The sequence below is a fragment of the Rhodococcus sp. T2V genome (assembly GCF_029269925.1).
In the GTDB taxonomy this organism is placed as follows: domain Bacteria; phylum Actinomycetota; class Actinomycetes; order Mycobacteriales; family Mycobacteriaceae; genus Rhodococcus_F; species Rhodococcus_F koreensis.
In genome coordinates this window covers 1-54,732 of record NZ_JARJBD010000041.1, presented here as the reverse complement: position 1 = coordinate 54,732, position 54,732 = coordinate 1, and the positions used below count along the sequence as shown (strand labels likewise).

Below are 54,732 nucleotides of genomic sequence, written 5' to 3'. Positions count from 1 at the left end.
AAGGCCCTGCTGGGGATGTTTCTGAGCTTCGCGTGCGGTGTCGGCTGGGCTGGATTGTTCCTGCTCGTCAAGGACGCCCTGCCCGGGGTGCCGTTCGAACTGATGATGGGGGTCGGCGTGGCCGTCGTCATCTTCCTGGTCCTGTCGGTGCACCCGATTTTGCTGGGGCGCACACCCTTCGGGCTCGTCCCAGCGGTGCTGCTGGGGCTGATCGAGTCGCTGCTCGTGACGATGATGGCCCCGATGCTCGTCGACGGCGTACCGGAATTGAACCTGCTCTGGCTGCTCGTCGTCTTCGGTTACGGCTGCCTCATGACGCTGATCCTCGTGGCGGTCCAGGACCGGCTGATCAGCGCGGTGCTCGGGACGACCTGGCGTTCCGCTCCGACGGAGGACGCACCCACACGTGCACCACGAGTAGTGGGCTGAGCGGGGACTACGGTCTGCCTATGGACGACGGTCGACTCGAGGGACTCGTCGCGCGTGCCCGGGCGCTGGCCGAACCGGGCACGCGCCGCGTTCTCGGCATCGCGGGACCACCGGGCTCGGGCAAGAGCACGGTGGCCGCGGCGGTGCTGGCGGGGTTGGGATCGTCCGCGGTGGTCGTGCCGATGGACGGATTCCACCTGGCGGGTGCGGAACTGGCCCGCCTCGGCCGGGCCGGACGCAAGGGCGCACCGGACACGTTCGACGCCGCCGGGTACGTGGCACTGCTGCACCGGATCCGGGAACCGAGGGGCGAGACGGTGTACGCCCCGCAGTTCCACCGCGAGGTCGAGGAGTCGTACGCCGGGTCGATCGCCGTCCCGCCGGACGTTCCGCTGGTGATCACCGAGGGCAACTACCTGCTCCTCGACGAGCCGCCGTGGTCGGCGGTGCGTGACCTGCTCGACGAAGCGTGGTTCCTCGCCCCGGACGACGACGAGCGCGTCGCCCGGCTCGTCGAGCGGCACGTCCGATTCGGCAAGTCACCCGACGAGGCGCGAGAGTGGGTGCGGCGCAGCGACGAACGCAACGCCGCGTTGGTTGCACCCGGCCGCGCCCGGGCCGACATCGTCGTCCTCGGAGACCCCGTGTGACCCGGTGTGACCCGGTGTGACCCTTCAGGCCGGGTACTCGATCGGCTCCATCCGACCGCTGCTGAGTGAGCGGGTCGCGGCCTCGGCGATCGCCTGCGCCTTCAACGCCTCCGACAGCGTGGGTCCGATGGCGGCGCCGTTCTCCAGCGCGTCGACGAAGTGGTCGAGTGCGATGCGGTAGCTGGCCCGGATCCTCTCGAACCATCCCGCGTGCATCCCGTCGTCGACCACGCGGCCCTCGCTGTACCGGGAAACGGACCCGGCGCGCTGACGTCGCGCCTCGACCATGCCGGTGGAACCGAGCACCTCGATGCGTTCGTCGTAGCCGTAGCCGATCCGACGGGTGGAGTCGATCTGGACGAGTGCGCCGCCGGGCAGACGCAGGGTGACCGCCGACGTGTCGACGTCGCCGTACTCGGCGAGGCGGGGTTCGGCCAGTGTGGAACCGGTCGCGAACACCGACTCGGGGTCGAGCCCGGAAATCCACCGGGCCAGGTCGAAGAAGTGGACGGTCTGGTCGCGCATCTGCCCGCCGGACACGGCGATGTACTCGAGGGGCGGCATCGACGGACCCCGGCTGGTCATCTGGATCAGCTCCACCGAGCCGATCTCGCCGGACGCGACCACCCGCTGCAGTTCGGCGTAGTCGCGATCGAAGCGGCGGTTGAAATCGACCATCGCCCGCAGCGACCGGGAGTCGGCGAAGCGCACGATGTCGACGGCGCGCGCGAGGTCGAGATCGATGGGCTTCTCGCACAGTGCCGGGATTCCCGCCGTCGCCGCGGTACGGAGATGCTCGGCGTGGGTGTCGGTGGACGACGCGATGAAGACGGCGTCGATCGCCGTGGGATCGAAGACTTCCGCGAGATCGGTGGTCGCGCGGCTGCCGTGCCGCTTGGCGAGGTCCGTCGCGCGCGCGAGGTCGATGTCGAAGACGAGGGCCAGGTCGACGTCGGGGTGCGCGGCGAGGTTGGCGCCGTGAACTCCGCCGATGAACCCGGCTCCGATGAGTGCGAAACGCTGCATGTCAGATACCGACCTTTTCGTGTGCGAAAGCGGGAACGATCCAGGCCGAGTCGGCGTCGTGGGAGGCGGCCGTCGCCTCGACGAACTGGACGCCGATCAGCCCGTCGCGTCCGGTGGGGAAGGACAGATCGCGGATGGTGGTGGGCTCGCCGTCGCGGCGGGCGCGGAGTTCGTCCGCGAGGTCGCGGTAGAAGTTCGCGAACGCCTCGAGGAATCCCTCGGGGTGTCCCAGGCCGGGACGGGTGAGCCGGGTGGCGTCCTCGGACAGGGTGCGCATTCCCTGCGCGAGGATCGTGGTGCCGCCGTCGAGGTCGCGGACCGTCAGGTGGTGCGGATCCTCGTGCCGCCATTCGATGCTCGCCGTGTCGCCGAAGACCCGGATGCGCAGGCCGTGCTCGTTGCCGGTGGCGGCCATGCTCGCCCAGAGCGTCGCGGGTGCCCCGTTGGACAGGGTGAGGCGCACGGTGGCGTTGTCGAACACCCGCCGCCCGGGAACGAGGGTGTCCAGTTCGGCCGATACCCGAGTCGCCTCGAGACCGGTGACGAAGCGCAACAGCTGGAAGGCGTGGGTACCGAGATCGCCGACGACGCTGGGGAATCCCGCGATATCGGGGTCGGTGCGCCATCGCGCCTGCCGGTGCGCGCCGAGTTCGAGGGGCGTCGCCGCCCACCCGGACGCGTGTTCCACCGCCACGAACCGGATGTGTCCGAGGTCGCCGTCGCGCACCATCCGGGCCGCGTGCCGGACCATGGCGTAGGCCGAATAGCAGTGCGGGACGGCCAGAATCGCCCCGGAGGTCTCGGCGATCGCGACGAGTTCCGCCGCCGACTCGGAGTCGCGGGTGAGGGGCTTCTCGCACACCACCGAGATGCCTGCCTCGAGGAACGTCCGGGCGATGTCGAAGTGGCTGTCGTTCGGGGTGGTCACGGCCACCACGTCGACGCCGTCCTCGCGGGTGGATTCCCGTTCGGCCATCTCCCGGTGGTCGCGGTAGGTGCGCTCGGCCGGCACGCCGAGGCTGTCCGCGATCTGCGCCGACGCCGCGGCGTCCCGCCCGAAGACCCCCGCCCGCAGGTCGTAGCGGTCGTCCAGGCGCATCGCGTAGCGGTGGGTCTTGCCGATGTCAGCACCCTGCCCGCCGCCGACCATGCCCGCGGACAGCCGCAGACTTCCGTGCTCGCTCAACTCGGCTCCTTCCGGAAAGGGACAAACGTGGACCGGTCCCAGTTGTGATGAGCGTAACACGGCCCCGGCTCCATATGCTGTCCCTCGTGAACGAATCAGATCGCGGCACGGCCGAGGGCGAGACGACGGACGTGGCGCCGGGAGCGTCGTCGTTTCGCCCACCGACGATCCGCGACGTGGCCGCGCGAGCGGGGGTGTCGAAATCGCTGGTGTCCCGGGTGCTCCGCGGCGAGGCGAACGTCAGCCCCGCCCGCCGCGAGATGGTCACGCAGGCGATGAAGGAACTCGACTACCGGACGAACACCATCGCCCGCGGATTGTCCGAATCACGCAGCGGCACAGTCGGGGTGATGTTGAACGACCTCCGCAACCCCTGGTTCGTCGAACTGCTCGAGGGGATGACGACGACGCTCGACGCCGTCGGAATCGCGCCGGTGCTGGCCGACAGCCACCTGGATCAGCGCGTCGGGCGGGACACCGTCGAGACCCTGCTGTCGCAGCGGATCGACGGGTTGGTGGTGGTGGGAACCACCGACGCCGGCCCCGCGATCGAACGGGCCGCGGCCCTCGTCCCCGTCGTCCTCGCCGGAACCCACGAACCGAGTCTGCCGAACGTCGACATCGCGGCGGACGACGACATCGCCGGTGCCCGGCTGGCCACCCGGCATCTACTGGACCTCGGCCATCGGCGGATCGCCTACCTGCAGGGTCCCGGAGTGGTGGGCACTCTGCGCCGCGACGGATTCACCGAAGCGATGACCGAGGCCGGGTGCGGCGATCTCGCGTCCGTGCAGTTCGCAGGCATGACCGAGGAGAGCGGATACGTCGCGGCCGGTCGTGTGCTCGATGCCGAACCCCGGCCGACGGCGATCCTCGCGTTCAACGACGTCACGTGCGTCGGGGCGCTGTCGGCGGCCGACGACCGCGGCCTGAGAGTCCCCGACGACCTCTCGCTCGTCGGGTACGACGACACGTATCTCGCGCGGATCCGGCACCTGTCGCTGACGTCGGTCAACAACGGAAACTTTGCCGTCGGTGCGCAGGCCGCGAAATTCCTGCTGCAGCGGCTGGAGCGACCGTCGCAGTCGCGGCGCATCCACCTGCACGCCCCGACGCTCAGTGTTCGCCGTTCGACAGCGGCGCCCGGCGGCGGGAAGGGGTGACCTCCCTGCCGCCGGGCGCCGCGATGGAACGTGAAACCAGCTTTTACTGAGGGGTTTTGACCGCGAGAACCGGGATCGGGGATTGCAGGATGAGGCGCTGGCTCACGCTGCCGAGCAGCGCCTTGCCGACCGCGCTGCGGCGCTTGACCCCGATCACGAGGCGTTCGATGTCGGGCCGGTCGTCGATCAGATCCAGTACGGCGGTCGCGGGATCGCGGTCGCCGCGGCCGATCCGGTCGAGGACGGTCACCCCGTCGTCGGCGAGGGTGTGCACCTCTTCGGGTTCGGTGAGGGAGAGGTTCACCACCAGCAGATCGGTGTCCAGCATCGCGGCTTCCTTCTTGCCTGCGAGGAGGGCGTGCGATCCTTCGGAAGTATCGGTCACTGCTACGAGCACTGTCATGGGATCAACCTTTCACGGGACTCGGTGCGGAGCCGGTCACGAATACTCGCGCCGGAACTGCTCTTCGAGTTCCTCGAGGGAGCGGCCGCGGGTTTCCGGAACCTGGGTGGTGATGAACACGAGAGCCAGCACGCCGAGGCCCGCGAAGATGAAGAAGGTGGCCGCGATTCCCAGTGCTGCCACGAGGGGTGGGAAGACCAGCGCGACAATCGCATTCGCGATCCACAGCATGAAGATGCAGACGCCGATGGCGAAGCTGCGGATCTTCAGCGGGAAGATCTCCGACAGCATCAGCCACACCAGGGGGCCGATCGTGCCCTGCATCGAGAAGACGAACAGAACCACGAACACGAGGATGAAGTAGGCCTTCGCGGTGCCGTCGGGCAGCAGGAAGGCCGACAGGCCGACGAGGAGATGGAACGTGGTGGTGAGCACGAACCCGCCGATGAGCATCTTGCGACGGTCGATCCGGTTGATCAGGGCGATGCCGGTGAGGACGCCGAGCACGCTGAACAGTCCGTTGAGGGTGTTCGCGACAATGGCTGCGTTGGAGGAGAATCCGGCGTCGCCGAGCAGCTGGGTGCCGTAGTACATCACCGAGTTGATGCCGGTGGCCTGCTGGAACACGCCCAGGCCGACGCCGATGAAGATGAGGCGGCGGATCCACTTCACCGACAGGTCCGCGGGGCCGCCGGTCTGCGCGAGCTTCTCTTCCTCCGCGAGCGCCTGGACCTCCTCCAGTTCGGCACGCGCCCGCTCCGGGGACCGGACCTGCAGGAGCACGGCGAGCGCTTCGTCGTGCCGATCCTGCGACATCAGCCAGCGCGGGCTCTCCGGCATCCTCAGCATTCCGGCGAACAGGACGATGGCCGGAGCGACGGCGATCAGGAGCATGAAGCGCCAGACGCTGTCGTGCTCACCCCAGATGTTGAAGATGACGGCGTTGATCACGAATGCGGCGAACTGCCCGCACACGATCATGACCTCGTTGCGGGAGACCACGCTGCCGCGCCGTTCGGCGGGGGAGATCTCGGCGAGGTAGACGGGCACCGTCGCGGATGCGCCGCCGACGGCGAGGCCGAGGACGAAGCGGAACAGTGCGAGTATCTCCCACGTGGGCGACAGCACGCAGCCGAGCGTGCCGATCATGAAGATGATCGCGAGTACCAGGATGTTGTGCCGGCGTCCGTACCGGTCGGACATCCGGCCGCCGATGAGGGCGCCGATCGCGGCGCCGAAGATCAGGATGCTCACCACCAGGCCCTCGGTGAACGAGGTGAGCTGGAGGTCGTCCTTGAGCGGTGCGAGTGCGCCGTTGATGACTCCGGTGTCGTATCCGAAGAGCAGGCCGCCGAAGGTGGCGACGACGGCGATGACGCCGAGCCTGTGCGAGTGCCGTCCAGGCGCGTCGGCGGGCAGGGGCTGGGCGGTAGTTCGGGTGAGATCGCTGGCCATGAACATCTCCTCGACGTATTCCATGTGCAGAACACGTAATGTGTTTATGTCCGGACAAAGCTAACCCATTGTGACTCGGGGCACAACGGCTGGCTCATCATCGAACGGCTCCCACCGCGCGCTAGGCCAATACCTACCGATGAGTAATAGAACGCATGATCTGTTATCGTTCGACGTATGCCCAGGCCACGCATCCACGACCTCGACGCCGCGCTCGACACCGCCGAACGGCTGGCCGTCGAGGGCGGGCCGAGCGCGGTGACGCTGCGGGCGGTCGCCGCCGCCACGGAGATGTCCAACGGCGCCATCTATCACGCATTCGGCTCCCGCGGAGGGCTCGTCGGACGCGCATGGTTACGGGCGGCACACCGGTTCCTCGACCTGCAACAGCAATCGGTCGAGCACGCGCTGGAGCGGGGTCCCGTGGACGCCGTTGTCGCGGCCGCCGACACCCCGGCCGTCTTCGCCGAGAAGTTCCCGCAGTCGTCGCGGCTCCTGCTCACCGTGCGCCGCGACGAACTGCTCGGATCCGACGTCCCCAAAAACGTCGCGGACGAGTTGGCGCGCCTCGACTCCGTCCTCGTCGACCTGTTCGTCCGGTTGGCGCATGTGTTGTGGGGGCGCAGGGACGGTCGCGCGGTCGAGGTGATCGAAGCGTGCGTCGTCGGACTCCCCACCGGACTGCTGCTCCGTGCCCAGCGGAAACCGGACGACGCCATGCGCCGGCGTCTGGAGGTGGCGGTCCGCGCCGTCCTCACCCTCGACCCCCCGCCCCCGGGGAAACGTCACGACAGCACCACGAAAGGTTCCTGATGACCGCCACTTTGACGTACCGCGACAAGATCGCCGTCCTCGACCTCGGCGACGACGAGAACCGTTTCTCCCCCGAGTGGCTCGACACCGTCGACGGTCTCCTCGACGACGCGCACGAGCACGGCGCGCAGGCCCTGGTCACCACGGCCACCGGAAAGTTCTACTCCAACGGCCTCGACCTGGAGTGGCTGCTGGCCAACGGCGACCGCGCGGACTGGTACGTCGGGCGCGTGCAGGCCCTGTTCAGCCGAATTCTGACGCTCCCGCTGCCGACGGTGGCCGCGGTCAACGGGCACGCGTTCGGCGCGGGCGCCATGCTGGGAATCGCCCACGACTACCGGGTGATGCGGTCGGACCGCGGGTTCTACTGCTTCCCCGAGGTCGACATCCACATCCCGTTCACCCCGGGCATGGCGGCGCTGATCCAGGCCAAGCTGACGCCGCAGACCGCGATCACCGCCATGACCACCGGTCACCGGTACGGCGGCACCGAGGCGCACACCAGCGGGCTGGTCGACAGGACCGCGCCCGAAGGCGCGGTCCTGGGTGCCGCTGTCGACCTGATCTCGCCGCTCGCGGGGAAGGACGCCGGCACGCTCGGTGCGATCAAGTCGACCATGTTCGCGCCCGCCGTCGCCGCGCTCGCCACGGGCCGTTCATAACCTGCTGATACGAAACCTACTGGGCGAGAGCAGGGGTCATTCTCCCGGCACGTGGAGGATCAGGGCGTCGCCCTGTCCGCCGCCGCCGCACAGCGCCGCGGCACCGGTTCCACCACCGCGTCGCTTCAGCTCGAGCGCGAGGTGCAGCACGACCCGCGCACCCGACATGCCGAGCGGATGCCCGATGGCGATGGCGCCGCCGTTCACGTTGACCTTCGACGGGTCGATTCCCAGTTGCCGGGTCGACTCGATGCCGACGGCGGCGAAGGCCTCGTTGATCTCGACGAGATCGAGGGCGGACGCGTCGAGTCCCTCTCGGGCGCAGGCCTTGTCGATGGCGTTGGCGGGCTGCTGCTGGAGCGTCGAATCCGGCCCGGCGACGACGCCGTGGGCGCCGATCTCGGCGATCCATTCGAGTCCCAGTTCCTCGGCCTTGGCCTTGCTCATCACCACGACGGCCGCGGCGCCGTCGGAGATCTGCGACGCGGACCCGGCGGTGACGGTGCCGTCCTTGCTGAACGCGGGACGCAGCTTCGACAGCGACTCGGCGGTGGTGTCGGCGCGGATGCCCTCGTCCTCGGTGACGACGAGCGGCTCACCCCGGCGCTGCGGGATGGTGACGGGAACGACCTCGTCGTCGAAGAGGCCGTTCTTCCACGCGGCCGCGGCGCGCTGATGCGACGCGGCGGCGAAGGCGTCCTGCTCCTCGCGACCGATCTTGTCGGTGGTCGCGTTCCGGGTCTCGGTGAGCGCGCCCATCGCCTGGTCGGTGAAGATGTCGTACAGGCCGTCGTAGGCGAGGTGGTCGACGAGGGTGGTGTCGCCGTACTTGAAACCGCCCCGTGAGCCCGGGAGCAGGTGCGGCGCCTGGGACATCGACTCCTGCCCGCCGGCGACGACGACGTCGAACTCGCCGGCGCGGATCAGCTGGTCGGCGAGCGCGATGGCGTCGAGACCCGACAGGCACACCTTGTTGACGGTCACGGCGGGCACCGACATCGGGATGCCCGCGGCGACCGCGGCCTGCCGGGCCGGGATCTGACCGGCGCCGGCAGTGAGGACCTGCCCCATGATCACGTACTCCACCAGTTCCGGTGCCACCCCGGCCTTGTCGAGGGCGCCCTTGATGGCGATGCCGCCGAGATCGGATCCGGAGAGGGTGGCGAGCGAACCCGTCAGCCTGCCGACGGGGGTCCGGGCCCCGGCGACGATGACGGACCTGGTGCGTGAAGTCATGGAAGTGTCCTTGGTGTCGTGTCGAATGTGGTTCAGACGAGCGCGGATTCGCGGATCTCGAGGGGGGTTCCGGTGGCGGCGACGACGTCGTCGACGGTGACACCGGGGGCGACCTCACGCAGGGCGAGGGTGCCGTCGCCGACCACGTCGATGACGGCGAGGTTGGTGATGATGCGGTTGACGACGCCCTGGCCGGTCAGCGGCAGGGTGCAGGTGTCGATGATCTTCGGGTTGCCGTCCCGGTCGGTGTGTTCCATGAGGACGATGACGCGGCTCGCCCCGTGCACGAGGTCCATCGCGCCGCCCATGCCCTTGACCATCTTGCCGGGGACCATCCAGTTGGCGAGGTCGCCGGTGCGGGAAACCTGCATGCCGCCGAGGACGGCGGTGTCGATGTGGCCGCCGCGGATCATGCCGAACGACAGCGCCGAATCGAAGAACGCGGCTCCGGCGTTGACGGTGACCGTCTCCTTGCCCGCGTTGATCAGATCGGGGTCGACGTTGTCCTCGGTGGGGTAGGGGCCGGTGCCGAGGATCCCGTTCTCCGAATGCAACGTGACGGTGACATCGGTGCCGAGGTATCCGGGAATGAGCGTCGGCAGTCCGATGCCGAGGTTGACGTATTCGCCGTTGACCATCTCCGCGGCCGCGCGGGCGGCCATCTGGTCACGTGTCCATCCGTTGGTGCCGGTCATCGAGTGGCTCCTTCCGTGCTGCTGACTGTCCGCTTCTCGATCCGCTTGTTCTGGGGGCCGGTCTCGACGATGCGCTGAACGAAGACTCCGGGCAGGTGCACCTGGGCGGGATCGATGGTGCCTGCGGGGACGAGTTCCTCGACCTGCGCGATGGTCACCTTCCCGGCCATGGCCGCGAGGGGGTTGAAGTTCAGGGCCGTCTTGTCGAAGACCAGGTTGCCGGCGGTGTCGCCGCGCAGCGCGTGGACCAGGGCGAAGTCGGCGGTGATGCCGAGTTCGAGGACGTAGCGCTTGTCGCCGAACTGCCGGGTTTCCTTCGCCGGCGACGCGAGCGCGACGGAACCGTCGGCGGCGTAGCGCCACGGCAGGCCGCCGTCGGCGACTGGGCTGCCGACACCGGCGGGGGTGAAGAACGCGGGGATGCCGGCACCGCCGGCCCGGAGGCGTTCGGCGAGCGTGCCCTGCGGGGTGAGTTCCACCTCGAGCTCGCCGGAGAGGTACTGGCGGGCGAATTCCTTGTTCTCGCCGACGTAGGACGCGGTGACACGGCGAATCTGGCGGGCGCTCAGCAGGATCCCGAGCCCGTGGTCGTCCACACCGCAGTTGTTGGAGAAGACCTCGAGGTTCCCGACACCCGAGTCGGCGAGCGCGCGGATCAGCGAGTCGGGGATTCCGCACAGGCCGAATCCGCCGACGGCGATCGTCGCGCCGTCGGACACGTCCGCGACAGCTTCTTCCGGGGTGTCGAACACTCTCGATCCCATGTGCATCCTTTCTTCTGGCCGCCGAACCCGGCGATACCGCCTTCCCGCGACATTTCGTCCATCCAGTGGACGACCTCTGCGACGGGCTTTGCTCCACTAAAAGGGGTCGCTTCATGCATTTCAAGGAGTTCGGACATGTTGCTCGCGGTCTGGACGTCGTGGACAAGAGCGTTCACTGAGTGGACGTATACTCCGGTCATGAACGAGGCGCAGCGTCCACAGGTCATCCACCGGGTGGGATCGATCCTGCGGGCCGTCGCGGCCCTCGAATCCTCGGGATCCTCGACGTCCGCCCTGGCGCGGGAGACGGGCCTCGCCCGCCCCACCGTGCATCGCCTCCTCGTCTCGCTGGCCGAGGAGGGGCTGGTCGACCGAGACCTGAAGTCGGGCAAATGGTCGCTCGGACCCGAGCTGTACCTGCTCGGCTCGCTCGCCGCCAGCAGGTACGACATCACGGACCGCTCCCGCGACATCCTCCGCGATCTCGCCCGCGAGACCGGTGAAAGCGTGTTCCTGTCCGCTCGCCGCGGCGACGAAACGGTCTGCATTGCGAGCGAGGAGGGCAGCTTCCCGCTGCGCTCGCACGTGCTGCACATCGGAATCCGATTTCCGCTCGGGGTGGCGACGGCGGGGATGGTCATCCTGTCGCACCTGCCGGACCGCGAGATCGACGAGTACCTGGCGCGCGCGGACGTCACCGGCGAATGGGGGCCGCAGCACAGCCGGGAGAAGATCGCCGAGCGCATCGCGGAGACCCGCCTCAACGGCTACACCGTCAACCCCGGGCTGCTCGTCGAGGGCAGTTGGGGGATGGGCGCCGCCGTCTTCGACACCCAGGGATCACCGGCCTGGGCGCTGAGCATCACCGGGGTGGAGAGCCGGTTCCGTGAGGAAAGACGCCGCGAACTGGGAGAATTCCTCCTCCGCGAGGCACACCGGCTCACCCAGCTACTCGCCGACCGGCCGCGGAGCCGCGGCTGAACCAGCGGTCGGACCCCGCCTACGCGGCCTTCCGGCGACGCCCCGGCCGCCCGTGGCGGGTGTCGATGGTCCACACGTGCGTGCAGTCGGGGCACTGCAGGTGCACGGTGGTTCCCTGATTGCTCAGCAGGTACTGCCAGTGCCGGTGGCAGTTGCGGCCCGACCCGCAGTCGCCGCAGGACGAGCCGTGGTCGCAGCCCGGGCAGGGCAACCAGGCACGACGGGAGAAGTCCGCGGTGGGATCAATCGGCAACACGGCCCACCGTCCGATCCGGGAGCACACCCGCCTGCACCAGTTCGTCGTAGATGCGCTGCTGCTCGGGGTCCAGCCCGGAATACAGCATGTCGTAGGCCCGCTCTTCCTCCGCCAGCACGGCGACGGGATCCCAGTCTTCGCCGATCGCTTCGAGGACAGCGGTGCGCCGACGCGCTTCGTCCAGCGTGAGGTCGAGAGCGAACGAGAGTTCGGAGTCGCTACCCATGTGGTCACCTTCGTTTCGCAGTCGCCGACATCGAACGGGCTCCGACATCGAAGGGGCCAGGGTCACTCGAGCCTGCCCAAGATCACAATGACCTGGATCACGTCGATCGAAAGTGTTGCCTCGTGTTCACAACGACGCGCCCCGTCGTCCGGGTGGACGACGGGGCGCGGGTGGTTCTGGTGGTGCGGGTGGATCAGGCCTGCAGGCCGGCCTCGATCTCGAGGGTGATGGTGATCTTGTCGCCGACGACGGCGCCGCCGCCTTCGAGGGGCATGTCGATGGAGATGCCGAAGTCCTTGCGGTTGAGGACGGTGGTGGCCTCGAAACCGGCGACCGGCCCGTTACCCATGCCCGGGTTGACGCCGTTGAACTCGAGGGCGAGCTCGACCTGCTTGGTGACGCCGTGGAGCGTGAAGTCGCCCTCGACCACGTAGTCGTCGCCCTTGGCGCGGACGGCAGTGGAGGTGAACGTGGCGGTGGGGTACTGCTCGGCGTCGAAGAAGTCGGCGGACTTGATGTGGGCGTCGCGGTCGGTGTTCTTGGTGTCGATGGACGCGACCTGGATCTCGGCGGTGACGGCGGTGGTGCCGTCCTCGGCGACGGTGATCGCGCCTGCGAAGTCGTTGAACGTGCCGCGGACCTTGCTGACCATGAGGTGGCGGACGGAGAAGCCGACGGTGGAGTGGACGGTGTCGATGGCCCAGGTTCCGGCGGTCAGGTTGGGGAGGGTGGCGGTGGCGGTGGTCATGAAAACTCCTTGAGGTGAACGGCACTCGAATCGAGGTAATTGAATCTGCAACTACTAAGGTAGTGAGAAGTCGTTGCGATGTCAACTAAAATTTGTGAAGGGTGGGTGAGCTGCGGTTACGGCTTCGGCCGGACCTGATGGCGGCTGACGATGGAGATCCGGTTGAACGCGTTCATCGTGACGGCGATCCAGCTCACCGTGGAGATCTCCGGCTCGGACAGGAACCGCCGCGCGAAGGCGTAGTCGGCGTCCTGACGCTGCGCGTCCGGGAGGGTGGTGATCGACTCGGCCAGGGTGAGGGCCGCGACCTCGCGCTCGGAGAACAGGGTCGTCTCCCGCCAGGCAGGCAGAACCGCGAGACGCTGCTGGGATTCGCCCGCCGCGATCGCCGCGGCGACGTGCACGTCCAGGCAGTACGCGCAGCGGTTGATCTGGGAGACGCGGACGTTGATCAACTCGACGAACCGCCGGTCCATCCCGGCCTCGGTGGTCGCGTGACGGATGGCCTTGGCGACGCCGATCTGCGCCTGATAGACGGCCGGACTCTGTTTGTCGATGTGGACGTGATCGTTCTCCGTGGACGTGCTGCTCATGACCGGCCTCTCGGTGGGTGGCTCAGGGGTTCTCCTGCAGGTGGGCGCGCATTTCGCCGAAGTCGTGCCCGAGGATGGCGACGTCCCGGGGGCAGAGCAGGTCGAACATGTCGCGGCGCACCTCCGCCACGTGTCCGGGGCTGGCGGCGGCGAGTTTCTCGGCGCCGGCGTCGGTCAGCTCGGCCAGCATTCCCCGCTTGTCGTCCTTGCATTCCAGCCGCCGCACCCAGCCCGCCTCGACCAGCCGGCTGATCGCCCGGGTCACGCCGCTGCGCGTCGTGGTGACCGCCTCGGCGAGTTCCCGCATCCGCAGTTGCCGCTGCGGCGCCTCCGACAACACGACGAGAAGTTCGAAGTCCGTGAACGAGATGCCCGAGTCGCGGGTGAGCTGCCGATCGAGCGCCTGCAGCAGTAGTCGGGTGGCGTCCAGGTAGGCGCGCCACGTGTTCTGTTCTTCGGCGCTGAGCCATCTGGTCGGTTCCACGAGACCAGCATATCCCAAGTAGTTGACAGCGCAACTACTTGGTGTACGGTGGTGATAGTTGAAATCGCAATCATCGGCGTTTCGCGGAGAGAGGTTCGGGCAATGAGCACCACAGACGAGCAGGAGCGCTCCCAGCGGTTCGCCGCGCAACGCGACAGGATCCGCGCCGAGCATCTGAAGCCCGTGTCGTCGAGGCCCGCATCCTCGGCCCGCGGACTCCACCACACCGCGCTGATCAGCAGCGACGTCGAGCGCACCGTCCGGTTCTATCAGGATCTCCTCGAGTTCCCGCTGACCGAACTGATCGAGAATCGCGATTACCCCGGGTCCTCGCACTTCTTCTTCGACATCGGCAACGGCAACCTGCTCGCCTTCTTCGACTTCCCGGGGCTCGAGGTCGGCCCGTATCAGGAAGTCCTCGGCGGACTCCACCACATCGCGATCAGCGTCGAACCCGGCCGCTGGAATCACCTGCGCACGAAACTGGTCGACGCCGGCGTCGAACTCGTCGAACACAGCGAGGTGTCGCTGTACTTCCGCGATCCCGACGGTGCCCGCCTCGAACTCATCGCCGATCCGCTCGGCGAAATGTACGGCTCACACGTTCTGTGAAAACCCTGCTCTGAGAACGCTGGAAAGGATTCACTCATGACTGCCGCCATCACCTCACCCCGCCTCGACGTCCGCCGCGCCGACGACCGCTTCAAGACGAACGTGGGCTGGCTCGATTCCAAGCATTCCTTCTCGTTCAGCAACCACTACGACCCGGCCAACACCCACCACGGCGTGCTCATGGTCAACAACGACGACATCGTCGTCCCCGGCCGGGGTTTCGACACCCACCCGCACCAGGACATGGAGATCGTCACCTGGGTGCTCCAGGGTTCGCTGGTGCACCAGGATTCGATGGGTCACTCCGGCGTCATCTACCCCGGACTCGCCCAGCGCATGAGCGCGGGAACCGGGATCCTGCACTCGGAGAAGAACGACTCGTGGCGACTGGACGGTGTCACCGGTGAGCACGCCGACGAGCACAGCGATCCGGTCCACTTCATCCAGATGTGGGTCGTCCCCGACGAAGCCGGGATCACCCCCGGCTACGAGCAACTCGAAATCGACCACGAATTGCTCGCAGGCGGGCTGGTCCCCGTCGCGTCCGGCATGCCGGGCCACGTCGACCACTCCGCGATCCGCATCAAGAACAAGTACGCCGCAATGCATGTCGCACGGCTGCAGCCAGGCCAGGCGCCCATCACCCTTCCCGACGCCCCGTTCCTCCACGTCTTCGTCGCGCGCGGCGAAGCCTCGCTGGAGGGTGTCGGCCTCCTCGCCGAGGGCGACGCCGTCCGGATCGGCGGTGGCGGCGGCCAGCAGATGACCACCGACACCGGCGCCGAGATCATCGTGTGGGAAATGCACGCGAAGATCGCCGGGTAGCGCCGCCGCGGCGGATGGCGTGGAATCCGTTTCTTCCGTTGGGGTTGCGGAAGCTGCTACAGTGCCGGGCAGGCAGTGATCTATGGAAGGGCCTTACAACCGCGCGAGCGGCGACCCAGGCCCGGGTCCTGCATCCGAAGGAGTTCGATCCCTTGGACACGGCTTCGACCGTCGTCCGCCGATCCACCATCGAGTACGCCCCCGATCTGCTACTCGATCTCGTCCGCCCCGCCGAGGCAGCGCATCCGTTGCCTGCGATCGTGTGGGTGCACGGAGGTGGTTGGCGGCTTCAAGACCGCACCGCATGCCCGGACCTGGTGCAGCACTTCGCAGGACACGGCTACGTCATGGTCAGTGTCGACTACCGCCTCGCGCCCGGCACTTGCCACCCCGGCCAGCTCTTCGACGTCCGGCGGGCGGTGCGCTGGTTGCGTGCCAACGCCGCGGACCACGGCATCGACCCGGATCGGATCGGTGTGTGGGGATCGTCGGCCGGTGGGCATCTCGCCGCGCTGACCGGAGTGCACTCGGGCACAACACGATTGCCCGGTGAAGATCCCGTGACGGTCGACAGTGCGGTGCAGGCCGTCGTCGACGGCTACGGTCCCACCGACCTGCCCGGTCTCGTCGACCTCTCCGCGCAGCGGACACCGTGGGAGGACCAGTCCCCGGAAGCGTCGCTGCTCGGCGGGGCGATCCGGGACCGACTGGACGCGGCGCGGTCCGCCAGCCCCGCGCTGCAGGTGACGCCCGGTGCGCCGCCGTTTCTGATCATGCACGGACTCGGCGACAATCTGGTGCCGTCGGCGCAGAGTGTCGCGTTGTACGACGCGCTCGCCACCCACGGCAACGACGCCATCCTCTACCTGATCGAGGGTTTCGGGCACGGGTTCTTCAACCCCGGCCATGTCCTCGAACTCGGCCCCGGACAGACCCTCGACCAAGGGCATCTCGAGCGAAATCCGCACGCGCCGGCCTCGACCCGCGCGGTGAGCGACTTCGGGCGCGCCTTCATCGAGAAGTATCCCGCCGCCTCGTTCGCGGCGGTCGAGGCGTTCTTCTCGCACACTCTGAAATCAGGACCACACGCATGACGATCTTCGACATCCCTGCCCTCGACGAGGTCCACACCGCCGCTCCGCAACTCGACACCCTCCCCGGGCGGTGCGTGCCCTACGCCATGGCCGCCGGTGAGGGTGAGCGCCACGAACTGGGCGGGCAACTGATCACCGTCATCGCCCGCCCGGAAGACACCGGAGGGCAATTCGGCGCCGCGTATGTGTACGGCGGCAAGGGAACCGAGACCCCGTTCCTCGCCCACGATCGCGAGCACCGCTTCCTGTACGTCACCGACGGACGGCTGCAGGTGTGGTTGCCGGGCGAATCGCACCTGCTCGTGCCCGGCGACTCGGTCACCGTCCCGGCCGGGACACCGTACGCGTACCGGATGCTCGCGCACCGGACCCGGTTCCTGAGCTGGCTCACCGCCGGCGACGGGCACCGGTGGGCGCAGGCGACCGGGCAGGCAACCCAGTCGCACGTCTTCGACGCCGCCGCGGCGCCGATATCGGACGCGCGGCAATCCGAACTGGCGGACCGGTTCGGCATCCGGTTCCACGATCTCGAGAAGAAGGACCTGCCCGCGGTGACGGGCGCGGTGCTCCCGGCGGGGGAGTCGCCCTACGTGCTGCAGGCAGGCGAAGGCGACCGCTGGGCGAGCCTCGACCAGCTGAACACGTATCTCGCACGGCCCCGGAACACCGGCGGAACGTATTTCGCGATGCACACGATGGGCGGCAAGAGCGCGTACATTCCGCGGCACTTCCATCGCGAGCACACCGAGAACTTCTTCTGCATCGAGGGACGGATTCTCCTGCACGCCAACGGCCGGGAGATCATGCTGACCAAGGGCGACTTCCTGCACGCTCCGGCCGGAACCATCCACAGTTTCGCGTTCGACAGCCACGACACCCAGATGCTCGGCCTGCTGACCACCGGAGTGTTCGAGAAATTCTTCGAGTACATGAATACCCCCACGGACGCGCACGTCCACACCGAGGGCGGCGACATGCAGTTCCCGGCCGAGGGGTTCGCGCGGGCGCGCGCCGAGCTGGACCTCGAGGTCGTCGGCCCGCCGCCGGAACGAGGCGCCGGGCGGTGAGACCCGCCCGGCGCGCACGCCGTCGGAGCGGCTGAGCTCTACACTCGAGCCATGGCGATCCAGAGCACCGTCACCCGGGCAGAGTCCCTGGTCGCCCACATCCAGGACCGGATCGCCGCGGGTGAACTGGCGCCCGGCGATCGGGTGGGCACCCGCAAAGAACTCCAGGAGGAGTCGGGGATGGCCCGCGGAACGGTCATCGAGGCCGTCCGACTTCTGCAGGATCGGGGAGTCATCACCGTCCGGCCCGGGCCCGGCGGTGGCCTGTTCGTCGCCGAACCGTCGTCGGTGGTCCGGCTCGGCCGTACCCTGCTGACCGTCGAGGGCGACGCGGCAGGGGTCGCCGACGCCATCGCCGTTCGGGAGGAACTGGAACCCCTCGTGACGGAACTGGCCGCCCGGCACCGGACCGACGCCGACGTCGCCGACCTGCGGCGACTGATGACCGTCCTCGAGGATTCGGCCGGCGACCCCGAGGCGTTCATCCGTGCCGTGTGGGATCTGCACCGCCGGATCGTGGCGATCGGCCCGAATCAGGTGTTGCGCGAGACCTATCTGAGCCTCGAAACCTACGTGGAGCAGCACGCGACGCGCGCGAGCCGCGAACGAAGCGCCACCAACAGCGAATACTTCGCGCGACGGATCGACGTGCACCGGGCGCTGGTCGATGTCATCGAGTCCGGCGACGCGGCGCGTGCCCGCGTGGCTGCTCAGGCGCACGCGCACTGAGCGATCGCTTCGCGCAGCCACTTTCTCGAATTCCGTGCTTGACAGGGACCAGTGGTCTGTGGCTACCATCACACATAACGGTTATAACCGTTTATTGGAGGAGTCGATCCTCCCCCCACTGACCAGGAGTGTTCCGCATGAATTTCTCCACGTCCTCGCCCGGCGGCCGCGGCAAAGTGCTCGTTCCCGTCCTCTGCTGGGCCGCCCTCCTCAGCGACGGATACGACCTCTTCGTCTACGGCGCCTCCCTGCCCGCCCTGATCGGGCACGCCCCGTGGTTCATCACCGCCGGTGCGGCAGGCACCGTGGGCAGCGCCGCCCTGGTCGGAGTCCTCATCGGCTCGCTGACGGCCGGGACGCTCACCGACATCCTCGGCCGTCGCCGCCTGTTCCTCGCGTGCCTGACGCTCTTCTCCACGGCAACCCTGGTCACCGCGATCGCCCCGACCTTCGAGATCTTCGCCGCAACCCGGTTGGTGGCCGGCCTGGGAATCGGCGGGTTGATGCCCACCGCCATCGCGATGGCGGCGGAGTTCGCTCCCCCGGCCTACCGGTCCCGGATCCTCGGCATGGTGCTCACCGGACCGGCGTTCGGCGGTGTCCTCGCATCGACCGCGTCCCTGCTGCTGCTCGAAGAGTTCGGCTTCCGCCCGGTCTACGCACTCGGTGCGGTTCCGCTGATCACGTTGCTGCCGTTGGCATTCGCGTTGCTGCCGGAGTCGCGGGCGTTCGTCGCCGAACGATCCTCCGAGGGCCCGGCGTCGAAGTCGCCGGTCGCCAAACTGTTCGGTGACGGGATGGGGCGGGCCACGCTCGGCATCTGGTTCGTCGCGATCTGCAGCATGCTCACCATGTTCGGGGTGACAACCTGGCTGCCGCAGATCATGCGCAACGCCGGTTACCCGATCGGCTCGGCGGTGACGTTCCTGCTCGTCTACAGCGCCGGCGCCATCGTCGGGACGCTGCTCGCCTCCGTGCTGGCCGAACGGTTCGGGCCCAAGTCGCTGGTTCTGGCCGGGTTCTCTACGGTCGCAGTCTCTCTCGCGCTGCTGGGCACGCACCCGCCGACCGCCGTCCTGATGCTGCTGGTGGCGCTGGCCGGATTCGGCGGCCTCGGCACCCAGAACATGCTCAACGATCACATCGCGACGTTCTACCCGGCCCGGTTCCGGGCAACCGGGCTCGGATGGGCACTCGGAATCGGACGGGCGGGCGCGATCGCGGGCCCCACGTACGGCGCGTTCTTCGTCGCCGGTGGCGGAGCCGTCATCGTCAGCTCCCTGGCGTTCGCCGTTCCCGCGCTGATCGGCGGCGTCGTGATGGCGACCCTCCCGCGGCGCCCCCACGCCCCCTCCGCCGACGCGGACAACCGCCTCGACGCGGCCACCGCGCGCAGCACCGAAATTTCCCGCTAGAACTCGCCACCGAAGGGTGGCGGACGAAAAGGATGAGATAGATGAAGATTGTCGGCTATCGCAAGAAGGATCAGGACGCCGTGACCGTGGGTGTCCTCCGGGACGGCTTCGTTCGACCGCTCGCCTCACTCGAGGAATTCTGGGGCGACGCCGCGGGCTGGGTGGCCCGGGCGGAACACCTCGAGTCGCCCGAGATCGACGTCACGCTCGTCAGTGTGGTGCCGCCGGTGCCCGACTCCGCCCGCGTCATCTGCGTCGGTCTCAACTACAAGGCCCACGCCGCCGAGGGCGGCTTCACCCCGCCGCCCTACCCCACGTTGTTCGGGCGGTGGACCCCGTCGCTGAGCGTCGACGGGGCCCCGGCTCCGGTGCCGGCCAACGAGGCGGGCCTGGACTGGGAGGGCGAGGTGGCCGCGTTCATCGGCACCCGGCTCGAAAGCGTCGACGCGGCCACCGGCCAGTCCGGGGTGCTCGGTTACGCGTGCTTCAACGATCTCACCGCCCGCACGGCGCAGAAGCTGACGGCGCAATGGACGCTCGGCAAGAACGGCGACCGGTCCGGACCTCTGGGCCCGCTGGTTCCCGCCGGTGAGGTCGGGGATCTGTCCGACGGCCTGCGGGTGCAGACCCGCGTCAACGGAACGGTCGTGCAGGACGGCAACACCCGGGACCTGATCTTCTCGGTCGGCGAAATCATCGCCCTCATCAGCGAGACGTTCACCCTGCACCCCGGCGACATCATCGCCACCGGCACCCCGGAGGGCGTCGGCTACGTGCGGAACCCACCGTGGCTGCTCGGGCCCGGCGATATCGTCGAGGTGGAGATCGACAAGCTCGGCGTCCTACGGACCCCGATCGTCGATGCCAGCGGTAGGAAGGGCGCATGACCGACAACGCGTCCGAGGTAACGCGGACCCCGGTACTGTTCGCCGGCGGCGGACCGTCCGGACTCGCGGCCGCGCTCGAACTGGCCCACCACGGGGTGGCAAGCCTGGTCGTCGAACCGAGAATCGACGTCGATGCCGAACGCCCCCGCGCCAAGACGACCAACGCTCGCACCATGACGCATCTGCGGCGGTGGGGACTGGCCGAAGAGGTGCGTGCCGCGTCACCTCTTCCCGTCGAGTGGGCGCAGGACATCGTGTTCTGCTCGACGCTCCTGGGCCATGAGATCACCCGGTTCGAGAACGGTTTCCAGCTCGATGTCGCCACCCCGACCCTGGCGCCCGAACGCGGCCAGCAGGCACCTCAACCTGTCGTGGAAACCATGTTGCGGGCAGCGGTGCAGCGCAGCGAACTCGCCACCCTGCAACTCGGTGCCCGAGTCACGTCGCTCGAGGAACTTACCGACGGCACCGTCCGTGCCACCGTCGACGGATCGGGACCGACGCGAACGGTCGTGGCGGACTACGTCCTCGGTTGCGACGGCGGCGCGAGCATCGTGCGCGAGTCCATCGGCGCCCGGTTCGAGGGCACGTCCGGCGAGCGCCCCAATCTCAGCATCCTGTTCCGCGCGCCGGGCCTGGCCGACCGGGTGCCGTTCGACGGTGCCGTCCACCACTGGGTGATGGCGCCCGGGGCGGCGGGCATCGTGGGCCGGCTCGACCTGGCGGACACCTGGTGGGCGATCGTGCAGGGCGTCGACGTCCGGGACGAGGAGGTCGACGCCACCGCGCTCGTACACAGCCTGATCGGAGAGCCGGCCCCGGTCGAGGTCATCGCCACCGACCCGTGGGTGGCACGAATGTTGCTGTCCGACAGCTACCGCAAGGGCCGGGTATTCCTCGTCGGCGACGCCGCGCATCTCAATCCGCCGTGGGGCGGGCACGGGTACAACACGTGCATCGGTGACGCCGTCAACGTCGCCTGGAAGATCGCGGCGACGCTGCGCGGCTGGGCCGGACCGCAGCTGCTCGACAGCTACGAAGCCGAACGCCGGCCCGTCGCCGCCCGCACCATCGCCGAAGCCGGAGCGCAGGAAAAGGCTCTGGCGCACCACTTCTCCACCGTCGAGATCGGCCAGGACGGTCCCGCAGCCGAGGAGGCGCGCCGCCGCACCGCAGAGGCGCTCGTCGTGAAGAAGAGCGAATTCCACTCGCTCGGACTCGTTCTCGGCTATTCCTACACCGACTCACCCGTCATCGTGCCCGACGGATCGACGCCGCCGAAAGAAGATCCCGTCGAGTACGTGCCCACCGCATGCCCCGGAGCGCTCCTGCCGCACGCGTGGCTGGGAGACGGTCGATCGCTCTACGACGCGCTCGGCCCCGAATACACCCTCGTCGTGCTGGGCCCCGAGGGATCCTCCAAGCACACCACCGAACTCGACGTACTGACGGCGAAGGCAGCCGAACTCGGCGTCCCGCTGACGGTGCTGCGGCTGTCCGATACCGGGGGATCTCTGGGCAGTCTCCTCGGCGCCCGCTTCGTCCTGGTTCGACCCGACCAACACGTGGCGTGGCGGGGCGGCGACCTCGCGAGCGCCGAGAAGTCGATCGACATCGCGGCGGGATGGTGAGAAACCTCCCCGCGCCGGCCGCACCACCTCCACACTCGAGAAGGAAGATTCACGTGTCTGCTCTGTATGAGGCGCCCCAGACGGCGACCAAGCTGCTCGTGACCGCCATGGGTTTGATCGATACGTTCGACCCCGGGCAACGGGCGACCGCGATCATCGAGAACTTCGACGACCCGCGGCGGCTGAACTGGGACATCATCCCCAAACCGGACCGCACGGGCATCCCGCTCCACCAACTGGACCGTCACCAGAAGGTGCTGGTGTGGGATCTGATCCGATTGGCGGTGCCCTTGCGCACCTTCACGAAGGTGCTGTCGATTCCGCAACTCGAGCACGTGCTCCGGGACTACGAGCAGGATTTCCTCGGACCGGCACTGCAGACCTGGCGCACGTCGGATTCGTACTTCCTGACGTTCTTCGGCCGGCCGGGTTTCGAGGACACCTGGACGCTGCGGTTCCTCGGTCACCACGTCTGCCTCAACCTGACCATCGTCGACGAGCGGTGGATCTCCGCCACCCCGGTCGCGCTGGGCGCACAGCCCACCGAGTACGACGGTGTGCTCAAACCCCTCGCCGACGACGAGGGCCTGGCGTTCGACCTGCTGGCCTCGCTCGACGACGAGCAGCGCGGCCTCGCCGTCATCCACGACGTCGCACCCGCCGACTTCGTGACCCGGCAGGTGCCGCGGATCGGGGCCTACGAATACCCGGACTACTACGACCTCGGCATGCCCGGGTACACCATCACCGACGCCGACCGGGTCGCCTTGAAGTTCGTCCGCGACCGGCCGTCGGGCATCAGTGGCGCGAAATTGTCCGGTGACCAACAGCAAGCGCTACTGGGACTCGTCGACTGCTACCTCGAACGACTGCCCGAGGAAGCCGGCGAACGGCACCGGCAGGCGTTGCGAGAGGGGGGCATCGACCGGGTGTTCTTCGCGTGGGCCGGTGCGCAGAAGCGCGGCGCACCGCACTATTTCCGCGTCCACACAGACCGGTACCTCATCGAGGCGGTCAACGCCGTCGGCGGCGGAAATCACCTGCACACCGTGCTGCGGGACTTCGACAACGACTTCGGACACGACCTGCTCACACTCCACGCCGGGACCGACTCGAAGTGGGGCGGCGGGCACCTGAGCAGCCGGACGGTCTCCAGCGAACAGTCCGATCCGCACCTCGAAACCTGAGTGCCGCTCGGCCCCGCACAGCGCTGAGCGGGGCCGACTCGCCTCTGACCTCGGAGTGTGAGACTCGTCAAGTTTGCCCATTTCGGTTTCCTTGTTGCCTTATCAGTGGCGACACTGGTGAAGCAGGCAATTTACGTGGACGAAACAATGAGGTGAATCGTGTTGGGGCGCTCGAAGGCAACCGTGGTGTACTCGGTGTCGGGTCGACCGTCCAACCCGTTCGCACGACCGGTCGACCGCTACGCGGCCACCCTCAGATCCGTCATCGCCGCGCTCGCGGGTATCGCGATCGTGCTCGCCGCCGTGATGGGCACGTGGCAATGGCACCAGGAGAGTGCGCGGGCCGCGGAGCAGCGCGCCACCACCACCCTCGTCAAGGCCGTCACCAGCACCGACGCCCCCATCACCATGTCGCCCCGCGGCTCGGTCCGGACCACTCCGATGGTCGGGGCGACGTGGTCCTGGACCGCCGAGTCGCGCACCCAGAGCATCGAGGTCCCCTCGGGGACGCCTGCGGGCACCGAGAAGACCATCGCCGTCGACGCGGACGGCAACTGGGCAGGCCCGAGGGTCACCACGTCCGACGTCGTCAGCGGCGCGGTCGCGGCCGTGCTCCTCACCCTCGCGGCCAGTGCGCTGCTCCTCGGCATGGTGTGGGCGATGTGCGCCCGCGCCGTCGAACGCCGCCGCCAGCAGTACTGGGACGAGAGCATCCGCCGGCTGTTCGCCACCTACAGTCGCTGATCCTTCCCTCGAAGGTCACCACCTGATTGCGCCGTCCCCACGGCTGTTTCGGTGCACTCGCTCCGGGCTATTCAGGTGATGCCGAGGAAAGGTGGAGCCATGTCCGACAGGGATGCTTCCATATTCGAGAGCGAGCGGGAGCTCGACGAGGATTCCGTCCGGAACGCTCAGCGAACCGTCGCCCACCACTCGATCGACGCCGACGATTGCCGGATGCTGCTCGCTGCGCTCGGCATCCCCCTCGTCCGCGATACCGGCAACGAGACGCTCTCCGGCTCGGCCGGCGCCGAAGCGTTGTGACCCGCTCACAGCCACATCACAGCGAACCTCCAGGGTGCCCGCACCGGGGACCGTTTCTATGGGACCCAACCCCGGAACAGACCTTGGAGGTCCCGATGGCGAACAGCCCGCGTCACCACCACGCCGAAGAAGTGCACGAGCACGATCGCGGTCTCAGCCACGACCTGAAGTCGATGTTGTCGCGTCGCCGTGCCCTGTTCGTGTTCGGCGCCGCGGGAGCGACCGCGCTCGCCGCCTGCTCCACGGCGGGCGGCGAGCGGGCGGCGAGCTCGACGACCGACACGGCAGCGACCACGGCGAGCGACGGGACGTGCGTGGCGGCGGCGCCGCAGGAAACGGCCGGACCGTATCCCGGTGACGGGTCCAACGGACCGAACGTCCTGGTCGAGTCGGGGATCGTGCGCCAGGACATCCGCAGCAGCTTCGGCGCGTACTCCGGGACGGCGGAGGGTGTCGCGACGACCATCGAACTCGACCTGCAGGACCTGACGAAGGACTGTGCGGCGGGCGCCGGAATGGCCGTCTACCTGTGGCACTGCGACCGGGACGGCGAGTACTCGCTCTACGGCAACGGCATCACCGAGCAGAACTACCTGCGCGGCGTCCAGGTGGCGGACTCCGCGGGCAAGGTGACGTTCACGTCCATCTTCCCGGCCTGCTACTCCGGGCGCTGGCCGCACATCCACTTCGAGGTGTTCGACACCCTCGAGTCGGCGGTGGCCGGGGAGGACGCCCGCCTGACGTCGCAGATCGCGGTGCCGCAGGACGCGTGCGCCACGGTCTTCGCGTACGACACCGGCTACGCGAACAGCGTCTCCAACCTGTCGAAGGTCTCCCTCGACTCGGACAACGTGTTCGGCGACGGCTGGGACGCCGAACTGGCCACCGTGACCGGCGAACCCGCCACCGGCATGACCATCTCGATCACGATCGGCGTCGCCGAGAAGTCGGCGAACACGCAGTCCGCGCCGGCCGGTCCGGGTGGGGGCGGCGGACAGCCGCCGGCGGGGGCGCCCGGCCGATAGCGGTTTGTCAGCTGACGTGCCACCCCGGAGGTCTGTCGAGTTCGTTCCATTCGCGGGTCAACCGGGCCTGCTGGCGGCGGGACGCGACCCAGTGCACGATCAGGAACAGGACGCAGTAGCCGCCGGTCGAGGTCACCCAGATCCCGCACGCGACGCTCACCGCGGTGGCGGCGTTCTGCGAACCGGTCTCCGGTGCGGCGACGAGGTCGCCGTTCGGGTCGAGCCAGACGGTGACGGTCTGGCCGGCCTTCGCGCCCGCCGCGGTGGGAACGTCGGCGGTGTGCGTCTGCCCGTTCGCCGACCACTGCACCTTCGCGTGGGATTGGTACTGGGGTGACGCGGCCAGGGATCCCTCGCCGGCGCTCCCGGCGCGGGAATCCTCCATGAGCGTCGCGGGGGTCGAGTGCTGGGTGGCGAGTTCGGCCTGGGTCTGTTGATCCAGCCGCGAGTACGTCTCGGTTCCGACGGCTGCGGCCAGTGGAATCATCAGGAGCACGAAAACCACCCCGACGAGGACCAGCGCGGATCGCAGTCGGTCGCAACCCCGCATGAGTGGGTTGCGGCTCCACGGGCCCAGACGCCACAGGCGTATCGGCGCTGCACACGTTTCGCTCATCGCGCACCTCCGGGTGGTTGCCCACCACCATTGTGCAACCGAAACGCCTGCGCGTGTAGGGCCTTCTGTCAGGTCTTCCTGCCTGGCCTCGATTCTCGCCCCGCCCGCCGAGTCAGACCTTTTGCACGAGGTCCGGCCACGGAGGACGGCGGAGCATGGCGAGGGTGGCGATCACGGCGGCCGCCAGTCCGATGAATTCGCCGAAGAGCGCTACCCGGGTGCCGTCGACGGCGGGTTCCCACGACACGGTGCCGCCGTGGACGACGAAGACTCCGACCGGTGCGGGGCCCAGGATGCCGCGAAATCTGGTCACGGTGAGGATGGTGGTTCCGTCGGTCGTCTCGTAGGGCTCGCCGTAGATCCGCGCGGCGGCGTTGGCCTGCGACTGGTTCACCACGTCCCGAAGTTTCACCGTGACTCCTCTCGCCGTCCGATCGAAGACCGGTCTCATGATGGCACCCGGGCCCGCCCCCGACGCGGCATTCCCGGATCGCGCGTCAGGCACCGACGTCGGCGAAGGCCTCGGTCAACGCCTCGATGCCCGCGCGGACCGTGGGCCGGTCGTTGTCGGCGCGGCGGAGCGCGTAGATCTCCCGCTCGAGAGTGGGACGCACCGGGACGATCGCGACGTTGTCCGGCACCCACACGCGGGCCAGGCGCGGTACGAGCGCCGCGGCGAGTCCGTGTGCGACGAATTCGAGTTGCGCCGCGAATTCGGGTGCTTCGTATCGGATGTCCGGTTCGATGCCGCGGTTGCGCAGCGTCTGGACCAGCCAGGTGTGGAACACCGCCCCCTTCTTCCACGTCGTCCACGGCATGTCCGCGATCTCGTCGAGGTCGACGTGGTCGCGGGAGGCGAGGGGATGGTCCCGGGACAACGCGACGTCGGCCGAGTCCCGGTGCACCAGGGTGTGCACGGCGTCCTCGGGGAGGTGCAGGGGCATGGTGACCCAGCTGTCGACGACGGCGAGGTCGAGTTCGCGGCGCACGATCGCCGGTATGAGTTCCTCGGTCTCGCCGGCGGAGAAGCTGACCGCGAGTTGCGGGTACCGGCTGCGCAGCGTGGCCACCGCGGTCGGCACGACGACCCTGCCTGCGGAGGAGAACGATCCGATGCGCAGTTCGCCCACCACGTCGCGGTCGAGGGAGACGACCTCGGATTCGGCCTGCGCCAGCAGTGATATCGCTTCCTGCCCGCGGCGGGCCAGGAGCCGGCCGGCGTCGGTGAGCTGAACGCCGCGGCCCGCGGGCACCAGGAGTGTGACGCCGACCTCGCGTTCGAACTTGCCGAGTTGCTGCGACACCCCGGACGGTGTGACGTGCAGGGCACGCGCTGCGGCACCGATCGAACCGTGTTCGGCGACGGCGCACAGTGCGCGCAGGCGCTCCAGACTCAACATGGTAGTGATGCTACTGCTTTCATGACACGACTATTCACTTGTTGTAATGGTTGGGGGCTCGGAGAATTCTCGGTGTGACTACTGCCCTCCGTTTGCGTCCCCGTGCCCTCGTCAGCCCCTCGTTCAGCATCGCGTCCGTGGATCCGCGACTGCTCGTTCTGGCGGGTGCGGTGGCAACTTCGCTGACCGGCAGTCTCATCAAATTGTCCGGGGTGGAACCGGCCACGTCGACGTTCTTCCGGTGTGCGCTGGCGTTGCCGATCCTCGGTGTCCTCGCCCTGCAGGAATTTCGGCGGCACGGCGGCATTCCTATCCGGGTGATCGCCGCCCAGGTGCTCGGCGGGATGATGCTCGGTGTCGACTTCGCGCTGTGGGCGCGATCGATCCAGATGATCGGTGCCGGGATCTCGACGGTCGTCGTCAACGTCCAGGTCATCGTCGTGCCACTGCTGGCATGGATCGTCTTCCGTGCGCGGGTGCCGCTCCGGTTCGTGGTGGCGGTGCCATTCCTGTTCGCGGGAGTCGCTCTCGCCGGCGGAATCCTCGGCGGCAGCGGCGAAGGCGACCAGTTGTTCCTCGGAACCCTGCTGTCGCTGGCCGCGGGCGTGGCCTACGGGATCTACATCTTCGTCATCGGCCGGGCGGGATCCGCGCACCGGGCGTCGTCGCAGGTGTTCGTGTCGACGATCGCCGCGGGCGTCGTCGGGACCGCGGTGGGATCGCTCTGGGGAACGGTGGACCTCACGCCGGGCTGGCCCGCGCTGGGTTGGTTGGCGGCGCTGTCGCTGAGCAGCCAGGTGCTCGGCTGGGTCCTCATCGGATTTGCGCTGCCGAGGCTCGCCGCCGAGGTGGGTGCCACGCTGCTGCTGCTCCAGCCGGTCCTGGCGATGCTGTTCTCCATCGTGATCGTGCACGAGCGTCCGAGCATCGGGCAGTTCGCCGGCTGCGCACTGGTCGTCGCGGCGGTGTGGATGGTCACCCGGGTGCGACCGGCGGACCGTCGTTCGGTGACCGCGCGCATCGCCGAATCACCCGCCGCACGGCCCGTGGTCAGGCGTTCCACCCCGTCCGCAGTGACGGTTCGTCGGCCGGCGGCTCGGGCGGGTGGTGTCGCTGCTTCGCGGTGTACAGCTCACGGTCGGCCCGTCGATAGAGCGCGGTGAGCGGGTCGGACTCTCCGGTGCACGACGCGACGCCGAAGCTGAACGGGGTGGGGCTCTGCCGCGCGAGTCGCGCCATCACCTCGGGCAGCTCGGCGTGGTGCTCGCCGACCATGCAGCTGACGAACTCGTCGCCGCCGACCCGGGCGAGCAGCGCGCCGCGGGGCAGGTGCGCGGCGAGGTAGTTCGCCAGTTCGACGAGAACGGCGTCCCCCGCGGCGTGGCCGTAGTGGTCGTTGGTCGACTTGAATTGGTCGACGTCGACGAGCGCCAACGTGACGGAGGCCTGCTCCGTGCCCGCGCTCTCGAGCGCGTCCCGGAACGCGAGTTCGAACCCGGCGCGGTTGAGCAGAGCGGTCAGTGCGTCGGTGCTGGCCGATTCGATCAGCGTCCGGGTCAGGGATCCGAACATCTCTGCCGCACCGACCACACAGGTGACCACCACGACGAGAACCGCGGCCTTCACGGTCGCCGTGTCGACGTCGACGGGCGCCAGTGTGAAGGCGGTGGGGGCGAGAACGACCCCGACCGCCATCAACCCGGTGAGACAACCGACGAGGAGCCTCGCCTGCAGTTTCGGGTAGAACACGACGAAATACATCGCCAGGAACGTCGCCGCGATCGCGCAGACCAATTGGGCGACGGCAAGGATGAGACCCGACATCACGATCGGTGTGGCGAACAGTGCCGCCGCGGTGCTGACCTGGTAGGCCCGCCGTCCCGGTCTGCGCCCGCCCCGGTGCAGCACCACGAGTGCGATCACTCCGAGGAGGATGCCTGCCGTGCGCGCGGCGACGGTCTCCGGCCGGATCGGCAACCCGACCATCGGAGGCAGGACGAACCCGGCCAGGTGCAGCGCCGTCGTGATCCACAGGTAGCGGCGCAGGATGCGCGGCCGATAGTCCTGAAGGACCGTGTCGACGGACGAAGCAGCGAGGGGCCTCACCCTCACAATTATCCAGGACCGGTCCCGAGAAAGGCGGGTCCTTCGGTCACCGCGCCTCCCGGGAAACGTGTCAGCGGGTCGTGGCCGTTGGGATCGGCGCGGCGGCGTCGTGCCACGGCGGTGTCCGGATTCCGGCGCCCTCGTACATCGGGAGTCGAATGTCGCTGCCGTACCGGGCGATCTGGTTCCAGGGGCGGTTGAGTCCGAACGTGCCGTAGGTGCGGACCCGGGTCACGGCGTCGAGGTCGAGGGTGTCGACGAGGATCTCCTCGCCCGAGCCTGCCTGCTGGCGGATGATGCCCTCGGGGTCGACCACCACGCTCGCACCGACGCCGGCCGGGTCGGCGCCGTTGACGTTGACGACGTAGACCTGGTTGGTCCAGGCGTTGGCCCGAGAACAGACGAGTTCCATCTCGCGGTCGCGGGTGGTGGTGAGGGTGGGTTGGATGATCACTTCGGCGCCGAGCCACGCGAGTTGGCGTGCGGTCTCGGGGAAGGAGCCGTCGTAGCAGATCGCCAGCCCGATCCGGCCGGTGCCGGGGATGTCGAAGACGACGAATTCGCTGCCGGGTGCGGTGTGCTCGTAGGGCTGCCAGGGGAAGACCTTGCGGTAGCGGGCCACGACCTCACCGAGCGGCGACACGGCGACGGCCGTGTTGTAGATCCTGTTGTCGTCGCGTTCGTAGAGGCTTCCCGGCACCAGCCACAGGCCGGTCTCCGCGGCGAGCGCGCAGATCCGGTCGAGGTGGGGGCCGTCGAGCGGCAGGGCCACCCGGTCCATCCAGTCGGAGCGGGACTCGAGGAGGGGCGCCTCGGCGGCCAGCAGGAGTTCGGGGACCACGACGAGTTCGACATGCGGGAAGGTGTCGCGCACGGCGCGGATCTGGTCGGCGAACCGCTGCCAGGTGGCGTCCACGTCGAACGCGATCGGGGCGGTCTGGATGGCGGCGATGGTCAGTGTGCGCATGGTTCAGTCCTCTGTGACGGTCAGTCGGGTGACGGCGGTGCGGCCGTCTCGGAAGAAGCGGTGGAAGCGGGTGCGGACGAGCACCATCACGACGGCGCCGACGGCGATCGAACCGACACCGAGCAGGAACACCCCACCGATGCCGTGGAACGAGGTCGCCCCGTAGTCGGGGGCGAGCATGTCGTGGGCGCTGCGCGCGAAGGCGGCGAGCATGATCGCCGCGCCCAGCGCGGGCAGGATGCCCCGGAGGAACAGGTCGCGCGGGGAGTCGTTCAGGCGGTGCCGGAAGTGCCAGACGCAGGCGAGGCCGGTGACGCCGTAGTAGAACGCGATGAGCAGGCCGATCGACAGGATGGCGTCGCCGAGGAAGTTGCCCGAGACGAGCGTGAGGGCGGTGAGCAGGACCGCGGCGGACGCCCCGAAGAACACGGTGCCGAACGCGGGGGTGCGGTAGGTGGGGTGAATGCGGGTGAAGGCGCGGGGCAGTGCGCCGTGCGCGCCCATGGACAGGGTGGCGCGTGAACTCCCGATGACACAGGTGAGCAGCGCCGAGATCGCCGACACGCAGATGGCGAGTTCGACCACCTTCGACAGGCCCGCGCCGAGTACCGGTGGCCCGAGCGTGGCGAGGACGTCGCCCGCGTTGTCCGGATTGCCCAGGCCCAGACCGTCGGTGCCGATGCCGGCGAAGCTGATCGCGGCGAATCCGGTGAAGAGGTACGTGCCCAGGAGGACGAGGGTGGAGATCACCGCGGCCTGACCCGGGATGCGGTCGCTGTCGCGGGTTTCCTCGTTGACGGTGATCAGGGCGTCCCACCCCCAGTAGATGAACAGGCACAGCAGTACCGCCTCGGCGAAGGGGCCGAAGCCGCCGAACGCGAACGGGTTGAGCCAGGACAGGCTCGGTGCGGACGCACCGTCACGGGCGAACGCGGCGGCGCCGAAGCCGAACAGGGCGACCAGTTGCAGCCCCAGCAGCACGTACTGCACGGACGCGGCGAGGTGCAGACCGCGGTAGGCGATCGTGGTGACCGCGGCGACGAGCAGGACGGCCGTGACGATCACCGCGACATCGTTGGACGCCAGCGAGTCCAGGCCGAGCAGCGTCAGGAGGTACCCGGCTCCGACCCGGGCGAGTGCCGTCATCGCGATGAGCGTGGCGATCTGCACCACCCAACCGCCGGAGAGCCATCCCGTGTGTGGACCGAACGCGCGGGTGGTCCAGACGAACGTGGTGCCGCAGTCCGGCATTTCCCGGTTCAACTCGCGAAAAGCGAACGCGGTCAGAAGGATCGGCACGAACCCGAGAAGCAGGGCGGCGGGGGCGAGGTTGCCGACGACCATCGTCACGAAACCGAGGGTGACGGCGATGCTGTAGGCCGGCGCGACCGACGACAGGCCGAGCGCGACGGCGGCGAGCAGGCCGACGGATCCGCCCTGCAGGCCCTTCCCGGTGGGTGCCTGCGGTGGGTCGAGGCTTGTCTCGGCGTCGGTGGGGTTGGTCGGCACGGTGACTCCTGAGGTCGGATGGATTCTTTAAACAAAAATTTAAGAACAGTGTGACCTACCTGTCAACAGCTGGGCAGGTACTGTCTAAATTTCTGTATAAGAACCGGCGAAAGTGGGGCGAAGGCAGTGGCACGGAAGAAGGACCAGGGGGCACGCCGGGCCGAACTCGGCGAGGCCGTCCAGCGGGCGGTGCTCGCGCGCGGACTGGAGGGGGTGCGTCTGCGCGACATCGCGGAGCAGGCCGGGGTCACGCCCGCGGCGGTGCTCTACTACGGCGACCTCGATGCGCTGATCTACGAGACGTACCAGCGGGCCATCGAGCGCTTCAGTCAGGAGCGCGAGCGTGTCGCCGAACAGTTTCCCGACGCGCGTGACCGTCTCCGCGCCTGCATCGACCACGGCGTCGCCAGTGGGCCGGACGACGAACTGGTCCGGCTGCTGTTCGAGTGCTGGCCGCGATCGCTGCGCGATGCCAAGGCCGCGGCCCTGGACAGTTCCTTGACCGAGCGCCAAATTGCCGTCTACTACGGCATTCTCGTGATCGGGCAGACGCAGGGACACTTCGTGCTCACCGACCCCCCGCGGATGCTTGCCGCCAATTTCGTGGCGATGGAGGACGGCTACCAGATGGAGGTGCTGGCCGGGCGGCGCAGCCGCGCCGAAGTGATCGCCAGCCTTCACTCCTACGCGCGCGCGGCGACGGGTCACGATCTGGGCTAGGCGGAGTACGGGATACTCGGAGTAACGGATAGGTTGGACGCCCGTCACCGCCCGGCGCCGAGTACCGACAAGGAGTCTCCCATCAAGATCCTGCAGCACGTCTCGAGCGAGATCCGAGAGTGGGAACAGGCCGTCACGACGGTCGTGCTCCGGATACGCCAGGTCGGGGTACTGATCGACCGCCTGGGTCCCGCCCTCGACGACCTGTCCGAACTACTCGACGCCGCGAAGCAGATCGCGGAGACCGCGGAAGGGCTCGCCGTCAGCGCGAAGGGCATCGATCAGAGCGCCGAGATCATTGCCCGCGACGCGGAGAAGATCGCGCACGCCTTGCCCGCGGTGGAACGGCTGGGACGGCTCGCGGACCGTCTACCCGGGGGAGGGAGACGGTCCGCGGCCGGCCGGTGACGAACTTCGGTCGTTTACTGGGTGAGATCGAGCGCGGTGGGGTGCTGCTCGCCGGATTCCGGATCGAGGTCGTCGGCGACCCCGGCGATCGGCATCACGGCGAGGGCCTGGTCGAACGCGTCGACGAGCCATTCCCCGGTCACCTCCACCAACTGCACGTCCTCGGCGTCGGGGTGCCGCTGGAAGAACCGCACGACCCACGGGTTCTGTGCGTCCGGATCGGAACTGAGATCACCCGGCGCGTTGGTGGCGAGCAAATGGATGCCGCGTTCGAAATCGACCCGGACCGCGTAACCGGCGCCGGTGTTGACCACGGTCGCCGGGCGATGTGCAGCCAGGGCCAGCGTCGTGAGGGCGTCGGCATAACGGGTGGTGTGCTCCACGGTGAGTGGCATGAGCGATCACCTTTCGACTGTTGTGACCGTCGCGCCGCCCGCGGTCTTCGTCATGCAGGCACCCCGCAGATCAATGGGCCGGAAGTACGGACTTCCGGCAGATCACGAGAAGATCGAAATGGAAGGGGCGTCCTCGCGAACTGTGCGCGATCGCTACGCCAGAACGGAGTGCGGACACGTCGGACGTCCCGCGAACTCGGTAGCTGTGTACTCAACTTCGACCAACCGTACGGTGCGGGGCCCGGATGCGCGACACGGGGTCACCCGCGGGTGGTCTTCTACCCGAGATCGCTCGCGAGGACGCGGCTCTGTTTGAGGGTTTCCAGGATCAGCGAGCTTTCCAGCCGGTCGACGTGCTCGAGCCACTCGGCTTCGAGCATCAACTCGCGCAGGGCTTCCTTCGACGGCAGTCGGAAGTCCGCGACGATCTGGTGATCGCCCATGATGATCGCCGCGTACCGGAGGAACGGCTGACCGGCGAGCGCCTCGGCGACCGCCGACACCCGCGACGGTTTGGTCCGGATCCACAGCAGCGCGGCGACGGGCAGGCCGATCAGCGCCGGGTCGAACACCGCGCGGAACGTGAGCAGCCCGGACTGCCGCATCTTGTCGAGGCGTCGTTTGACGGTCTGTTCGGAGATGCCCACGAGCCGGGACAGTTCCTCGAAACTCGCCCGGCCGTTCTCGACGACCAACCGCACCAGTGCCTTGTCCTCCCGATCGAGGGCGACGGGGTCGGTGAATTGCGGCCAGCGGGTCTTCGGGATCCGGCGGATCTGGGCGGTCTGTGTTTCGGTCAGGATCCCCGGTTCCCAGTCGTGAAGCGTACGTATGTATTCGAGCACCGGCGAGATGTCCATCTGCAGAAAACCGGACGGCGTCGCCATTTCCTGCAGGAAGAGGCGGGACTGCCGGCGGCGCGGAGCCCAGATGTCGGCGTAGCAGTGCTGAGGTCCGGACAGCACGTAGACCGTCACGCTTTCCGGTCGGTGGGCCAGCGCGACGGCGGCCATGAGCGTGCTGTCCGGCCGGCACCGGCCGTGGACGATGAACGGATCGGAGTCGGCGGTGCGATGCGGGTCCGCCATCCCGCGGACCTCCACCATCCCCGTCTCCAGCAGCCGCGCTCCCCGGCGCGCGACCGTGCGCTCGGCCTCGCCGAGGGCGGCCGCGATCGTCGACCACGTCGCGCGGCCGTCGACGGTCAGCGCGGCGATGATCTTGCGGTCCAGGGGATCGGCTGTGTGTTCCGGCATGATCGGCCAATCCTACGGCTGAATCCTCCATACTGCTGGTTTTCATTGCTTGAATCCGACGCCAGGGTGACGCTTGGGGCCGAAACTGACGTTCGTCCCATGAGGAGCCCCGATGTCCGATCTGATCCAGAAGCCCGCACGCGAGGTCGTCCGGTTGCTGCGCGAAGGAACCGAGACGCCGACGAGCGTGCTCGAGGCCCTCCGCAGGCACGTTGCCGAGGCGGACCGGCAGGTCAATGCCCTCCCGATCCAGTTCTTCGATGCCGCCGCCGAACGCGCGGCGCGGCTGGAGGCCGAGATTCCGGATCCGGCCGGGCGCGGCCTGCTCGCCGGACTCCCGGTCGCGGTGAAGGACTACAACGACGTGGCGGGGCAGCGCACGACGCACGGCTCACCCCTGTTCGCCGACCACGTCGCCACCCGGTCCGACGCGATGGTGAGCGTCCTCGAGAACAACGGCGGCATCCCGTACGCCAAGTCCAACGTGCCCGAGTTCGCCGGCGGTCACACGTACAACACGCTGTTCGGGCCCAGCCGCAACCCGTGGAACCTCGACCGTTCGGTGGGCGGTTCCTCCGGTGGTTCGGCGGCCGCGCTCGCCTCCGGTAGCGCCTGGCTGGCGACCGGCAACGACCTGGGCGGCAGCCTCCGCACCCCGTCCGGATACAACGCGACCGTCGGTCTGCGCCCGACTCCCGGGCGGATCCCGCGTCGCAGGCCCGCCATCCCGTTCGACCCGCTGTGGGTGGAGGGGCCGATGGCACGCAACGTCGGTGACGCCGCCCTGATGCTGGATGCGATGGTCGGGCACGACCTGCACGACCCGTTGACGAAACCGGAACGGCCGCGGTCGTTCCTGGAACGCCTGACGACCTTCGACCCGCCCGCCCGCGTCGGATTCAGCCCGGACCTCGGGTGCCTCCCGGTGGAGCCGGCGATGCGCCGCGTCTGCGGTGACGCGATGAAACATTTCGACGCACTGGGTGCCGACGTCGTGACGGACTGCCCGGACTTCGCCGGCGCCTACGACGCCTTCCAGGCGCTGCGCAGCCATCTGGTGGCGGCCGTGCACGGCGGACTTCTCGCCGAGCATCGCGGCGCGATCAAGCCCGACATCGTCTGGAACATCGAGCGTGGACTCACCCAGTCCACGGAGACGCTGCTGTCGGCGGAACGCGTTCGCGGACAACTATTCCACGAGATCGCGGACTACTTCGAGACCCACGATCTGCTGGTGATCCCGTCGGCGCCGCTCGATCCCTTCCCCGCGGAGTGGACGTATCCCGAACGCATCGACGGCGTGGAATCGCGGACGTACATCGACTGGATCGCGATCACGTTCTGCGTGAGTCTCACCGGGTGCCCGGTCGTCGCACTCCCGTGCGGATTCTCCGACGCGGGATTGCCGGTGGGACTGCAGCTGGTCGGCGCGCCGGGGCAGGAGGCCCGGCTGCTCGCGCACGCGCAGATGTTCGAGTCCTCGGTGGGAGTCGCGGCGAGTCTTCCCATCGTGCCGCGCCGGCCGGAGGTGGCGACATCATGAGCAGCACAGTAGAATCCGAGCTTCGCGACGAGGAACGGCAGGACGCCCGTGAGGGCTTCCTGGCCCGGGTCGCGCTGCGGTTCGCGTCGGTCATCGAGCGGTGGTTCCCGGACGCGTTCATCTTCGCGCTGCTCGCGGTGGCGTTGGTGGCCGGCGCCGCGCTGGCCATCGGGGCGTCGCCGGCGACGGTGGCGACGAACTTCTCGACCGGTTTCTGGGATCTGATCCCGTTCACGATGCAGATGGCGATGGTCGTGGTCACCGGCTACATCGTGGCGTCGTCGCCGCCCGCCGAACGTCTCATCACGCGGCTCGCGGCGATACCGCGCACCGCCCGCGGCGGCGTCACGTTCATCGCCGTGATCAGCCTCGTGACGTCGATGGTGAACTGGGGTTTCGGACTGGTCTTCGCCGGGTTGCTGGCGCGGGCGATGGCGCGCCGCACCGAACTCGGCCTCGACTACCGGGCCGCGGGCGCGGCCGCCTATCTGGGAATCGGCGGAATCTGGGCGCTCGGGCTGAGCTCCTCGGCGGCGCAGCTGCAGGCGAATCCGAAGAGCCTCACCCCGGAGCTGCTCGCGATCACGGGTGTCATCCCGTTCCGGGACACGATCTTCCTGTGGCAGTCGCTGTTCCTCGCGGCGGTGATCTTCGTGGTCAGCATCGTGATCGCGTATCTGTCCGCGCCGCACAAGGCGAACTCGGTGACGGCGGAGGATCTGGGGGTGGACGTCCACGACGCGCCGCCGCCGCTGCCGAAGCGGGAGCGTCCCGGCGACTGGCTCGAGTACAGCCCGGTGCTTCCCCTGATCGTCGGTGCGCTCGTCTTCGGCTGGCTGCTGCGGGAATTCGCGTCGAACGATCCGATTCTCGTGATCTCCAACCTGAGCACGTACAACCTGCTGTTCCTGACGTTGGGCATGCTGCTGCACTGGCGTCCGCGGCGCTTCCTGCTCGCGGTGAAGAACGCGGTGCCCGCGTGCGCGAGCATCCTCGTGCAGTTCCCGTTCTACGCCGGGATCGCCGCCATCATGACCCGGGCCCAGGACGCCGACGGCAACACGGTGGCGCACTACATTTCCCAGGGCTTCGTCAGCGTCGCCTCGCACGGCACGTTCGGATTGGTCATCGGTATCTACTCGGCGGTGCTCGGGTTGTTCATTCCGTCGGGCGGCGGCAAATGGATCATCGAGGCCCCGTACGTGATGCAGGCGTCCAACGACCTTCAGGCGCATCTCGGGTGGACGGTCCAGATCTACAACGCCGCGGAGGCGCTGCCCAATCTCGTCAACCCGTTCTGGATGCTGCCGCTCCTCGGCATCCTGGGCCTGCGCGCCCGGCACCTCGTCGGGTTCACCGCGGTGCAGCTCGTCTTCCACCTGCCCATCGTGCTCGGACTGCTGTGGTTCCTCGGCAACACGCTCACCTACACCCCGCCCGTGCAACCCTGAGCGGCGCTACAGGTCGTGGTCGCGTTCGAGGAGGGCGTCGAGCCACAGCAATGCTTCGACGAGGGCCTGCACCCGTGCGAGTTCGGTGTCGGCGGGCACGGGCGGCGGGGGATCGGATCCCGCCCGGTGCCTGCCCTGCAGGTGAGTCACGACGGCGCTGAACAGCCATTCGGCGGGCGCGGGCAGCTCGTCGTCCAGCTCGGGTGCGTCGTGCACGACGGGGACGACGCTGATGAAGCTGTCGACGGCGTCGGTGACACTGGCGGTCGGGTCCGCGACGAGGTCGGCGATGGTGGCGACCATCCACGTCACGACCGCGGTGAACGCCGCGCCGTCGCTCCCGGCGCCGCAGGTGATCCGCGAGATCTCGCGGGCGAGCGCGTGGAAGTCGCGGTCGCCGACCAAGGTCAGGAGGCGACCGCCCAGTTGTGCGCCGTCCGCGCGATCGGGCCCATCGATCATGGCTGTCCCACGGCAGGTATTCGGCGCCGCCGCGGTTACGGATGGGGAGGCGCGCGTTGCTCCCGTTCTCACCATATGGCAGAGAGGGGGGCTTGCGGCAAGGCCCCTGACGTGCCGCACAATCTTCCGACCAACTACAACGGATGGAGGTCGTCGTGACGAGCACGCCGAAACCTTTCGAAGTGCACGAGTCGGGTGCGCTCCTTCACGGCACCAAGGCCGACCTCTCGGTGGGTGATCTGCTGCTGCCCGGTCGCCGGTCGAACTATGGCGGAGGGCGGCTCGCGAACCACGTGTACATGACGCACACATTGGATGCCGCAGTGTGGGGAGCCGAGCTGGCTGTGGGCGATGGCCGGTGTCGCATCTACATCGTGGAGCCGGAAGGCACACTGGAGGACGACCCGAATGTGACGGACAAGAAGTATCCCGGGAATCCGACTCGCTCCTACCGCACCCGGGAGCCTGTGCGAATAGTCGGCGAGATCACGGACTGGGTAGGGCACTCACCTGAACAGCTTCAATCCATGCGGGACGGTTTGGCTGACCTCGAGCGTCGGGGTCTTGCCGTCATCTACGACTAGCTCCTTCTCACGCGGAACGTCGACGGGTTCGTCCGCGCCGCAATTCAATTCGGCACCGTGTTCGAAATCGAGTATTGACTCGAATGTTTGTTCGAACTAGAATCGGTGCATGGGGATCGGGGAGGATATCCAGGGGGCGTTGTCGGACGATATTCTGACAACTGCGGTCGGTGATGGGTGGCGTCTGGCCGAGGTCGAACTGCTCGACTCGGTTGTTCGTATTTCGGACGAGATTCAGAAACTCGAGGCGCTGCGCGTCAAACTCGTCGGTGCCGTCGACCATCGCTGCACGGTCGATGTGCTGGGATTTCCGAATGTCAAGATGTGGCTGGCGTCCAAGACGCTGCTCGAGGTGGGTGCGGCGGGGCGAGTCGTGATGCTGGGCAGAGGTTTGCGACGCCAGTCGGAGATCGCGGACGAGTTCTATGGCACCTACATCTCGGCGGAGCACGCGGCGCTCATCATGAAGTTCTGCGAGAGGCCGCCGAAAGGTATGCCGCGCGAGGCGCTCGATGATTGCCGAAATGCGTTGCTGTTCGCGGCATCCGGTCCCACTGCTAACACGGACGCGGTGCGCGCCGTCATCGCCAGGCTGGAACGTATCTTCGAATCCGACGATCCGCCGCCCAGTGAAGACACCGAACTCAACGAGTTCCATGCCTGCAAGACGCTCAACGGACGCATGGCAGTCAAAGGTGACCTCGACGCAGTCACCGGCGAAATGCTGCTCTCGGCATTGTCCGGTCTGTCCAAGCCGCGGCCGGCGCAGGACGGAACCAAAGACACCCGTACCCCGGGGCAGCGGCGGGCCAACGGGTTCACCGAACTGCTGCGCCGCTATCTCAACTCTGAAATTGCCGGTGAAGAGGGCGGCGAGCGGCCGCACATCTCGCTGCATGTCAACGTCAAGGACCTGGCCGACCATGCCGACCATGCCGACCGCACCGACTGCGGTGCGCGAGGAGCGCAGGGGCCTCGGCGACGGAGGAGTCTCTGTTCGCAGTCGACGGAGTGGCGTGGACGGAGTGGATGGGACCGCTGAGCATCAAGATGGCCCGCCTCGTGAGTTGTGATTCGATCTACACGCCGATCGTGCTCGACGGCAATGGCGCACCACTCGACCTCGGAGATACCACCCGAACCGTCACCAAGCGGCAGCGGAAAGCGTTGGTGGCCAGAGATCGAGGTTGCGCCTTCCCTGGGTGCGGTGCGCCGCCGTCATGGTGCGAAGGCCACCACATCGTCCATTGGTCCGAAGGTGGGCTGTCCGACATGGGTAACCTCGTGCTGCTCTGTGGATTTCATCACCGGCTGCTCCATCGCAGTGACTGGGAAATCGAGATGGGGGCCGATCGGCACCCCACGTTCATCCCGCCGCGGCAAGTCGACTGGGAGCGGAAGCCGATCCCAGCCCACAACCGGGCCGGGCCGCGGGCTTCCTGACCACGGAACACAACACACCACGCCGACTCGGCGACAGGACAGTCCCTGTCGCCGCGCCGGCATGCCATCGTCTGGTCACTCATCAGATTCCGAAAGACCGCAGACAGGCATGGCTTCCGACTCGATTGTGCCGTCTTCGCCTGTCTCGGGACGGACGGTGACGAGGTCTCGACCACCACCTACCCCGCGGGTGGATCGACCGCCTCCACCCGCGTGGACAGCCCTACCACCACCGGTCCACGCGCGTCACCGATTGTCCGCATGGGTGGAATTGTCCTGCCTCGTCGCCGCTGCGCCTGATTCCGTCGACAGATCTCGCCAGCCGACGAGCACGTGGTGCACGGCTTCGGCACCGTGCAGCGGGTCGGGCGGTGCGGGCAGGTCGGCGGGGTAGACGAGAAACGGGGTGCTCTGCGGTCCGCCCATGCCGCCGTGTGAGCCGACCTGCTCCTCGAACGCCGCGACTTCGTCGGTGTCGGGCCAGTACGCGCCGCCGACCATGATGTCGGCGACGTTGTCGAAGGTATCGGTGCGCCGCACTTTCGCCAGCGCGTCTGGGCCCATCAGTGCGAGGGGGTTCCGGCCGGTGACCTCGCCGGTTGTCACGTCGACCTGCCCGTGCGGCCCGAGCACCACGGACCCGCCGGGGGCGGCGACGAGCAGGAAAGCGATCCCGGGATGCTCGCGCAGCCCGGTGAGCAGTCCGGGGTGTGCGGCCTCGATGGCGTCGACGTCGGCGCGTCCGGGCAACTGGGGGAAGTAGACCAGGCCGAGGTTGCCGGAGCCGAGCACGATCGGCTCGCCTGCGGCGGTGTGTGTCTCCTCGGTGGCGGTCGGTGAGTGCACGCTGGCTGCGGCGTAGCCGAGCCCCTCCGCCCCGGGTTGTGCGGACACGTCGGATTCGCGCCCGTACCAGTGACGCTTCACCGCAGTCGGCTCGCGTCGCGCGGCGAGCCGGACGACCAACTGTCCTAACGTTTCCCCGTAGCGTTGCAGGAAAGTCGAGCCCTGGCTCTGCCCGTGGTCGGACAGCACGACGACGCGGTAGTCGCGATCGGACTGATTCACCACGGCGAGCAGCATCTCGATGACGTCGTCGAGTTTGGTCAGCACCGCGAGCGTTTCGGGCCGGGAGATGCCGGAGTGGTGAGACACCTCGTCGTAGCCGATCAGATCGACATAGACGATGCTGCGCCCCTTGATCAGGTCGCCGACCACCGAGGCGGCGGACACGTCGGTGGCGAGCACGGTCGCGAACGCCCGCACGAAGGGATACACCCCGCCCCGCGGCACCCGCGGCCGGACGTCCTTACGCTTCTGCCGCAGTGACTGGCGTAGTTCCCGTTGCAGTTCCGCGACCATCCGGATGAACGTGCGCAGCGCGCTCGCCGGGTCGGCGAAATAGGCGCTGTAGCCGGCACCGCCGCCGAGGCGGGCACCACGCATACGGCTGACGACGAGCACATTGTCGTGTGCGCCGCCGGTGAACAGGTTCCCGCGGCTCGCACCGTCGTGCGCCAGCAGACCGGGGATGTCGGATCGTTCGAGTTCGCGCTGCTCGTTGTCGGCGGGGTTGCTGAACACCGAGATGTGCCCGGTTGTCTTGTCGTACCAGCGGAACGCAGGCACGTTGTGGTTGGACCCGTGCAGCACACCCAACTGGGTCGCACCTGTCTGACTGCTCCAGTCGGTATGCCACGGCACCAGCCGGTGGGTGTCGCGTACCAGCTTCGCCAGCCCGGGCGTGACACCGTCGGCGATCGCGCGACGCAGCACGTCGTAACCGAGGCCGTCGATCTGGATGCACAACATCCCCGGGGACGCGTCCACGAGCGCCGCGTTGCGACGCAACCGGAACCGCTGCCGTCGCACCTGCATCAGGCGGTACGCGGTGTCGGAGCGGGACGCGATGGCGCCCGAGACGACAGAGGTGAACAGCGAGAGCAGCGCCGCGAGGACGAACGCGTCGCTCACCTGGTCCACCGATGCGACCGGCACCAGGTACAGCGTCAACATCATGATCGCGCCGCCGGCGAAGAACACCCCGACGAACAGCAGCACGGGGCCGATCCACGACATGCACCGCATCATCACCGGCCACAGCGACGTGCTGAGCAGTCCGAACACCAACGCGAGCGCCAGCGCGGCCGGGAGCGTCGGCAGTGGAGTGAAACTCGACGGGTCCAGGGTGATGCCGCCGAGGATGCGGTCGAGCACGATGAGCGCGAGCGCCGACGACCCCCAGAGCACGATGAACTCTACGAGCACCCGCACCACGCCGCCCACAGAGCGCATCGCACACCCTTTCCTCGTCTGGAATCGTAAGGGTGGTGAGCGCGACTCCGTGTTCGAATGCCACCGCATTCGGTGTGCGCTGGCTCGGACATGCCAGCGCGCTGTTCGCCGATTGCGGGACTGTCGTCCTCACCGATCCGGTGCTGACCGACCGCATCGCACACCTGCGCCGCCGCCGCGGACCCTCGCCGATCGGGCCGCATGTGCGCAACCCGGACGCCGTCCTGCTCTCTCACCTGCATGCCGACCATCCACTTCGGCACGCAGTGGCCGATCGGCCTCGACGCCGTGCGTCCCCGGTTGTTCTTCGGTCCGGGTGCCGAGTTCGTCCATCACGCCGAGCGGGCGGGGGTCGCCGCAGTAGAGCTGCATCCGGGCGGCGATCTCGGCTAGCTGCCGAACGGGATGCACAGTGATCCTGTGCAGTGCGACGCCGCGGCAGCGACGGAGAACGGCTGGTCGAGTCCGGCAGCCAGCACGGTGGGGGTTCCCCCGGTGGCGGGCAGGGAGACCACGGAGCCGTTATTCGAGCCTGCATCGCCCGCGGCCGCGACGTACACCGTGCCCGCCGAGACGGTGAGACCGAACGGGCGGACGAGCCCGGTCGTCAGGACGGTCGGGGTGCCGCCGGTGGCCGGCAGGGAGACCACGGATCCGTCACCGGCGACCGCGACGTGGAGGGTGCCGCCGGCGACGTCGATTCCCGCCGGGAGATTCAGGCCGGCGGCCAGCACGGTGGGGGTGCCGCCGGTGACGGGCACGGTGATGACGGAACCGGTGCCGGGCGTCCCCGCGCCGGCGACGGTGACGTAGAGGGTGCTCCCGGAGACGGCGACCCCGACCGGTTGCTGGAGACCGGTGACCACCGGGCTGGGGGTGCCACCGCCTGCGGGCAGCGCGACGACGTTGCCGGAATCGAACTCGGTGACGTAGAGCGTCCCGCCGGACACCGCCACGTCGAACGCGTTACCGAGGCCGGTGGCGAGGGTGGTGGGGCTACCGCCCGCGGCGGGCACCGACACGACCGAGGCGCCGGCGGTGACGAACAGCGTGTCACCCGACACCGCTATCCCGCCCGGTCCGGCGATCCCGGTGGCCACGGTGCTCGGGGTGCCGCCGGTGGCGGGCAGGGACAGCACGGAACCGGTGCCGTTCTCGGTCACGTAGAGCGTGTTCGCGGCCGGCATCGCCGAAGTGGCGGGTGCAGCGGCCACCGCGGTGGCGAGGATCAGCGCGCCGGTGGCGACGGCCGCCCGCAGGCCGAGTCGGGTGAACGGTGATCGGCGCATCGGCAGTCCTCTCGTGGCCCGTGCCCGGAAGAATACCGCCGCCGCAGCACGATCCACCGCGATTCGGCGGCTCAGACCTCCGCGGCGACCGGCGGCTTGACCCCGACGACCGGGCACTGCGCCTCGAGGAGCACGCGCTGGGCGACGCTGCCCATGAGGAGTTTGCCGACGGGGGAGCGGCGCCGCATGCCGAGGACGAGGAGTTCGGCGGCGGAGTCGTAGGACGCGTCGATGAGGTTGTCGGCGTGGGAGCGGCCGGGTTCGTTCCGCGCGATGCGGTAGTCGACGCCGGCCGCGTCCGCTTCCTCCCTGGCGGAGTGCAGTTCGGCCTCGAACCCGGCTGCCGAGGCGCTGTCGCCGTCGGCGATCACCACGAGATCCGTTGCGCGCATGCGGGCTTCGGTGAACCCGAAGGCGAGGGCGCCACGACCTTCGACGGTCGGGACGTAACTGAGAATGACGCTCATCGTGACCTCGGCTCGAGAACGGGGGTGGTCAGGGTGCCCTGGGCGAGGTACTCGTCGAGGTTCTGCAGGGTCAGAGCCTCCATCGCGGCGCGGGTCTCGGTGGTGCCGCTGCCGACGTGGGGGAGGAGGACGACGGTGTCGAGCGCGAGGAGCGCCTCGGGAACGTGGGGCTCCCGGGTGAACACGTCCAGTCCGGCGCCGGCGAGCTTGCGTTCGGTGAGCAGTTCGACGAGTGCCTCCTCGTCGACGACGCTTCCGCGTGCCACGTTGATCAGATAGCCGTCGGGCCCGAGTGCTTCGAGAACCTCTCGGTCCACGAGCTTCTGGGTTCCCTTGCCGCCTGCCGCGGCGACGATCAGCACGTCGACCCCGGCGGCGAGGGCGGCGGCCGAGCCGACGTACGTGAACGGCGAATCGGGGACCTCCCGCCGATTGTGGTACGAGATCGTGCAGCCGAAGCCGGTGAGGCGGGCGGCGATGGCGGAGCCGATGCGGCCGAGGCCGACGATGCCGACCCGCGTGCCGCTGACCCTCCGGGTGAGGGGGTAGTTGCCCTCGGCGGACCAGCGGCCTGCGCGCACGAAGCGGTCCGAGGCGGAGAATCCGCGGAGCGTGTCGATGAGCAGTCCGACGGCGGTGTCGGCGACGCAGTCGGTGAGGACGTCGGGGGTGTTGCTGACGCCGATTCCGAGTTCTTCGGCGCGCTCGACATCCGTTGTGTCGTAACCGACTCCGAAGTGCACGATGGCGCCGAGGTTCGGCAGCTGGGTCATCAGGGCGGCGTCGACTCCGGTGCGTCCGGACGTCACGACGGCGGTGACGGTTTCGCCGTGCTCGGCGAGGAAGCTGCTCCGGTCTTCTCCGAGGGGGAGGGTGAGGGCGTCGTACTTCTCGGAGAGCGTTGCGGTGAGCGACGGCTTCAGCGGCCCGACCTGCAGAACCCGCCCTCCTGAAACGGTCTGTGCGGCAGCTTCTTTCACGGACGCCTCTGCGGTCACCATCGTGCCTCCTGACGAGTGGCGACGCGGCTGTCCGCGCCGCCGGTTACCCGTACGTTAAGCCGCCCTCGGAATACCTGTCCAACACGTAAATAACATGGATCGATACTGAAACGGCATCGGTCGGCGGCGCGCTGACGTGCGCAGATCCCGAATCGTCCTGTATGCGCCGGTCAGGGGCCCGCCGGGGTGATCGCAGTCTCCTCGATATTGCGCCTGTGACGGCCCTCACGAGCCGTTTTGCGCCTTCACCCCCTGTTGACGGCTCCTCCGGGCCGCTCATAGCGTGTGTCTACCGTCACAGGCGGGCCCTCTTCACTCGCGTCGAGTACGCGACACATCCCTACGGAGGACACCATGAGCCCTGCACGTTCGCTGCAGCAGGGAACCCGTTACCGCGTCGTCGCCGTGGCCACCGCCGCGCTGACGGTGCCGGCTCTGGCCGCAGGTTGCTCGGTCGCCAATTCGAGCCACAGCGACGCCGCCAGCCCCGACACGTTGCGGATCGTGCTCCCGCAGGAGCCGCCCACGCTCGAGCCCTGCGACGCGTCACTCACCTCGACCGGAGTCGTCGTCCGCTCCAACATCACCGAGCCGCTGGTGGAACGCAACGCCGACACCGGCGACCTGGAACCGAAGCTCGCCGACTCGTGGGAGCGGACCTCGGACACCGTCTGGACGTTCCGGATCCGTCCCGGTGTCACGTTCAGCGACGGCAGCGCGTTCGACGCCGAGGACGCCGCGTTCTCGATCGACCGCACCGTCAACTCGACCATCGGCTGCGACGTCGACGGGTACGTCTTCGGCGACGACGCGCTCGTCGTGAACGCGATCGACCCGTCGACCGTGACGGTCCAGACGCCCACCGCAGACCCGATCCTGCCGCTGCGGATCTCGTTCGTGGAGATGGTGCCGTCCACCACCGACACCAAGGACAAGGTGCGCGATCCCATCGGCACCGGCCCCTACAAGATCGACTACTGGGATCACGGCCAGCGGCTGTCCCTGGTCCGCAACGACACCTACTGGGGCACGGCCCCCGAGTACGCGCGGGCCATCTACCAGTGGCGCGCCGAGGGCAGTGTGCGGGCGGCGATGGTGGTGAACGACGAGGCCGAACTCGCCACGTCGCTCGGCCCAGAGGACGGCGCCGGCGATCTCGGTGCCGCCTACCCCAACAACGAGACCACCGCGCTGCGCATCGACGGCAGCCAGGCGCCGCTCGACGACTACCGCGTCCGCGAGGCCATCGACCTCTCCGTCAACCGCGCCGGGATCGTCAAGGCGCTGTTCCAGGGCCTCGGCGAGCCGGCCGGGCAACTCGTCGGCAGCAGCATCGTCGGGTTCGACCCCGACCTTCAGCCGACCCCCTACGACCCCGACCGCGCCGCGCAACTGGTGGCGGAGGCCAAGGCAGACGGCGTTCCCGTCGACAAGCAGATCCGGCTGATCGGGCGCACGGGCCAGTTCCCCAAGATCAACGAGACCGTCGAGGTGATCCAGAACTCGCTGAGCAAAGCAGGCCTGAACGTGAAGATCGAGATGATGGACACGGCGGCTCAGCTGGAGTACCAGGTCCGGCCGTACCCGCAGAGCGGGCCGGTGATGCTGGTGATCCAGCACGGCAACCAGGCGGGTGACGCCCAGTTCACCGTCGACCAGTACATGCGCAGCGACGGTTACCAGAGTTACTTCGGCACAACTGGTTACGACGCGCAGATCGACGCCGCAGAGAAGCTCGTCGGCGCCGCCCGCCAGGACGCGTTCGCGTCGGTACTGGCGAACGAGCCGAAGGAGATCCGGCAGTTCGCGTACATCGCCCACATGAACGGGGTGCTCGCCAAATCCCCGACCGTGCAGTACACGCCCAACTCCGCGACCGGCGACGAGATGCGCCTGAGCGAGATGACCCACGCGGACACATCCGCAAACGGCTAAACCCTCTTCCCAGCCCCCGGAGGAATTGTGATGTCCCAACCGAACCCGATCCGAAGGCGGTGAGTCATGTTCGCCTTCCTGCGCCGACGCGTCTACACCAGCCTCGTCCCTCTCCTCGTCGTCCTCTTCGGTGTGTTCCTGCTCGCCCGCCTCACCGGCGACCCGACCAACCTCTACCTCCCGGTCTCCGCGACCCCCGATCAGCGCGCCGAGTTCGCGGCCGAGAACGGCCTCGACAGGCCGGTGCTGAGCCAGATGGCCGACTACCTGTCCGGGGTCGCCCACCTGGACTTCGGGGAGTCGCTGCGCACCGGTGAATCCGCCGCGACCATGGCGCTGCGGGCGTTCCCCGCCACGTTGCAGCTGGCGTTCTTCACGATGCTGCTCGCGATCATCGGCGCCGTCGTGATCGGCTGCTGGGCGGCGTACCGGCCGAACTCGCTGGCCGATCGGATCTCCAGCCTGCTGTCGATGACCGCGGCCAGCATCCCCGACTTCTGGTTCGCCATCACCGGCGTGTGGATCTTCGCGGTGGTGATGGGGGTGCTGCCCACGTCGGGCACGGGAAGCGCGCTGTCGTGGATCCTGCCGATCGCGACCCTGCTGATCCGCCCGCTGGGCGTGCTCACCCAGGTAGTGCGCGGCGCGATGGTGTCGGCGCTGTCCGCACCATACGTACGTCTTGCCCGCAGCAAGGGCGCCGGCGACCTGCGCGTCGTCACCCATCACGCGCTCCGCAACGCCGCTGCCCCGGCGCTGACGGTGGCCGGCGACCTCACCGTCGGCCTGGTCAACGGCGCCGTCGTCGTGGAGGCGATCTTCGGGTGGCCCGGCATCGGCAAGCTGATGATCGACGCGATCCTGCAGCGAGACTTCGCGGTCCTGCAGGCGGCGGTGCTCCTGACCGCGGTCAGCATCTTCGTCCTCAACATCCTGATCGACGCGGGCTACGCACTTCTCGACGCGCGTGTCCGCGAGAAGACCAAGGTCTAGGAGGCCGCCGACATGTCCATAGACAACGCTCCCCGCCTCGACGGAGCCGGCGACGTCCACCCCGGCCCCGACGAGACGCCCCCGGCCCCGGCCGCTCCCGCGCCCAGACCCGCACGGAACAAGACGCCGTTGTGGAAACTGCTCCTTCGGGACCGGATGGCCACGGTCGCGGCGGCGATCCTGGTGTTCGTGTTCCTCGTCGCCGTCTTCGGCCCGTGGCTGGTCGGCGACGCCGCGACCGATCAGAACCTGGACCAGTCCAACCTCGCACCGTTCCACGTGGCGAACGGGTGGATGAACATCCTCGGCACCGACCCGCTCGGGCGCAGCATGCTCGCCCGGTTGATCGTCGCGTGCCGCACCACCCTCCTGGTGGCGCTGCCCGCGGTCGCGCTGTCCTGCATCGTCGGTTCGCTCATCGGCATGTGGGCCGGGTACCACCGCGGCTGGCGGGAGACGACGGCGATGCGCGTCGCCGACGTCATCATGAGCTTCCCGTCGCTGCTGATGGCCGTCGTCGTCCTGTACGTGTTCTCGCCCAGCGCCGCGAACATCGTCCTGGTCCTGGCGATCACCCGCATCCCGATCTACCTCCGCACCGCCCGCGCGGAGTCGGCGGAACTGCAGAGCCGGTTGTTCGTGGACGCCGCACGCACGTTCGGCGCCCGCAGCGGGGCCGTCATCCGCAGGCACGTGTTCCCCATCCTGCTGCCGACTCTGCTCACCGTCGCCACCCTGGACTTCTGCTACGTGATGCTCGCCGAGTCGTCGCTGAGCTTCCTCGGCATCGGCATCCAGCCGCCCGACATCAGCTGGGGCCTGATGGTGTCCCAGGGCCGGACATACCTGCAGACGGCGTGGTGGCTGTCCTTCTTCCCCGGGCTCGCCATCGTCATCACCACCGTGTCGGCGACCGTGCTCGCCGCGTGGGCCCGGATCGCCACCGACCCCGCCCAGCGCTGGCGCCTGACCGTCCCGCGGTCGCGTCGCTCCCGGCTGTTCCCCACCCGAAAGGTCGTCTCATGAGTGCACCTGCACCGGCTGTCGAATCACCCGACTTCGCAGACGTCGACCGCGTCGCACTCGAGGTCGCGGATCTCACCGTCGACCTGCGCACCCCCTCGGGCACGGTTCGGGCCGTCGACCACGTGTCGTTCACCGCGCGACGCGGGGAGACCCTCGCGTTGCTCGGCGAGTCGGGGTGCGGTAAATCGATGACCGCACAGGCGCTCGTCGGCCTGCTCGAGCCGATCGCCGACGTCACCGACGGCTCGGTCCGCCTCGGCGACGTCGACCTGGTGACGGCGAAGGCGAAGACCCGCCGCGCCCTCGCCGCCACCGAACTCGCCATCGTGTTCCAGGACGCGCTGACCGCGCTCAACCCCGTCTACACCGTCGGCAAGCAGTTGGCCGAACCGTTCCGGATCCACCGCGGGTTGTCCGCGAAAGAGGCGCGGCGCGAAGCGATCTCGCTGATGCAGAGGGTCGGGATTCCCGAGCCCGAATCGCGCGTCGACTCCTACCCGCACCAGTTCTCCGGCGGCATGCGCCAGCGCCTGCTGATTGCAATGGCCGTCGCGCTGAGCCCGACGGTCCTGCTCGCCGACGAGCCGACCACCGCACTCGACGTCACCGTGCAGGCGCAGATCATGTCGCTGCTGCGGGACCTGCGCACCGAGCACGACATGGCCGTCATACTCATCACCCACGACCTCGCGCTGGTGGCGGAGGAGGCCGACCGCGTCGCGATCATGTATGCGGGCAACGTCGTCGAGACCGGACCGGTCGCCGAGGTCTTCTCCGCGCCGCAGCACCCGTACACCAAGGGCCTGCTCGATTCGGTTCCCGTGCACGCGGTCCGCGGCGAGGACCTGAAGTCGATCGGCGGCACCCCGCCCGATCTGCACTCCATTCCGTCCGGCTGCGTCTACCAGGCGCGCTGCCCGCTCGCCCGCGACCTGTGCCGCACCACCCGCCCGCAGCTTGCCGGCGTCGCGGCCGGCCGCCGCTCGGCGTGCCATTTCCCCGAGGAGGTCTGACATGTCCGAGTCGATTCTGAAGGTGCGGGGCCTCACCAAAACGTTCAAGGTGCCTGCCAACGCGGCGGGCAAGAACCAGTTGCGTGCGCTCGACGGCATCGACCTCGACCTCGCCCGCGGCGAAACACTCGGGCTCGTCGGCGAATCGGGCTGCGGCAAGTCCACCCTCGCCCGGACGCTGATGATGCTCGAGCGTCCCGACTCCGGTTCGGTGACGTGTTACGGCGTCGACCCGTTCTCGCTCAAAGGCAAGGAGCTGCTGGCGCTGCGCCGCCGGGTGCAGATGGTGTTCCAGGACCCGTACGCGTCGCTGAACTCCCGGATGTCGGCGGCCGACATCATCGCCGAGCCGTGGCGCACCCACAAGACGATGTACAAGACCAGCCGCGACCGGGCGGCGCGGGTGCGGGAACTGCTGCACCTGGTGGGTCTGCGGCCGAGCGACGAGCACCGCTACCCGCAGGAGTTCTCCGGCGGTCAGCGTCAGCGTCTCGGGATCGCCCGGGCCCTGGCGCTGAACCCGAGCGTCGTCATCTGCGACGAACCCGTGTCGGCCCTGGACCTGTCGGTGCAGGCCCAGGTGCTCAATCTGCTGAACGACCTGCAGAAACAGCTCGGCATCTCGTACGTGTTCATTTCGCACGACCTGTCGGTGGTCCGGCACGTCGCCGACCGCGTCGCCGTGATGTACCTCGGCCGGATCGTGGAGACGGGCGCGACGGACGCCGTCTTCGACCGTCCCGCCCACCCGTACACCGAGGCTCTGATGTCGGCGGCACCGAAGCTGGACGCCGGATCCCGCGGCAAGCGGATCATCCTCGAGGGTGAGGTTCCGTCGCCGCTGAACCCGCCGTCGGGCTGCCGGTTCCGCACCCGCTGCGCGCATGCGACCGACATCTGCGCGAGCACGGTGCCGCCCGGCGCCGTCGACGCGAGCGAAAGCGGCCACGTCGCCGAATGCCACCATCCTCGCCGTCCGGTCGCGCTCGGCGTGCCGGTCGCGGTCGGGTGAGCGGGGCCGAGTTCGCGGTCATCGCGCTCGCCGTCTTTCTCGCCTCGTGCATGCAGGCGTCGATCGGATTCGGGATGGGGATGCTCGCGGCACCGGTCGTGGCGCTCGTCGATCCGAGCCTGCTGCCCGGGACGCTGATCATGACGGCGACGGTCGTGACGGTGATGGTGGTGTGGCGGGAACGGGAGGCCCTGGACCTGACCGGCACGGGGTGGGCTCTGGCCGGCCGGGTGCCGGGCACCATCGCGGGCGCGGTACTGCTGGTGGTGCTGCCGGAACGGGGGTTGTCGCTGCTGCTCGCGGGCGTGGTGCTCTCCGGGGTCGTCTTCGCGACCCTGGGCTGGGCGCCGCCGCAGCGACGCCGGAACCTCGCCGTCGCCGGCGCCGCGTCGGGTCTCCTCGGCACGGCCACGTCGATCGGCGGACCGCCGATGGCGCTGGTGATGCAGGGGTCGAAGGGGGCGCAGCTGCGCGGCAACATGAGCGCGTTCTTCCTTGTGGGCTCCACACTGTCGGTCGCCGTTCTCGCCGCGACGGGTTCGGTGCATCGCGAGTCGGCGGTGATGTTCGCGTTGCTCGCCCCGGTGACGGTGCTCGGATACGTGGCGTCGCGGTTCGTGAACCGCCACCTGGACGCGTCTCGCCTGCGCGGGACGTCCATCGCGGTGTCCTGTGTGGGTGCGTTGATGCTGATCGGACAGCAGCTTCTCTGATGCAGTGTCTGCATCGTTCGATGCTCAACAAGTCTTGGACATGTATCGATCGGGCCACTTAGAGTTTTCGTTGTGAGGCGCCTCACGGGCGGCGCTGCGCTGTGAAGGAAGGTTTCGGAAGATGAGTACAACGAGCACCCCGGTCGTCACCGACATGCGAGTGGTTCCGATCGCGGGACACGACAGCATGCTCCTGAACCTGTCCGGCGCGCATGCCCCGTACTTCACCCGGAACCTGGTGATCCTCACCGATTCCGACGGCAACACCGGTGTCGGCGAGGTACCCGGCGGTGAGCCGATCCGGCGTACCCTCGAGGACGCCCGCGCCATCGTGACCGGGCGCAGCATCGGCGAGTACAACGGAGTGCTCGCCGACCTGCGGCGCACGTTCGCCGACCGCGACTCCGCAGGCCGCGGCAACCAGACGTTCGACCTCCGCGTCGCGATCCACGCCGTCACCGCCGTCGAGTCGGCGCTCCTCGACGTTCTCGGGCAGCACCTCGGTGTTCCCGTCGCGGCCCTGCTCGGCGACGGTCAGCAGCGCGAGAAGGTGCAGGCGCTCGGCTACCTCTTCTTCGTCGGTGACCGCAACAAGACCGACCTGGACTATCAGTCGGGTGCGGGCGAGTCCGACGACTGGCTGCGCCTGCGGCACGAGGAGGCCCTGACACCGGACGCCGTCGTGCGACTCGCCGAGGCCGCGCAGGCGCGGTACGGGTTCGCCGACTTCAAGCTCAAGGGTGGCGTCCTCGCACCCCGCGAGGAGGCGGCGGCCGTCACGGCGCTGGCGGAGCGGTTCCCCGACGCCCGGGTCACCCTCGACCCCAACGGCGGGTGGCTGCTGTCGGAGGCCATCGAGACCTGCCGCGGGCTGAAGGACGTGCTCGCGTACGCCGAGGATCCGGTCGGCCCCGAGGGCAGCTTCTCCGGCCGCGAGGTGATGAGCGAGTTCAAGCGCGCCACCGGACTGCCGACCGCCACCAACATGATCGCCACCGACTGGCGCGAGATGGGGCACACCATTCGCTCCGGCGCCGTCGACATCCCCCTCGCCGACCCGCACTTCTGGACGATGGCCGGATCGGTCCGCGTCGCCCAGCTCTGCGATGCGTGGGGCCTCACCTGGGGATCGCATTCCAATAACCACTTCGACGTGTCGCTCGCCATGTTCACCCACGTGGCCGCCGCGGCCCCGGGCGACATCACTGCCATCGACACTCACTGGATCTGGCAGGACGGTCAGCGGATCACCCGAGACCCGTACGCGATCGAGGGCGGCTACCTGACCGTGCCGTCGACGCCGGGCCTCGGGGTGGAGCTCGACATGGACCGGGTCGAGGCCGCGCACGAGCTGTACCTCCAGAAGGGGCTCGGCGCACGCGACGACTCGGTCGGCATGCAGTTCCTGGTGCCCGGCTGGTCGTTCGACAGCAAGCGCCCGGCGCTGGTCCGCGCCTGATGAAGATCGTCGTCGGCGACCGGAATCTGCTGCCGCATCGCGAGCTGTTCGAGTCGGGGCTGCCGTCCGGCGCCGCGGTGTCGTGGCATCGGACGTTCGACGAGTCGGCGATCGTCCCCGACCTCGCCGACGCCGGCGTGTACGTGGGTGGCCGGTTCACCGCCGCGATGGCGGCCGCCGCACCCAAGCTGCGGCTGCTGCACGTCGCCGGCGCGGGCACCGACAACGTGGCCTTCGACGCCCTTCCTCCCGACACCCTGGTCGCCAACACGTTCCACCACGAGGACTCGATCGCGGAGTACATCGTGTCGTCGGCGCTGATGCTGCGCCGCGGATTCCTCGGTCACGACCGCGCCCTCCGCGGCGACGTGTGGGCGACGTCCGTCTACGACGACGCGATCGCGCAGTCCCTGTCCATGCGTGGTGCGCGGGTCGGGTTCGTCGGCTTCGGTCACATCGGCGGGAGGTCGTGGAGCTTGCTCCGCGCGTTCGGTGCAGTGGGCTGCGCGGTCACCGGGCGCGGAAATCTCGACGCCAAGGCGGAAGGCCTCGAATGGGCGGGCGACAACACGTCGCTGCTCCGGCTCATGACCGAGTCCGACGTCGTCGTGGTGTCCGCGCCACTGGGCGATCACACCCGCGGCATGATCGGCGGGCCGGAACTCGAGGCACTCGGACCCGACGGAGTCCTGATCAACGTCGGGCGCGGCCCCCTCGTTCAGGAACGGCCGCTGTACGACGCTCTGGCGTCGCATCGGATCGCGGCCGCGGCCATCGACGTCTGGTACTCCTATCCCGATGCCGGCGGTCACGGCGCGCCGAGCGCACTGCCGTTCCGCGACCTGCCGAACGTCCTGATGACTCCGCACTCGTCCGGCGTCACCGACCACACGTTCGTCGGACGCGTCCGCGACATCACCGACAACATCCGCCGGCTGGACACGGGGCAGACGGTCTTGCGCACCTGCCGCTGAGGACGCCGCCGTCTTGCGACCTTCTCTATAGGAGTTCCTATAGAGAAGGAGTCGGTGCCGCCGAGAGTGACAGATCCTGAAGGATCGGCGGCAAAAAATCGCTGCGACCAGGCGATTTGGAAATCGGCGCACGGTTCGCGTAACTTATTCCGAGTCAGAGCGACACGGACACCGACCTTCACCGCAAGGTGAATGCCACGAGGTTGTACGAAGTGCCTGGCAAATCCGAAGTTCACCATCGTGTATGGTTGTGCTTCAACCCCGGAATGTCTTCAGCGGGTGCCGGTTTGCGCCGGTCAGTCCGATGAGATAAGCTGGAAAAGTTGCCCCGGAGCGGCTGGCGAGTGAGTCAGAAGTGATGGTGTGCGCGTGTTCTTTGAGAACTCAACAGTGTGTCGATGAATGTCAG

59 protein-coding genes and 1 pseudogene (1 of these 60 only partly in view) are annotated in these 54,732 nt (G+C 68.4%); 35 read left to right on the top strand and 25 right to left on the bottom strand.

Annotation, left to right across the window (positions count from 1 at the left end; all coding sequences use genetic code 11):
- Positions 1 to 429 carry the 3' portion of a hypothetical protein gene (locus tag P3H15_RS29555; protein WP_276140472.1) on the top strand. Its footprint begins 159 nt before the window's first position, so only the last 429 of its 588 coding nucleotides appear in the window; the start codon falls outside the window, past its left edge; it ends in the stop codon at positions 427 to 429.
- Between the two features lie 20 nt (positions 430 to 449).
- A complete protein-coding gene (locus P3H15_RS29550; protein WP_276140471.1) occupies positions 450 to 1,079 on the top strand; it encodes a nucleoside/nucleotide kinase family protein in 630 nt (209 codons plus the stop codon).
- Between the two features lie 24 nt (positions 1,080 to 1,103).
- Here P3H15_RS29550 and P3H15_RS29545 read toward each other — a convergent pair whose 3' ends face one another.
- Positions 1,104 to 2,105 (bottom strand): Gfo/Idh/MocA family oxidoreductase, encoded by a 1,002-nt coding sequence (locus tag P3H15_RS29545; protein ID WP_276140470.1) that lies wholly within the window; start codon positions 2,103 to 2,105, stop codon positions 1,104 to 1,106.
- 1 nt (position 2,106) lies between these two features.
- The gene (locus tag P3H15_RS29540; RefSeq protein WP_276140469.1) at positions 2,107 to 3,291 is read right to left on the bottom strand and encodes a Gfo/Idh/MocA family protein; all 1,185 of its coding nucleotides are present in this window, start codon (positions 3,289 to 3,291) and stop codon (positions 2,107 to 2,109) included.
- An 86-nt stretch (positions 3,292 to 3,377) separates the two neighbouring features.
- Here P3H15_RS29540 and P3H15_RS29535 point away from each other — a divergent pair, with 86 nt between their 5' ends.
- The gene (locus P3H15_RS29535; protein ID WP_276140468.1) at positions 3,378 to 4,454 is read left to right on the top strand and encodes a LacI family DNA-binding transcriptional regulator; all 1,077 of its coding nucleotides are present in this window, start codon (positions 3,378 to 3,380) and stop codon (positions 4,452 to 4,454) included.
- Positions 4,455 to 4,497: 43 nt separating this feature from the next.
- On the opposite strand, the gene P3H15_RS29530 is transcribed toward P3H15_RS29535, so the two are convergent.
- Together P3H15_RS29530 and P3H15_RS29525 are read right to left on the bottom strand one after the other, a co-directional pair.
- Positions 4,498 to 4,857, bottom strand: a complete 360-nt coding sequence (locus P3H15_RS29530; RefSeq protein WP_124391936.1) for a universal stress protein — start codon at positions 4,855 to 4,857, stop codon at positions 4,498 to 4,500.
- A gap of 36 nt (positions 4,858 to 4,893) precedes the next feature.
- The gene (locus P3H15_RS29525) at positions 4,894 to 6,336 is read right to left on the bottom strand and encodes a sugar porter family MFS transporter (RefSeq protein ID WP_276140467.1); all 1,443 of its coding nucleotides are present in this window, start codon (positions 6,334 to 6,336) and stop codon (positions 4,894 to 4,896) included.
- A 153-nt stretch (positions 6,337 to 6,489) separates the two neighbouring features.
- Here P3H15_RS29525 and P3H15_RS29520 point away from each other — a divergent pair, with 153 nt between their 5' ends.
- Together P3H15_RS29520 and P3H15_RS29515 are read left to right on the top strand one after the other, a co-directional pair.
- Entirely contained in the window at positions 6,490 to 7,125 is a 636-nt protein-coding gene (locus P3H15_RS29520; protein ID WP_276140466.1) for a TetR/AcrR family transcriptional regulator, read from the top strand.
- Complete coding sequence (locus P3H15_RS29515) at positions 7,125 to 7,787, top strand: enoyl-CoA hydratase-related protein (RefSeq protein ID WP_276140465.1); 663 nt, start codon at positions 7,125 to 7,127, stop codon at positions 7,785 to 7,787. The genes P3H15_RS29520 and P3H15_RS29515 overlap by 1 nt, the downstream gene beginning before the upstream one ends.
- Before the next feature lie 36 nt (positions 7,788 to 7,823).
- Here the strand turns inward: P3H15_RS29515 and P3H15_RS29510 are convergent, their stop codons facing one another.
- The 3 genes from P3H15_RS29510 to P3H15_RS29500 are packed head-to-tail and all read right to left on the bottom strand — an operon-like array spanning position 7,824 to position 10,482.
- A complete protein-coding gene (locus tag P3H15_RS29510) occupies positions 7,824 to 9,023 on the bottom strand; it encodes an acetyl-CoA C-acetyltransferase (RefSeq protein ID WP_276140464.1) in 1,200 nt (399 codons plus the stop codon).
- A gap of 32 nt (positions 9,024 to 9,055) precedes the next feature.
- The gene (locus P3H15_RS29505; protein ID WP_276140463.1) at positions 9,056 to 9,718 is read right to left on the bottom strand and encodes a 3-oxoacid CoA-transferase subunit B; all 663 of its coding nucleotides are present in this window, start codon (positions 9,716 to 9,718) and stop codon (positions 9,056 to 9,058) included.
- Complete coding sequence (locus tag P3H15_RS29500; protein ID WP_276140462.1) at positions 9,715 to 10,482, bottom strand: CoA transferase subunit A; 768 nt, start codon at positions 10,480 to 10,482, stop codon at positions 9,715 to 9,717. Before P3H15_RS29500 ends, P3H15_RS29505 begins: the two co-directional genes overlap by 4 nt.
- Before the next feature lie 198 nt (positions 10,483 to 10,680).
- On the opposite strand from P3H15_RS29500, the gene P3H15_RS29495 reads away from it, so the two are divergent.
- Positions 10,681 to 11,463, top strand: a complete 783-nt coding sequence (locus P3H15_RS29495; protein WP_072949581.1) for an IclR family transcriptional regulator — start codon at positions 10,681 to 10,683, stop codon at positions 11,461 to 11,463.
- A 19-nt stretch (positions 11,464 to 11,482) separates the two neighbouring features.
- Here P3H15_RS29495 and P3H15_RS29490 read toward each other — a convergent pair whose 3' ends face one another.
- From P3H15_RS29490 to P3H15_RS29470, 5 genes are all read right to left on the bottom strand, one after another.
- Positions 11,483 to 11,719, bottom strand: a complete 237-nt coding sequence (locus tag P3H15_RS29490) for a hypothetical protein (protein ID WP_124391944.1) — start codon at positions 11,717 to 11,719, stop codon at positions 11,483 to 11,485.
- Positions 11,706 to 11,945, bottom strand: coding sequence for a DUF6400 family protein (locus P3H15_RS29485; RefSeq protein ID WP_072949576.1), 240 nt, complete (start codon positions 11,943 to 11,945; stop codon positions 11,706 to 11,708). The genes P3H15_RS29490 and P3H15_RS29485 overlap by 14 nt, the downstream gene beginning before the upstream one ends.
- Positions 11,946 to 12,138: 193 nt before the next feature.
- Positions 12,139 to 12,693, bottom strand: a complete 555-nt coding sequence (locus P3H15_RS29480) for a YceI family protein (RefSeq protein ID WP_276140461.1) — start codon at positions 12,691 to 12,693, stop codon at positions 12,139 to 12,141.
- A 116-nt stretch (positions 12,694 to 12,809) separates the two neighbouring features.
- Entirely contained in the window at positions 12,810 to 13,286 is a 477-nt protein-coding gene (locus tag P3H15_RS29475; RefSeq protein WP_276140460.1) for a carboxymuconolactone decarboxylase family protein, read from the bottom strand.
- A gap of 22 nt (positions 13,287 to 13,308) precedes the next feature.
- Positions 13,309 to 13,770 carry a MarR family winged helix-turn-helix transcriptional regulator gene (locus P3H15_RS29470; RefSeq protein ID WP_276140459.1) on the bottom strand — a complete coding sequence of 154 codons (462 nt, stop codon included), beginning with the start codon at positions 13,768 to 13,770 and terminating at the stop codon, positions 13,309 to 13,311.
- Positions 13,771 to 13,872: 102 nt separating this feature from the next.
- Here P3H15_RS29470 and P3H15_RS29465 point away from each other — a divergent pair, with 102 nt between their 5' ends.
- The 12 genes from P3H15_RS29465 (at position 13,873) to P3H15_RS29410 (ending at position 25,286) form a co-directional block, all read left to right on the top strand.
- Positions 13,873 to 14,382: a VOC family protein gene (locus P3H15_RS29465; RefSeq protein ID WP_095865638.1), complete on the top strand. Its 510-nt coding sequence runs from the start codon at positions 13,873 to 13,875 to the stop codon at positions 14,380 to 14,382.
- A gap of 36 nt (positions 14,383 to 14,418) precedes the next feature.
- Entirely contained in the window at positions 14,419 to 15,207 is a 789-nt protein-coding gene (locus P3H15_RS29460; protein WP_276140458.1) for a pirin-like bicupin family protein, read from the top strand.
- A gap of 152 nt (positions 15,208 to 15,359) precedes the next feature.
- Complete coding sequence (locus P3H15_RS29455) at positions 15,360 to 16,301, top strand: alpha/beta hydrolase (RefSeq protein WP_276140457.1); 942 nt, start codon at positions 15,360 to 15,362, stop codon at positions 16,299 to 16,301.
- Complete coding sequence (locus P3H15_RS29450; protein WP_276140456.1) at positions 16,298 to 17,368, top strand: quercetin 2,3-dioxygenase; 1,071 nt, start codon at positions 16,298 to 16,300, stop codon at positions 17,366 to 17,368. The genes P3H15_RS29455 and P3H15_RS29450 overlap by 4 nt, the downstream gene beginning before the upstream one ends.
- A 51-nt stretch (positions 17,369 to 17,419) precedes the next feature.
- Positions 17,420 to 18,097: a FadR/GntR family transcriptional regulator gene (locus P3H15_RS29445; RefSeq protein WP_276140455.1), complete on the top strand. Its 678-nt coding sequence runs from the start codon at positions 17,420 to 17,422 to the stop codon at positions 18,095 to 18,097.
- A 137-nt stretch (positions 18,098 to 18,234) separates the two neighbouring features.
- Entirely contained in the window at positions 18,235 to 19,512 is a 1,278-nt protein-coding gene (locus P3H15_RS29440; protein ID WP_276140454.1) for an aromatic acid/H+ symport family MFS transporter, read from the top strand.
- 41 nt (positions 19,513 to 19,553) lie between these two features.
- Positions 19,554 to 20,399 carry a fumarylacetoacetate hydrolase family protein gene (locus P3H15_RS29435; protein ID WP_276140453.1) on the top strand — a complete coding sequence of 282 codons (846 nt, stop codon included), beginning with the start codon at positions 19,554 to 19,556 and terminating at the stop codon, positions 20,397 to 20,399.
- Positions 20,396 to 22,030: an FAD-dependent oxidoreductase gene (locus P3H15_RS29430; RefSeq protein WP_276140452.1), complete on the top strand. Its 1,635-nt coding sequence runs from the start codon at positions 20,396 to 20,398 to the stop codon at positions 22,028 to 22,030. The genes P3H15_RS29435 and P3H15_RS29430 overlap by 4 nt, the downstream gene beginning before the upstream one ends.
- Before the next feature lie 53 nt (positions 22,031 to 22,083).
- Entirely contained in the window at positions 22,084 to 23,217 is a 1,134-nt protein-coding gene (locus P3H15_RS29425) for a DUF3500 domain-containing protein (RefSeq protein WP_276140451.1), read from the top strand.
- A 159-nt stretch (positions 23,218 to 23,376) separates the two neighbouring features.
- Entirely contained in the window at positions 23,377 to 23,961 is a 585-nt protein-coding gene (locus P3H15_RS29420; protein WP_276140450.1) for a hypothetical protein, read from the top strand.
- A 99-nt stretch (positions 23,962 to 24,060) separates the two neighbouring features.
- Positions 24,061 to 24,261: a hypothetical protein gene (locus P3H15_RS29415; RefSeq protein WP_276140449.1), complete on the top strand. Its 201-nt coding sequence runs from the start codon at positions 24,061 to 24,063 to the stop codon at positions 24,259 to 24,261.
- Between the two features lie 95 nt (positions 24,262 to 24,356).
- Positions 24,357 to 25,286 carry a dioxygenase gene (locus P3H15_RS29410; RefSeq protein ID WP_276140448.1) on the top strand — a complete coding sequence of 310 codons (930 nt, stop codon included), beginning with the start codon at positions 24,357 to 24,359 and terminating at the stop codon, positions 25,284 to 25,286.
- Positions 25,287 to 25,293: 7 nt separating this feature from the next.
- Here the strand turns inward: P3H15_RS29410 and P3H15_RS29405 are convergent, their stop codons facing one another.
- The 3 genes from P3H15_RS29405 to P3H15_RS29395 all read right to left on the bottom strand — a co-directional run bounded on the left by P3H15_RS29405 (position 25,294) and on the right by P3H15_RS29395 (position 27,302).
- Positions 25,294 to 25,902, bottom strand: a complete 609-nt coding sequence (locus tag P3H15_RS29405; protein WP_276140447.1) for a hypothetical protein — start codon at positions 25,900 to 25,902, stop codon at positions 25,294 to 25,296.
- Between the two features lie 112 nt (positions 25,903 to 26,014).
- On the bottom strand, positions 26,015 to 26,314 hold the full coding sequence (locus tag P3H15_RS29400) for a hypothetical protein (protein ID WP_276140446.1): 300 nt from the start codon (positions 26,312 to 26,314) through the stop codon (positions 26,015 to 26,017).
- 85 nt (positions 26,315 to 26,399) lie between these two features.
- Positions 26,400 to 27,302, bottom strand: coding sequence for a LysR family transcriptional regulator (locus tag P3H15_RS29395; RefSeq protein ID WP_276140445.1), 903 nt, complete (start codon positions 27,300 to 27,302; stop codon positions 26,400 to 26,402).
- 74 nt (positions 27,303 to 27,376) lie between these two features.
- Here P3H15_RS29395 and P3H15_RS29390 point away from each other — a divergent pair, with 74 nt between their 5' ends.
- The gene (locus P3H15_RS29390; protein ID WP_276140444.1) at positions 27,377 to 28,465 is read left to right on the top strand and encodes a DMT family transporter; all 1,089 of its coding nucleotides are present in this window, start codon (positions 27,377 to 27,379) and stop codon (positions 28,463 to 28,465) included.
- On the opposite strand, the gene P3H15_RS29385 is transcribed toward P3H15_RS29390, so the two are convergent.
- From P3H15_RS29385 to P3H15_RS29375, 3 genes are all read right to left on the bottom strand, one after another.
- Positions 28,353 to 29,408, bottom strand: a complete 1,056-nt coding sequence (locus tag P3H15_RS29385; RefSeq protein ID WP_276140443.1) for a diguanylate cyclase — start codon at positions 29,406 to 29,408, stop codon at positions 28,353 to 28,355. The genes P3H15_RS29390 and P3H15_RS29385 overlap by 113 nt on opposite strands.
- A 70-nt stretch (positions 29,409 to 29,478) precedes the next feature.
- A complete protein-coding gene (locus P3H15_RS29380; RefSeq protein WP_276140442.1) occupies positions 29,479 to 30,375 on the bottom strand; it encodes a carbon-nitrogen hydrolase family protein in 897 nt (298 codons plus the stop codon).
- A gap of 3 nt (positions 30,376 to 30,378) precedes the next feature.
- Complete coding sequence (locus P3H15_RS29375) at positions 30,379 to 31,884, bottom strand: APC family permease (RefSeq protein WP_276140441.1); 1,506 nt, start codon at positions 31,882 to 31,884, stop codon at positions 30,379 to 30,381.
- A 126-nt stretch (positions 31,885 to 32,010) separates the two neighbouring features.
- Here P3H15_RS29375 and P3H15_RS29370 point away from each other — a divergent pair, with 126 nt between their 5' ends.
- Entirely contained in the window at positions 32,011 to 32,604 is a 594-nt protein-coding gene (locus tag P3H15_RS29370) for a TetR/AcrR family transcriptional regulator (RefSeq protein ID WP_276140440.1), read from the top strand.
- 33 nt (positions 32,605 to 32,637) lie between these two features.
- Positions 32,638 to 33,012 carry a hypothetical protein gene (locus P3H15_RS29365; protein WP_276140439.1) on the top strand — a complete coding sequence of 125 codons (375 nt, stop codon included), beginning with the start codon at positions 32,638 to 32,640 and terminating at the stop codon, positions 33,010 to 33,012.
- A 14-nt stretch (positions 33,013 to 33,026) separates the two neighbouring features.
- Here the strand turns inward: P3H15_RS29365 and P3H15_RS29360 are convergent, their stop codons facing one another.
- A complete protein-coding gene (locus tag P3H15_RS29360) occupies positions 33,027 to 33,407 on the bottom strand; it encodes a hypothetical protein (RefSeq protein WP_276140438.1) in 381 nt (126 codons plus the stop codon).
- Between the two features lie 278 nt (positions 33,408 to 33,685).
- Positions 33,686 to 34,663 carry an Lrp/AsnC family transcriptional regulator gene (locus tag P3H15_RS29355; protein WP_276140437.1) on the bottom strand — a complete coding sequence of 326 codons (978 nt, stop codon included), beginning with the start codon at positions 34,661 to 34,663 and terminating at the stop codon, positions 33,686 to 33,688.
- A gap of 112 nt (positions 34,664 to 34,775) precedes the next feature.
- On the opposite strand from P3H15_RS29355, the gene P3H15_RS29350 reads away from it, so the two are divergent.
- On the top strand, positions 34,776 to 36,206 hold the full coding sequence (locus P3H15_RS29350) for an amidase (protein WP_276140436.1): 1,431 nt from the start codon (positions 34,776 to 34,778) through the stop codon (positions 36,204 to 36,206).
- Complete coding sequence (locus P3H15_RS29345) at positions 36,203 to 37,657, top strand: short-chain fatty acid transporter (protein WP_276140435.1); 1,455 nt, start codon at positions 36,203 to 36,205, stop codon at positions 37,655 to 37,657. Before P3H15_RS29350 ends, P3H15_RS29345 begins: the two co-directional genes overlap by 4 nt.
- A 6-nt stretch (positions 37,658 to 37,663) precedes the next feature.
- Here the strand turns inward: P3H15_RS29345 and P3H15_RS29340 are convergent, their stop codons facing one another.
- Entirely contained in the window at positions 37,664 to 38,119 is a 456-nt protein-coding gene (locus tag P3H15_RS29340) for a hypothetical protein (RefSeq protein WP_276140434.1), read from the bottom strand.
- 143 nt (positions 38,120 to 38,262) lie between these two features.
- Between P3H15_RS29340 and arr the strand changes: the two genes are divergently transcribed.
- From arr to P3H15_RS29325, 3 genes are all read left to right on the top strand, one after another.
- Entirely contained in the window at positions 38,263 to 38,703 is a 441-nt protein-coding gene (gene arr, locus P3H15_RS29335; RefSeq protein ID WP_276140433.1) for an NAD(+)--rifampin ADP-ribosyltransferase, read from the top strand.
- 109 nt (positions 38,704 to 38,812) lie between these two features.
- Positions 38,813 to 39,745 (top strand): DUF222 domain-containing protein, encoded by a 933-nt coding sequence (locus P3H15_RS29330; protein ID WP_276140432.1) that lies wholly within the window; start codon positions 38,813 to 38,815, stop codon positions 39,743 to 39,745.
- Positions 39,733 to 40,146: an HNH endonuclease signature motif containing protein gene (locus P3H15_RS29325; protein WP_276140431.1), complete on the top strand. Its 414-nt coding sequence runs from the start codon at positions 39,733 to 39,735 to the stop codon at positions 40,144 to 40,146. The genes P3H15_RS29330 and P3H15_RS29325 overlap by 13 nt, the downstream gene beginning before the upstream one ends.
- Before the next feature lie 246 nt (positions 40,147 to 40,392).
- Here P3H15_RS29325 and P3H15_RS29320 read toward each other — a convergent pair whose 3' ends face one another.
- Entirely contained in the window at positions 40,393 to 42,441 is a 2,049-nt protein-coding gene (locus P3H15_RS29320) for a phage holin family protein (RefSeq protein ID WP_276140430.1), read from the bottom strand.
- A 35-nt stretch (positions 42,442 to 42,476) separates the two neighbouring features.
- Between P3H15_RS29320 and P3H15_RS29315 the strand changes: the two are divergent.
- Positions 42,477 to 42,834: pseudogene (locus P3H15_RS29315) on the top strand (MBL fold metallo-hydrolase).
- Here P3H15_RS29315 and P3H15_RS29310 read toward each other — a convergent pair.
- The 3 genes from P3H15_RS29310 to P3H15_RS29300 form a co-directional block, all read right to left on the bottom strand.
- Positions 42,831 to 43,730 carry a hypothetical protein gene (locus P3H15_RS29310; RefSeq protein WP_276140429.1) on the bottom strand — a complete coding sequence of 300 codons (900 nt, stop codon included), beginning with the start codon at positions 43,728 to 43,730 and terminating at the stop codon, positions 42,831 to 42,833. The pseudogene P3H15_RS29315 and the gene P3H15_RS29310 sit on opposite strands and share 4 nt — an antisense overlap.
- A gap of 71 nt (positions 43,731 to 43,801) precedes the next feature.
- Complete coding sequence (locus P3H15_RS29305) at positions 43,802 to 44,197, bottom strand: universal stress protein (protein WP_276140428.1); 396 nt, start codon at positions 44,195 to 44,197, stop codon at positions 43,802 to 43,804.
- Entirely contained in the window at positions 44,194 to 45,198 is a 1,005-nt protein-coding gene (locus tag P3H15_RS29300; RefSeq protein ID WP_276140427.1) for a 2-hydroxyacid dehydrogenase, read from the bottom strand. The genes P3H15_RS29305 and P3H15_RS29300 overlap by 4 nt, the downstream gene beginning before the upstream one ends.
- A gap of 354 nt (positions 45,199 to 45,552) precedes the next feature.
- Between P3H15_RS29300 and P3H15_RS29295 the strand changes: the two genes are divergently transcribed.
- The 8 genes from P3H15_RS29295 to P3H15_RS29260 all read left to right on the top strand — a co-directional run bounded on the left by P3H15_RS29295 (position 45,553) and on the right by P3H15_RS29260 (position 54,323).
- The gene (locus P3H15_RS29295) at positions 45,553 to 47,133 is read left to right on the top strand and encodes an ABC transporter substrate-binding protein (protein WP_276140426.1); all 1,581 of its coding nucleotides are present in this window, start codon (positions 45,553 to 45,555) and stop codon (positions 47,131 to 47,133) included.
- Between the two features lie 66 nt (positions 47,134 to 47,199).
- Positions 47,200 to 48,126 carry an ABC transporter permease gene (locus P3H15_RS29290; RefSeq protein ID WP_276140425.1) on the top strand — a complete coding sequence of 309 codons (927 nt, stop codon included), beginning with the start codon at positions 47,200 to 47,202 and terminating at the stop codon, positions 48,124 to 48,126.
- Between the two features lie 12 nt (positions 48,127 to 48,138).
- Positions 48,139 to 49,152, top strand: a complete 1,014-nt coding sequence (locus P3H15_RS29285) for an ABC transporter permease (RefSeq protein ID WP_276140424.1) — start codon at positions 48,139 to 48,141, stop codon at positions 49,150 to 49,152.
- Positions 49,149 to 50,165, top strand: a complete 1,017-nt coding sequence (locus P3H15_RS29280; RefSeq protein ID WP_276140423.1) for an ABC transporter ATP-binding protein — start codon at positions 49,149 to 49,151, stop codon at positions 50,163 to 50,165. The genes P3H15_RS29285 and P3H15_RS29280 overlap by 4 nt, the downstream gene beginning before the upstream one ends.
- A 1-nt stretch (position 50,166) precedes the next feature.
- Positions 50,167 to 51,177, top strand: coding sequence for an ABC transporter ATP-binding protein (locus P3H15_RS29275; RefSeq protein WP_276140422.1), 1,011 nt, complete (start codon positions 50,167 to 50,169; stop codon positions 51,175 to 51,177).
- A complete protein-coding gene (locus P3H15_RS29270; RefSeq protein WP_276140421.1) occupies positions 51,174 to 51,890 on the top strand; it encodes a sulfite exporter TauE/SafE family protein in 717 nt (238 codons plus the stop codon). Before P3H15_RS29275 ends, P3H15_RS29270 begins: the two co-directional genes overlap by 4 nt.
- A 121-nt stretch (positions 51,891 to 52,011) precedes the next feature.
- A complete protein-coding gene (gene gudD, locus P3H15_RS29265) occupies positions 52,012 to 53,349 on the top strand; it encodes a glucarate dehydratase (RefSeq protein ID WP_276140420.1) in 1,338 nt (445 codons plus the stop codon).
- Positions 53,349 to 54,323, top strand: a complete 975-nt coding sequence (locus P3H15_RS29260; RefSeq protein WP_276140419.1) for a 2-hydroxyacid dehydrogenase — start codon at positions 53,349 to 53,351, stop codon at positions 54,321 to 54,323. Before gudD ends, P3H15_RS29260 begins: the two co-directional genes overlap by 1 nt.
- The last annotated feature ends 409 nt before the right edge of the window (positions 54,324 to 54,732 follow it).

What these genes read in the sequence shown, in the direction of transcription:
- P3H15_RS29350 (WP_276140436.1), top strand. Translation starts at nt 34,776, where the DNA reads ATGTCCGATCTGATCCAGAAGCCCGCACGCGAGGTCGTCCGGTTGCTG.
- P3H15_RS29360 (WP_276140438.1), bottom strand. Translation starts at nt 33,407, where the DNA reads ATGCCACTCACCGTGGAGCACACCACCCGTTATGCCGACGCCCTCACG.
- P3H15_RS29485 (WP_072949576.1), bottom strand. Translation starts at nt 11,945, where the DNA reads ATGGGTAGCGACTCCGAACTCTCGTTCGCTCTCGACCTCACGCTGGAC.
- P3H15_RS29445 (WP_276140455.1), top strand. Translation starts at nt 17,420, where the DNA reads ATGGCGATCCAGAGCACCGTCACCCGGGCAGAGTCCCTGGTCGCCCAC.
- P3H15_RS29530 (WP_124391936.1), bottom strand. Translation starts at nt 4,857, where the DNA reads ATGACAGTGCTCGTAGCAGTGACCGATACTTCCGAAGGATCGCACGCC.
- P3H15_RS29460 (WP_276140458.1), top strand. Translation starts at nt 14,419, where the DNA reads ATGACTGCCGCCATCACCTCACCCCGCCTCGACGTCCGCCGCGCCGAC.
- gudD (WP_276140420.1), top strand. Translation starts at nt 52,012, where the DNA reads ATGAGTACAACGAGCACCCCGGTCGTCACCGACATGCGAGTGGTTCCG.
- P3H15_RS29545 (WP_276140470.1), bottom strand. Translation starts at nt 2,105, where the DNA reads ATGCAGCGTTTCGCACTCATCGGAGCCGGGTTCATCGGCGGAGTTCAC.
- P3H15_RS29340 (WP_276140434.1), bottom strand. Translation starts at nt 38,119, where the DNA reads ATGATCGATGGGCCCGATCGCGCGGACGGCGCACAACTGGGCGGTCGC.
- P3H15_RS29550 (WP_276140471.1), top strand. Translation starts at nt 450, where the DNA reads ATGGACGACGGTCGACTCGAGGGACTCGTCGCGCGTGCCCGGGCGCTG.
- P3H15_RS29380 (WP_276140442.1), bottom strand. Translation starts at nt 30,375, where the DNA reads ATGCGCACACTGACCATCGCCGCCATCCAGACCGCCCCGATCGCGTTC.
- P3H15_RS29510 (WP_276140464.1), bottom strand. Translation starts at nt 9,023, where the DNA reads ATGACTTCACGCACCAGGTCCGTCATCGTCGCCGGGGCCCGGACCCCC.
- P3H15_RS29275 (WP_276140422.1), top strand. Translation starts at nt 50,167, where the DNA reads ATGTCCGAGTCGATTCTGAAGGTGCGGGGCCTCACCAAAACGTTCAAG.
- P3H15_RS29330 (WP_276140432.1), top strand. Translation starts at nt 38,813, where the DNA reads ATGGGGATCGGGGAGGATATCCAGGGGGCGTTGTCGGACGATATTCTG.
- P3H15_RS29520 (WP_276140466.1), top strand. Translation starts at nt 6,490, where the DNA reads ATGCCCAGGCCACGCATCCACGACCTCGACGCCGCGCTCGACACCGCC.
- P3H15_RS29435 (WP_276140453.1), top strand. Translation starts at nt 19,554, where the DNA reads ATGAAGATTGTCGGCTATCGCAAGAAGGATCAGGACGCCGTGACCGTG.
- P3H15_RS29305 (WP_276140428.1), bottom strand. Translation starts at nt 44,197, where the DNA reads ATGAGCGTCATTCTCAGTTACGTCCCGACCGTCGAAGGTCGTGGCGCC.
- P3H15_RS29395 (WP_276140445.1), bottom strand. Translation starts at nt 27,302, where the DNA reads ATGTTGAGTCTGGAGCGCCTGCGCGCACTGTGCGCCGTCGCCGAACAC.
- P3H15_RS29280 (WP_276140423.1), top strand. Translation starts at nt 49,149, where the DNA reads ATGAGTGCACCTGCACCGGCTGTCGAATCACCCGACTTCGCAGACGTC.
- P3H15_RS29480 (WP_276140461.1), bottom strand. Translation starts at nt 12,693, where the DNA reads ATGACCACCGCCACCGCCACCCTCCCCAACCTGACCGCCGGAACCTGG.
- P3H15_RS29325 (WP_276140431.1), top strand. Translation starts at nt 39,733, where the DNA reads ATGGGACCGCTGAGCATCAAGATGGCCCGCCTCGTGAGTTGTGATTCG.
- P3H15_RS29515 (WP_276140465.1), top strand. Translation starts at nt 7,125, where the DNA reads ATGACCGCCACTTTGACGTACCGCGACAAGATCGCCGTCCTCGACCTC.
- P3H15_RS29405 (WP_276140447.1), bottom strand. Translation starts at nt 25,902, where the DNA reads ATGAGCGAAACGTGTGCAGCGCCGATACGCCTGTGGCGTCTGGGCCCG.
- P3H15_RS29495 (WP_072949581.1), top strand. Translation starts at nt 10,681, where the DNA reads ATGAACGAGGCGCAGCGTCCACAGGTCATCCACCGGGTGGGATCGATC.
- P3H15_RS29500 (WP_276140462.1), bottom strand. Translation starts at nt 10,482, where the DNA reads ATGGGATCGAGAGTGTTCGACACCCCGGAAGAAGCTGTCGCGGACGTG.
- P3H15_RS29525 (WP_276140467.1), bottom strand. Translation starts at nt 6,336, where the DNA reads ATGGAATACGTCGAGGAGATGTTCATGGCCAGCGATCTCACCCGAACT.
- P3H15_RS29320 (WP_276140430.1), bottom strand. Translation starts at nt 42,441, where the DNA reads ATGCGCTCTGTGGGCGGCGTGGTGCGGGTGCTCGTAGAGTTCATCGTG.
- P3H15_RS29310 (WP_276140429.1), bottom strand. Translation starts at nt 43,730, where the DNA reads ATGCGCCGATCACCGTTCACCCGACTCGGCCTGCGGGCGGCCGTCGCC.
- P3H15_RS29475 (WP_276140460.1), bottom strand. Translation starts at nt 13,286, where the DNA reads ATGAGCAGCACGTCCACGGAGAACGATCACGTCCACATCGACAAACAG.
- P3H15_RS29505 (WP_276140463.1), bottom strand. Translation starts at nt 9,718, where the DNA reads ATGACCGGCACCAACGGATGGACACGTGACCAGATGGCCGCCCGCGCG.
- P3H15_RS29355 (WP_276140437.1), bottom strand. Translation starts at nt 34,663, where the DNA reads ATGCCGGAACACACAGCCGATCCCCTGGACCGCAAGATCATCGCCGCG.
- arr (WP_276140433.1), top strand. Translation starts at nt 38,263, where the DNA reads ATGGAGGTCGTCGTGACGAGCACGCCGAAACCTTTCGAAGTGCACGAG.
- P3H15_RS29440 (WP_276140454.1), top strand. Translation starts at nt 18,235, where the DNA reads ATGAATTTCTCCACGTCCTCGCCCGGCGGCCGCGGCAAAGTGCTCGTT.
- P3H15_RS29285 (WP_276140424.1), top strand. Translation starts at nt 48,139, where the DNA reads ATGTCCATAGACAACGCTCCCCGCCTCGACGGAGCCGGCGACGTCCAC.
- P3H15_RS29295 (WP_276140426.1), top strand. Translation starts at nt 45,553, where the DNA reads ATGAGCCCTGCACGTTCGCTGCAGCAGGGAACCCGTTACCGCGTCGTC.
- P3H15_RS29260 (WP_276140419.1), top strand. Translation starts at nt 53,349, where the DNA reads ATGAAGATCGTCGTCGGCGACCGGAATCTGCTGCCGCATCGCGAGCTG.
- P3H15_RS29290 (WP_276140425.1), top strand. Translation starts at nt 47,200, where the DNA reads ATGTTCGCCTTCCTGCGCCGACGCGTCTACACCAGCCTCGTCCCTCTC.
- P3H15_RS29450 (WP_276140456.1), top strand. Translation starts at nt 16,298, where the DNA reads ATGACGATCTTCGACATCCCTGCCCTCGACGAGGTCCACACCGCCGCT.
- P3H15_RS29410 (WP_276140448.1), top strand. Translation starts at nt 24,357, where the DNA reads ATGGCGAACAGCCCGCGTCACCACCACGCCGAAGAAGTGCACGAGCAC.
- P3H15_RS29345 (WP_276140435.1), top strand. Translation starts at nt 36,203, where the DNA reads ATGAGCAGCACAGTAGAATCCGAGCTTCGCGACGAGGAACGGCAGGAC.
- P3H15_RS29300 (WP_276140427.1), bottom strand. Translation starts at nt 45,198, where the DNA reads ATGGTGACCGCAGAGGCGTCCGTGAAAGAAGCTGCCGCACAGACCGTT.
- P3H15_RS29415 (WP_276140449.1), top strand. Translation starts at nt 24,061, where the DNA reads ATGTCCGACAGGGATGCTTCCATATTCGAGAGCGAGCGGGAGCTCGAC.
- P3H15_RS29465 (WP_095865638.1), top strand. Translation starts at nt 13,873, where the DNA reads ATGAGCACCACAGACGAGCAGGAGCGCTCCCAGCGGTTCGCCGCGCAA.
- P3H15_RS29430 (WP_276140452.1), top strand. Translation starts at nt 20,396, where the DNA reads ATGACCGACAACGCGTCCGAGGTAACGCGGACCCCGGTACTGTTCGCC.